The organism is Sphingomonas sp. GC_Shp_6 (genome assembly GCF_026540835.1).
GTDB lineage: Bacteria > Pseudomonadota > Alphaproteobacteria > Sphingomonadales > Sphingomonadaceae > Sphingomonas.
Window position 1 is genome coordinate 56488 of record NZ_JALNUO010000011.1, and the last position, 57671, is coordinate 114158.

Annotated in this window: 43 protein-coding genes and 2 tRNA genes (1 of these 45 running past the window's edge); 29 read left to right on the top strand and 16 right to left on the bottom strand. The window is 68.1% G+C overall.

What is annotated here, in order from left to right; all coding sequences use genetic code 11:
• Positions 1-40: 40 nt before the first annotated feature.
• The 9 genes from secY to guaA all read left to right on the top strand — a co-directional run bounded on the left by secY (position 41) and on the right by guaA (position 8896).
• Positions 41-1405 (top strand): preprotein translocase subunit SecY, encoded by a 1365-nt coding sequence (gene secY, locus OXQ95_RS13190; protein WP_242098273.1) that lies wholly within the window; start codon positions 41-43, stop codon positions 1403-1405.
• Positions 1406-1436: 31 nt separating this feature from the next.
• The gene (locus tag OXQ95_RS13195) at positions 1437-2084 is read left to right on the top strand and encodes an adenylate kinase (RefSeq protein ID WP_267381930.1); all 648 of its coding nucleotides are present in this window, start codon (positions 1437-1439) and stop codon (positions 2082-2084) included.
• A gap of 284 nt (positions 2085-2368) precedes the next feature.
• A complete protein-coding gene (locus tag OXQ95_RS13200; RefSeq protein WP_242098271.1) occupies positions 2369-3061 on the top strand; it encodes a response regulator transcription factor in 693 nt (230 codons plus the stop codon).
• Positions 3058-4398, top strand: a complete 1341-nt coding sequence (locus OXQ95_RS13205; RefSeq protein WP_242098270.1) for a HAMP domain-containing sensor histidine kinase — start codon at positions 3058-3060, stop codon at positions 4396-4398. Before OXQ95_RS13200 ends, OXQ95_RS13205 begins: the two co-directional genes overlap by 4 nt.
• Before the next feature lie 201 nt (positions 4399-4599).
• Complete coding sequence (gene rpsM, locus OXQ95_RS13210) at positions 4600-4968, top strand: 30S ribosomal protein S13 (protein ID WP_242098269.1); 369 nt, start codon at positions 4600-4602, stop codon at positions 4966-4968.
• A gap of 107 nt (positions 4969-5075) precedes the next feature.
• Positions 5076-5465, top strand: a complete 390-nt coding sequence (gene rpsK, locus OXQ95_RS13215) for a 30S ribosomal protein S11 (RefSeq protein WP_242098268.1) — start codon at positions 5076-5078, stop codon at positions 5463-5465.
• Between the two features lie 85 nt (positions 5466-5550).
• Positions 5551-6618: a DNA-directed RNA polymerase subunit alpha gene (locus tag OXQ95_RS13220; RefSeq protein ID WP_242098267.1), complete on the top strand. Its 1068-nt coding sequence runs from the start codon at positions 5551-5553 to the stop codon at positions 6616-6618.
• A gap of 207 nt (positions 6619-6825) precedes the next feature.
• Positions 6826-7248, top strand: a complete 423-nt coding sequence (rplQ, locus tag OXQ95_RS13225) for a 50S ribosomal protein L17 (protein ID WP_242098266.1) — start codon at positions 6826-6828, stop codon at positions 7246-7248.
• Between the two features lie 91 nt (positions 7249-7339).
• Positions 7340-8896 carry a glutamine-hydrolyzing GMP synthase gene (gene guaA, locus OXQ95_RS13230; protein ID WP_267381931.1) on the top strand — a complete coding sequence of 519 codons (1557 nt, stop codon included), beginning with the start codon at positions 7340-7342 and terminating at the stop codon, positions 8894-8896.
• A 133-nt stretch (positions 8897-9029) separates the two neighbouring features.
• Here the strand turns inward: guaA and OXQ95_RS13235 are convergent, their stop codons facing one another.
• Positions 9030-11477, bottom strand: coding sequence for a zinc-dependent metalloprotease (locus tag OXQ95_RS13235; RefSeq protein ID WP_267381932.1), 2448 nt, complete (start codon positions 11475-11477; stop codon positions 9030-9032).
• Between the two features lie 120 nt (positions 11478-11597).
• Here OXQ95_RS13235 and OXQ95_RS13240 point away from each other — a divergent pair, with 120 nt between their 5' ends.
• The 3 genes from OXQ95_RS13240 (at position 11598) to OXQ95_RS13250 (ending at position 17059) form a co-directional block, all read left to right on the top strand.
• Positions 11598-12092: an Lrp/AsnC family transcriptional regulator gene (locus OXQ95_RS13240; RefSeq protein WP_242095184.1), complete on the top strand. Its 495-nt coding sequence runs from the start codon at positions 11598-11600 to the stop codon at positions 12090-12092.
• A 552-nt stretch (positions 12093-12644) separates the two neighbouring features.
• Positions 12645-15446, top strand: coding sequence for a TonB-dependent receptor (locus tag OXQ95_RS13245; protein WP_267381933.1), 2802 nt, complete (start codon positions 12645-12647; stop codon positions 15444-15446).
• Between the two features lie 29 nt (positions 15447-15475).
• Entirely contained in the window at positions 15476-17059 is a 1584-nt protein-coding gene (locus tag OXQ95_RS13250; RefSeq protein ID WP_242095186.1) for an amidohydrolase, read from the top strand.
• Positions 17060-17103: 44 nt separating this feature from the next.
• Here OXQ95_RS13250 and OXQ95_RS13255 read toward each other — a convergent pair.
• From OXQ95_RS13255 to OXQ95_RS13265, 3 genes are all read right to left on the bottom strand, one after another.
• Positions 17104-17178, bottom strand: a tRNA-Glu gene (locus OXQ95_RS13255).
• An 84-nt stretch (positions 17179-17262) separates the two neighbouring features.
• Positions 17263-18636 (bottom strand): 3-deoxy-7-phosphoheptulonate synthase class II, encoded by a 1374-nt coding sequence (locus tag OXQ95_RS13260; protein WP_267381934.1) that lies wholly within the window; start codon positions 18634-18636, stop codon positions 17263-17265.
• Between the two features lie 86 nt (positions 18637-18722).
• A complete protein-coding gene (locus OXQ95_RS13265) occupies positions 18723-19661 on the bottom strand; it encodes a D-2-hydroxyacid dehydrogenase (RefSeq protein ID WP_267381935.1) in 939 nt (312 codons plus the stop codon).
• A gap of 133 nt (positions 19662-19794) precedes the next feature.
• On the opposite strand from OXQ95_RS13265, the gene ahcY reads away from it, so the two are divergent.
• The 8 genes from ahcY (at position 19795) to trxA (ending at position 32662) form a co-directional block, all read left to right on the top strand.
• Positions 19795-21252 carry an adenosylhomocysteinase gene (gene ahcY, locus OXQ95_RS13270; RefSeq protein ID WP_242095189.1) on the top strand — a complete coding sequence of 486 codons (1458 nt, stop codon included), beginning with the start codon at positions 19795-19797 and terminating at the stop codon, positions 21250-21252.
• A gap of 133 nt (positions 21253-21385) precedes the next feature.
• Complete coding sequence (locus OXQ95_RS13275; RefSeq protein WP_267381936.1) at positions 21386-23740, top strand: PAS domain-containing sensor histidine kinase; 2355 nt, start codon at positions 21386-21388, stop codon at positions 23738-23740.
• Complete coding sequence (tsaE, locus tag OXQ95_RS13280; RefSeq protein WP_267381937.1) at positions 23737-24189, top strand: tRNA (adenosine(37)-N6)-threonylcarbamoyltransferase complex ATPase subunit type 1 TsaE; 453 nt, start codon at positions 23737-23739, stop codon at positions 24187-24189. The genes OXQ95_RS13275 and tsaE overlap by 4 nt, the downstream gene beginning before the upstream one ends.
• On the top strand, positions 24186-25148 hold the full coding sequence (locus tag OXQ95_RS13285) for a phosphotransferase (protein ID WP_267381964.1): 963 nt from the start codon (positions 24186-24188) through the stop codon (positions 25146-25148). Before tsaE ends, OXQ95_RS13285 begins: the two co-directional genes overlap by 4 nt.
• A complete protein-coding gene (locus OXQ95_RS13290) occupies positions 25145-25900 on the top strand; it encodes a nucleotidyltransferase family protein (RefSeq protein ID WP_242095192.1) in 756 nt (251 codons plus the stop codon). Before OXQ95_RS13285 ends, OXQ95_RS13290 begins: the two co-directional genes overlap by 4 nt.
• An 8-nt stretch (positions 25901-25908) precedes the next feature.
• On the top strand, positions 25909-28854 hold the full coding sequence (gene addB, locus OXQ95_RS13295; protein ID WP_267381938.1) for a double-strand break repair protein AddB: 2946 nt from the start codon (positions 25909-25911) through the stop codon (positions 28852-28854).
• Complete coding sequence (gene addA, locus OXQ95_RS13300) at positions 28841-32278, top strand: double-strand break repair helicase AddA (protein WP_267381939.1); 3438 nt, start codon at positions 28841-28843, stop codon at positions 32276-32278. Before addB ends, addA begins: the two co-directional genes overlap by 14 nt.
• A gap of 60 nt (positions 32279-32338) precedes the next feature.
• Entirely contained in the window at positions 32339-32662 is a 324-nt protein-coding gene (gene trxA / locus OXQ95_RS13305) for a thioredoxin TrxA (RefSeq protein WP_242095195.1), read from the top strand.
• 60 nt (positions 32663-32722) lie between these two features.
• On the opposite strand, the gene argJ is transcribed toward trxA, so the two are convergent.
• The gene (argJ, locus tag OXQ95_RS13310; RefSeq protein WP_267381940.1) at positions 32723-33946 is read right to left on the bottom strand and encodes a bifunctional glutamate N-acetyltransferase/amino-acid acetyltransferase ArgJ; all 1224 of its coding nucleotides are present in this window, start codon (positions 33944-33946) and stop codon (positions 32723-32725) included.
• A 182-nt stretch (positions 33947-34128) separates the two neighbouring features.
• On the opposite strand from argJ, the gene OXQ95_RS13315 reads away from it, so the two are divergent.
• Positions 34129-34386, top strand: a complete 258-nt coding sequence (locus tag OXQ95_RS13315) for a hypothetical protein (RefSeq protein ID WP_267381941.1) — start codon at positions 34129-34131, stop codon at positions 34384-34386.
• 106 nt (positions 34387-34492) lie between these two features.
• Positions 34493-37243 (top strand): preprotein translocase subunit SecA, encoded by a 2751-nt coding sequence (gene secA / locus OXQ95_RS13320; protein WP_267381942.1) that lies wholly within the window; start codon positions 34493-34495, stop codon positions 37241-37243.
• Between the two features lie 57 nt (positions 37244-37300).
• Here the strand turns inward: secA and OXQ95_RS13325 are convergent, their stop codons facing one another.
• Positions 37301-37972, bottom strand: coding sequence for a hypothetical protein (locus OXQ95_RS13325; protein WP_267381943.1), 672 nt, complete (start codon positions 37970-37972; stop codon positions 37301-37303).
• A gap of 102 nt (positions 37973-38074) precedes the next feature.
• Positions 38075-38491 carry a secondary thiamine-phosphate synthase enzyme YjbQ gene (locus tag OXQ95_RS13330; protein WP_267381944.1) on the bottom strand — a complete coding sequence of 139 codons (417 nt, stop codon included), beginning with the start codon at positions 38489-38491 and terminating at the stop codon, positions 38075-38077.
• A gap of 219 nt (positions 38492-38710) precedes the next feature.
• Here OXQ95_RS13330 and OXQ95_RS13335 point away from each other — a divergent pair, with 219 nt between their 5' ends.
• Positions 38711-38962, top strand: coding sequence for a cupin-like domain-containing protein (locus tag OXQ95_RS13335; RefSeq protein WP_267381965.1), 252 nt, complete (start codon positions 38711-38713; stop codon positions 38960-38962).
• Positions 38963-38972: 10 nt separating this feature from the next.
• Here the strand turns inward: OXQ95_RS13335 and OXQ95_RS13340 are convergent, their stop codons facing one another.
• Entirely contained in the window at positions 38973-40913 is a 1941-nt protein-coding gene (locus tag OXQ95_RS13340) for a sialate O-acetylesterase (protein ID WP_267381945.1), read from the bottom strand.
• Between the two features lie 64 nt (positions 40914-40977).
• A complete protein-coding gene (locus tag OXQ95_RS13345) occupies positions 40978-42135 on the bottom strand; it encodes an aldose epimerase family protein (protein WP_267381946.1) in 1158 nt (385 codons plus the stop codon).
• Positions 42136-42358: 223 nt separating this feature from the next.
• Between OXQ95_RS13345 and OXQ95_RS13350 the strand changes: the two genes are divergently transcribed.
• Positions 42359-43927 carry an alpha-L-arabinofuranosidase C-terminal domain-containing protein gene (locus OXQ95_RS13350; RefSeq protein WP_267381947.1) on the top strand — a complete coding sequence of 523 codons (1569 nt, stop codon included), beginning with the start codon at positions 42359-42361 and terminating at the stop codon, positions 43925-43927.
• A gap of 42 nt (positions 43928-43969) precedes the next feature.
• Here the strand turns inward: OXQ95_RS13350 and OXQ95_RS13355 are convergent, their stop codons facing one another.
• Complete coding sequence (locus OXQ95_RS13355; protein WP_267381966.1) at positions 43970-46630, bottom strand: glycoside hydrolase family 3 C-terminal domain-containing protein; 2661 nt, start codon at positions 46628-46630, stop codon at positions 43970-43972.
• A 202-nt stretch (positions 46631-46832) separates the two neighbouring features.
• Here OXQ95_RS13355 and OXQ95_RS13360 point away from each other — a divergent pair, with 202 nt between their 5' ends.
• The 4 genes from OXQ95_RS13360 to OXQ95_RS13375 all read left to right on the top strand — a co-directional run bounded on the left by OXQ95_RS13360 (position 46833) and on the right by OXQ95_RS13375 (position 51120).
• The gene (locus tag OXQ95_RS13360) at positions 46833-48746 is read left to right on the top strand and encodes an NPCBM/NEW2 domain-containing protein (protein WP_267381948.1); all 1914 of its coding nucleotides are present in this window, start codon (positions 46833-46835) and stop codon (positions 48744-48746) included.
• Positions 48747-49071: 325 nt separating this feature from the next.
• Positions 49072-49452, top strand: coding sequence for a hypothetical protein (locus OXQ95_RS13365; protein WP_267381949.1), 381 nt, complete (start codon positions 49072-49074; stop codon positions 49450-49452).
• A 48-nt stretch (positions 49453-49500) separates the two neighbouring features.
• Positions 49501-50052, top strand: a complete 552-nt coding sequence (locus OXQ95_RS13370) for an RICIN domain-containing protein (RefSeq protein ID WP_267381950.1) — start codon at positions 49501-49503, stop codon at positions 50050-50052.
• A gap of 105 nt (positions 50053-50157) precedes the next feature.
• Entirely contained in the window at positions 50158-51120 is a 963-nt protein-coding gene (locus OXQ95_RS13375) for an alpha/beta hydrolase (RefSeq protein WP_267381951.1), read from the top strand.
• A 49-nt stretch (positions 51121-51169) separates the two neighbouring features.
• Here the strand turns inward: OXQ95_RS13375 and OXQ95_RS13380 are convergent.
• The 5 genes from OXQ95_RS13380 to OXQ95_RS13400 all read right to left on the bottom strand — a co-directional run bounded on the left by OXQ95_RS13380 (position 51170) and on the right by OXQ95_RS13400 (position 56849).
• Positions 51170-51246 (bottom strand) — tRNA-Ile (locus tag OXQ95_RS13380).
• A 13-nt stretch (positions 51247-51259) separates the two neighbouring features.
• Positions 51260-52297 carry a phosphatase PAP2 family protein gene (locus OXQ95_RS13385; RefSeq protein ID WP_267381952.1) on the bottom strand — a complete coding sequence of 346 codons (1038 nt, stop codon included), beginning with the start codon at positions 52295-52297 and terminating at the stop codon, positions 51260-51262.
• A gap of 165 nt (positions 52298-52462) precedes the next feature.
• The gene (locus tag OXQ95_RS13390) at positions 52463-53011 is read right to left on the bottom strand and encodes a glycine zipper 2TM domain-containing protein (RefSeq protein WP_267381953.1); all 549 of its coding nucleotides are present in this window, start codon (positions 53009-53011) and stop codon (positions 52463-52465) included.
• A 189-nt stretch (positions 53012-53200) separates the two neighbouring features.
• On the bottom strand, positions 53201-54502 hold the full coding sequence (locus OXQ95_RS13395; RefSeq protein WP_267381954.1) for a methyl-accepting chemotaxis protein: 1302 nt from the start codon (positions 54500-54502) through the stop codon (positions 53201-53203).
• Between the two features lie 67 nt (positions 54503-54569).
• On the bottom strand, positions 54570-56849 hold the full coding sequence (locus OXQ95_RS13400) for a UvrD-helicase domain-containing protein (RefSeq protein ID WP_267381955.1): 2280 nt from the start codon (positions 56847-56849) through the stop codon (positions 54570-54572).
• A gap of 219 nt (positions 56850-57068) precedes the next feature.
• Here OXQ95_RS13400 and OXQ95_RS13405 point away from each other — a divergent pair, with 219 nt between their 5' ends.
• The gene (locus OXQ95_RS13405) at positions 57069-57389 is read left to right on the top strand and encodes a UrcA family protein (RefSeq protein WP_267381956.1); all 321 of its coding nucleotides are present in this window, start codon (positions 57069-57071) and stop codon (positions 57387-57389) included.
• A gap of 66 nt (positions 57390-57455) precedes the next feature.
• Here the strand turns inward: OXQ95_RS13405 and rsmD are convergent, their stop codons facing one another.
• A protein-coding gene (rsmD, locus tag OXQ95_RS13410) for a 16S rRNA (guanine(966)-N(2))-methyltransferase RsmD (RefSeq protein ID WP_267381957.1) crosses the window boundary here: on the bottom strand, positions 57456-57671 show its 3' portion. It continues 321 nt past the right edge of the window; the window shows 216 of its 537 coding nt (coding positions 322-537); its start codon lies beyond the right edge, outside the window — the gene reads right to left on this strand; its stop codon occupies positions 57456-57458.

The window sequence follows — 57671 nt, forward strand, 5'->3', positions numbered from 1 at the left end:
AACGCATCCCGCCGTTTTTGTTTCCAGGACACCGACACGCATGGCATCCGCAGCCGACCAGATGGCGCAAAGCGTCAGCCTTTCGAAGTTCGCGAAGGCAACCGACCTCAAGAAGCGGCTGTGGTTTACCATCGGTGCGCTCATCGTGTTCCGCATGCTGAGCTATGTGCCGCTTCCGGGTGTCGATCCGACCGCGCTCGGCCTGCTGAGCCAGAAGACGAACGGCGGCGTCCTCGATTTCTTCAACACCTTCTCGGGCGGTTCGCTGAAGCGGATGAGCCTGATCGCGCTCGGCGTGATGCCCTATATCACCGCTTCGATCGTGGTGCAGCTCGCGACCTCGCTGTCGCCGCAGCTCGCCGCGATCAAGAAGGAGGGGGAATCGGGGCGCAAGAAGCTCAACCAATATACGCGTTATGGCACCGTGCTGCTGACCGCGATCCAGGGCTATTTCATCGCCGTCGGCCTCGAGACGCTGGGGGCGAACCAGGGCATCCAGGCGGTAGTCGATCCCGGCCTGCTGTTCCGCGTCGCCGCCGTTGTCAGCTTGATCGGCGGCACGATGTTCCTGATGTGGCTGGGCGAGCAGATCACCAGCCGCGGGATCGGCAACGGCGTGTCGCTCATCATCATGGCGGGCATCGTCGCAAACCTGCCTACGACATTGTTCAACCTGCTGGAGGGCGGGCGCTCGGGCTCGGTCGATCCCGTCCGGCTGATCGGCATCATCGTCGCTGTGGTGCTACTCGTCCTCTTCATCTGCTTCATGGAGCGCGCGCAGCGTCGCATCCTGATCCAATATCCCAAGCGCCAGACGCAGCGCGGCATGCAGGCCGATCGCAGCCATTTGCCGCTGAAGATCAACACCGCGGGCGTGATCCCGCCAATCTTCGCCTCGTCGCTGCTGCTGATGCCGCTCACCATCTCGCAGTTCGCGGGCAGCCGGGTCGCGGGCACGAGCCGCTGGGGTGATATCATCATCACGCTGAACCAGTATCTCCAGCACGGCGCGCCGCTCTATATGCTGCTGTACGGCGCGGGCATCGTGTTCTTCTCGTTCTTCTACACCGCCGTGGTGTTCAATCCCGAGGAAACCGCGGACAATCTGAAGCGCTATGGCGGGTTCATCCCCGGCATCCGTCCGGGCAAGAACACGGAGAATTATTTCGATTACGTGCTGACGCGGATCACGGTGATCGGCGCGGGCTATCTGCTCATCATCTGCCTGCTGCCCGAATATCTGGTGTCGGCGTTGCAGATCCCGTTCTATCTCGGCGGCACCAGCCTGCTGATCGTGGTGAACGTGACGATGGATACGGTGACCCAGATACAGAGCCACCTGCTCGCCCATCAATATGGCGACCTCATCAAGAAGGCGAAGCTCAAGGGCGGTCGTCTGCGCTGATGGTCCGGCACGGACGAGGGAGAGCGTGCGCGTGAATATCATACTTCTGGGGCCGCCGGGGGCGGGCAAGGGCACGCAGGCGAGCCGGCTCGTCGCCGAACGCGGCATGGTCCAGCTCTCCACGGGCGACATGTTGCGCGCGGCGGTCAAGGCAGGCACGCCGGTGGGCTTGCAGGCCAAGGCAGTGATGGAGGCGGGCGAACTCGTCTCCGACGCAATCGTTTCCGGGATCATCGGCGAACGGCTCGATCAGGAAGACGTCGGCACCGGCGTGATCTTCGACGGCTATCCGCGCACCGCCGCCCAGGCCGACGCGCTCGATGGCCTGCTGGCGGATCGCGGCCGGACGCTCGATCACGTCATCGAGCTGGAGGTGGACGAAGCGGCGCTGATCGAGCGGATCGTCGGCCGCTACACCTGTGCGCATTGCGGCGAAGGCTATCACGACGTCTTCAAACAGCCCGCCGTCGCCGGCGTGTGCGACGTGTGCGCCTCCACTGAATTCAAGCGCCGGCCCGATGATAATGCTCAAACGGTGCGCACGCGCATGGCCGAATATCGCGCGAAGACCCAGCCGATCCTGCCGATCTACGAGACACGCGGCCTTGTCCACCGCGTCGACGGCATGGCCGATATCGCGCATGTCACGGCGGCAATCGAGTCGATCCTGGGCGCATAGGCCGCTGGAATGCCTCTTCAATCCGGGCGGATCGTCCGAATTGTAAAATGACGATGATGTCATCTCCGGTTCACTGGAGCCGACGGAAACTCATGACATAGCGCGCAAGCGACCTTGATACGGGCGATCGGCGCGCGCAGGCACGCTGTGCGAGAAGCCCGTTTCGACGATCCACGAGTTCGGTGCCCGACACTCCCGGGGGTGCCGTTGGGGCCGGCGGAAAGGTTGCTTTCCGCCGGCCTTTTCGTGTCTGATGCCGACGAACGCATGGAGGGAAGGCCAAGGTGACCCGCAAGATCCTGATCGTCGAGGACGATGTGTCGACCTCGGCCTATCTGACCAAGGGGCTCAGCGAGGCGGGTTATTCGGTCGAGAGCTGTCGTGATGGGCGCGACGGCCTGTTCCTCGCGAGCGAGGGCATCTTCGATCTCGTGATCGCCGACCGCATGCTGCCAGGCTTAGACGGGCTCTCGATGGTCAGCGCGATACGCGCGGCGGGCATTCCGACGCCGACCTTGATCCTGTCCGCGCTCGCCAGCGTCGACGATCGGGTCGACGGGTTGAAGGCGGGCGCCGATGATTATCTCTGCAAGCCCTTCTCCTTTGCCGAACTGTCGGCCCGGATCGAGGCGCTGGTGCGCCGCTCCGATCGCTCCGCCGCCGAGCCGCAGAAAACGCGGCTGTCCGTGGGGGATCTGGAGATCGACCTGCTCGCGCGCAGCGTCGTTCGCGCCGGCCGCACCATTCCGCTGGGCGCACGCGAATTCAACCTGCTCGAATTTCTCGCACGCCATGCGGGCCAGGTCGTCACGCGGACGATGATGCTCGAAAAAATCTGGAACTATCACTTCGATCCGGGCTCTAACGTGGTCGACGTGCATATTGGTCGGTTGCGGCGCAAGCTGGAAGAGGGCTTTCCCACGCCGATCCTGCACACGGTGCGCGGCGCGGGTTACCGGCTCTCGCCTGAGGGGTGATTGGCCTGTCGGTCACGGCGCGGATCGCGCTGCTCGGGTTCGCGCTCGCCTTGCTGTCGAATCTGGTGGTCATGGGATTCGTCTGGCGCCAGACGCATGACGTGGCGATCGACACGGTCCGCCGCGAGACGACCGAGCAATCCGATGCGATGCGCGCGGTGTTCGCGGCGGGCGGCCTCGCGGCCGTCACCAACGCGATCAAGAAGGCGCGCGCGCCGGGCGACCACACGCTGCTGCTGGCGGTAATCGATCGGGACGGCCGCCGCGTCGCCGGCTTCGCTCCAGACGTTATCAGTGTGCCCTGGGTGCCGACCGCGTTCCGCGTGGCCGATATCGACGGCACGCCGCGGACGACCGATGTAGGCTATACGCTTTATCCGATCGGCGAACGCTGGCTGCTGACCGGGCGCAGCCTCGATCTGGTGGCGGCGGAGCAGCAGGCGATCGAGCGGGCGCTGGCGCTGGCGGTGCTGTTGTCGCTGGCCTTCGGGGTGATCGCGGGGCTCGTGATGGCGCGTTACGTGGCGGGGCGGCTCGACCGGATCGCCGCAGTGGTGGAGGCGGTGCGCGAGGGCGATCTGTCGCGCCGCGTGGCGACCGTCGGCGGCCGGGGCGACGCCTTCGATCGACTGTCGGTGCGGTTGAACGCGATGCTGGGCAAGCTGGAAGGCGTGATGGCCGAATTGCGCGTGGTGACCGACAGCCTGGCGCACGATCTGCGATCGCCGCTCGCGCGGTTGCGCACCAAGACCGAACAGGCGGTGCTGATTTCCGATCCGGCCTTGCGCGAGGCGGCGCTCGGCGGACTGCTGGTCGAGACCGACCTCGTCATGCGAATGCTGACGATGGTGATCGAGATCAGCCGGTCCGAGTCGGCGTCGCGCAACCGCTTCACGATGGTCGCGCCTGCCGATCTGGTGGAGGAGATCGCCGAACTCTACGAGCCGGTGGCCGAAGAGGCGGGGTTCGATTTCGTGACCGCGATCGACGATCGCCCCGCGCCGCTGCCGCTTCATCGGGAGTTGCTGAGCCAGGCGATCACGAACCTGGTCGACAACGCGCTGAAGCACGCGTCCGCGGGCGGGCAGGTGACGCTCCGCATCGTACGGATCGCGCGGGGCATCGCGATCCAGGTCGAGGATCGCGGGCCCGGCATCGCCGCGGCGGATCGTGCGCGCGCGTTGAAGCGCTTCGTCCGGCTCGACAGCGCGCGGTCGACTCCGGGCGCGGGCCTGGGCATGGCGTTGATCGAAGCCGTCGCGCGATTGCATGGCGGTGGCTTCGAACTGGCGGACAATCGGCCGGGACTGGTCGCGCGGATCGTCTTGCCGGAATGACGGTTCGCTTGTGGAACCCGTCGCTTGACACGGCGTTTGCGCGACCCTAACTGCACATCCCTCCGATACTCCGGTTTCCGGCGGCGCTCGTTTGCGTTCGTCGCGCTTCGTGCGTTTGTGAAGCCTTGGTGTCGGGTCAACGCGTCGAGATGGGGAACGTGGCAGCCATGCCGTACCCCGTGGAGCAGGAGAAGAAATTCCATGGCACGTATCGCGGGCGTCAATCTGCCCACCAACAAGCGCGTGGTGATCGCGCTGACCTATATCCACGGCATCGGTTCGACCAAGGCCAAGGAAATCACCGCCAAGCTGGGCATCGCCGAAACCGCGCGCGTCCAGGACCTGACCGATCAGGAAGTGCTGCAGATCCGCGAGACGATCGACGCCGATCACACCGTCGAGGGTGATCTCCGTCGCATGACCGCGATGAACATCAAGCGCCTGATGGATCTCGCTTGCTATCGTGGCTTGCGCCATCGTCGTGGCCTGCCGGTTCGCGGCCAGCGTACGCACACCAACGCACGCACCCGCAAGGGCAAGGCGAAGCCGATCGCGGGGAAGAAGAAGTAACGAAATCGTCCTGGGGACGATTTCTACTTCTTCTCCGTCGGAGACAGGTTCGAGGTTGATCGCCTCCCGGTTTCCGTACCACGACCCAAGTTCAGGATCTCAGATCAATGGCACAAGCACCGCAGCGCATTCGTCGGCGCGAACGCAAGAATATCACGTCGGGCGTCGCCCACGTCAACGCCAGCTTCAACAACACCATGATCACCATCACCGATGCGCAGGGGAACGCGATTTCCTGGTCGTCGGCGGGTGCCATGGGCTTCAAGGGTTCGCGCAAGTCGACCCCCTATGCGGCGCAGGTCGCAGCCGAGGACGCGGGCAAGAAGGCTGCCGAGCACGGCGTCCGCACGCTCGAAGTCGAAGTGAAGGGCCCCGGTTCGGGCCGCGAATCGGCGCTCCGCGCGCTTCAGGCGGTCGGCTTCCAGATCACTTCGATCCGCGACGTCACGTCGATCCCGCACAACGGCGTTCGCCCCTCCAAGCGCCGTCGCGTCTGATTTTTCGCCCGCGCGCCATCGAGTCGTCGCGGGCCGTTCCTTCGTGGTCGGCGCGTCGCGTCGGCCCCCAACCTAGGGGAAGCATGTGTCTGTCAACGCAAAGAACTGGCAGGAACTGAAGAAGCCGAGCGGCCTGGAACGCAAGTCCGGCGGCGACGCGAAGCGCAAGGCGACGTTCGTCGCGGAGCCGCTCGAGCGTGGCTTCGGCCTGACGCTCGGCAATGCGCTTCGCCGCGTATTGCTGTCGTCGCTTCAGGGTGCCGCCGTCACTTCGATCCGCATCGAGAACGTGCTGCACGAATTCTCGTCGCTGGCCGGCGTCCGCGAGGACGTGACGGATATCGTCCTGAACGTGAAGCAGATCGCGCTGCGCATGCAGGGCGAGGGGCCCAAGCGCCTCCAGCTTTCGGCCACCGGTCCCACTACGGTGACGGCGGGCGACATCGCGGTGTCGGGGGACATCGAGGTGATGAACCCCAAGCTGGTGCTCTGCCACCTCGACGAGGGTGCGACGCTCAACATGGAGCTGACCGCCGATGTCGGTAAGGGCTATGTCGCTGCGGTCGCCAACCGTCCGGCGGATGCGCCGATCGGCCTGATCCCGGTTGATGCGCTCTACTCGCCGGTTCGGCAGGTGTCGTACAAGGTCGAGAACACGCGCGTCGGGCAGGAGCTCGATTACGACAAGCTGACGCTGAGCATCGAGACCGACGGCACGATCACGCCCGAGGATGCCGTCGGTTACGCCGGTCGTATCCTTCAGGACCAGCTCGCGCTGTTCGTGCATTTCGACGATTCGAGCGTCGCACGCACCGCGGCACCGATCGGGCAGGCGGCGCCTGCGCAGACCGGCGAAGTCACGGGCGACACCCAGCAGATCAACCGCTACCTTCTCAAGAAGGTGGACGAGCTCGAACTGTCGGTGCGATCGGCGAATTGCCTCAAGAACGACAACATCATCTATATCGGCGATCTGGTCGGCAAGACCGAGGCCGAGATGCTGCGCACGCCCAATTTCGGTCGCAAGTCGCTGAACGAGATCAAGGAAGTGCTGTCGTCGATGGGGCTTCGGCTGGGGATGGAAATCCCCGGCTGGCCGCCCGAGAACATCGAGGAAATGGCCAAGAAGCTGGAACAGGAAATCATGGGCTGAGCCGCACGGAGCCAGCGATGCTGGCTCCGAGACGGCGAAACCCCGGCCGGCGGGCGTTCAGCCCGATGGACGCCGCGGCGTCGCCACGGTCCGGCCGCACGAGATGGGTCCCGGTTCCGGCCGGGATGACGATAAGATGGGGTGGCCCGCGTCGCCACCCGGCTTGGGGTTCCGTGAGACGGCCCCCTGACGAACGAAGGACAGACCATGCGTCACCGCGTAGGCGGCCGTAAGCTTCAGCGGACCTCGGCCCACCGCATCGCGCTCTTCCGCAACATGAGCGCCGCGCTCATCAAGCACGAGCAGATCACGACGACCGTCGCCAAGGCGAAGGAGCTTCGCCCGTATATCGAGAAGCTCGTCACGCTCGCCAAGAAGGGCGGCCTGTCGAACCGCCGTCTGGCCCATGCCCGGCTGCTCGACGATGCGCAGCTCGTGAAGCTGTTCGATGTGCTGGCCGAGCGTTATGCCGGCCGCAACGGCGGCTATACGCGCATCATCAAGGCGGGCATTCGCGCATCGGACGCGTCGCCGATGGCGGTGATCGAGTTCGTCGATCGCGACATGTCCGCCAAGGGCCAGGATTCCGGCCCGGTAATGGACGACGACCAGTATGACGAGGCCGCGTAAACCCGCAACCCCCAAGTGGTGAACAGAGGCCGCGCTTCCACCCGGAGGCGCGGCCTCTTTCGTTGTGGGCCCGGTCTGCTATGCGGCGCGGATGGACCATAGCGAAACCATCCTCATCGTCGATTTCGGCAGCCAGGTGACTCAGCTGATCGCGCGCCGCGTCCGCGAGGCGGGCGTCTATAGCGAGATCGCGCCCTTCCAGTCCGCCGACGAGGCGTTCGATCGCCTGGCGCCCAAGGGCATCATCCTGTCGGGCGGCCCTGCCTCCGTCACGGAGGCGACGTCGCCGCGCGCGCCGCAGCGTCTCTTCGAAGCGGGCGTGCCGATCCTCGGCATCTGCTATGGGCAGCAGCTCATGTCGGCGCAGCTTGGCGGCAACGTGATCGTCTCGGGCGACGGTGGCGAATTCGGCAGCGCGTTCATCGACATCGCGGAGGATTGCGCGCTGTTCGAGGGGCTATGGGCCAAGGGCGAGCGCCACCAGGTGTGGATGAGCCATGGCGACAAGGTCGACGCCATTCCGCCCGGCTTCACGCCCGTCGCGACTTCGGCGGGCGCGCCCTATGCGATCGTGGCGGACGAGGCGCGGCGCTTCTACGGCGTGCAGTTCCACCCCGAGGTGGTCCACACCCCCGATGGCGGCCGCCTGATCGCCAATTTCGCGCGCCATGTCTGCGGGCTGACCGGCGACTGGACGATGGCGGAATTTCGCGACGCCAAGATCGCGGAGATCCGCGCGCAGGTGGGCGACGGCAAGGTGATCTGCGGGCTTTCGGGCGGCGTCGATTCGGCGGTGGCCGCAGTGCTGATCCACGAAGCGATCGGCGAACAGCTCACCTGCGTCTTCGTCGACCACGGCTTGTTGCGCGCCGGCGAGGCGGATCAGGTGGTGAGCCTGTTCCGCGGCGCCTACAACATCCCGCTGGTGCATGTGAACGTCGAGGATACGTTCCTGGCTGGGCTCGCCGGCGTCACCGATCCCGAAGCCAAGCGCAAGTTCATCGGCAAGACCTTCATCGATGTGTTCGAGGCGGAGGCCAAGACGATCGGCGGCGCCAAGTTCCTGGCGCAGGGCACGCTCTATCCGGACGTGATCGAAAGCGTCAGCTTCACCGGCGGCCCGTCGGTCACGATCAAGAGCCACCACAATGTCGGCGGCCTGCCCGAGCGGATGGACATGGCGCTGGTCGAGCCGCTGCGCGAATTGTTCAAGGATGAGGTCCGCCTGCTCGGCCGCGAACTCGGCCTGCCCGAGGTTTTCGTCGGCCGCCATCCCTTCCCGGGGCCGGGACTCGCGATCCGCATTCCGGGCGAGGTGACCAAGGAACGCTGCGACATCCTGCGCAAGGCCGATGCGATCTATCTGGAGGAAATCCGCGCCGCGGGCCTCTACGATGCGATCTGGCAGGCCTTCGCGGTGCTGCTGCCGGTGCGTACCGTCGGCGTGATGGGCGATGCCCGAACCTATGATTCCGTGCTCGCCTTGCGCGCGGTGACGTCTACCGACGGCATGACGGCCGAGGCCTTCGCCTTCCCCGGCGACTTCCTGCCGCGCGTGACGACGCGGATCATCAACGAGGTGAAGGGCATCAACCGGGTGACGTACGACTATACGTCCAAGCCGCCCGGCACGATCGAGTGGGAATGATAGCGAGGCCGTTTCCCGCCATGGTAATCAAGGGCGATACCCCGATCCGATGCCATGGCCCGTTCGCCAGTGTCCGTCCGCGCGAGCCATGCTCCATGGCGCATCCCTCACCCGTTTAGAGAATGCCGGGCGCTCAGTCGCCGAACCACCCGCTTTCGCCGCCGATGGGCATGCCCGGCGGAATGACCGGCTCGGGCCGCGCGCCCTTGGCGATTTCGCGGGCGAGCCGGGAGTCGTCGCGGAGCAGGGTCGCCATGCCGCGACACCATTCGGCGTCTTCCCCGTTTCCCTTCACCGCGGCGAAGCGCGCAGCGATCGCTTGCAGCCGGCCATCGAGCACCGCGGCGACGTCGATCGAAACGGTGGGATCGCGCCGGGTCTTGGCCATCGTCAGGATCGTGCGGTGCGCCACCCGCCGCTCGACCGCGTCGCGGCGCTGGTCGATCGCCGCTGCGGTCAGCTTGTCGAGCAAACTGCCCAAGCCGGGAAGGGAGGGATCGCGCCCGTGCTGGAGGTACACGCGCGTCAGCCGGGACGGCGCGAGCAGCGTATCCAGCGTCACCTGCGCCGCGACGTCGGCGGCGACGAGCGGATCGAACGCCGAGGCGCCGGCAGTGTCGAAAACCTCGGTATCGAACTGCGGGTCCGACCGGCCGTTGACGCCCGAGGACAGCGCCAGAGCGAGCGGCCCCGGCACGGTCAGCTCTCTGGCGGACAGGGTTTCCAGCAACGCGTCGAGCGCCGCGTTCTGGTCGGCGGCGGATGCCGGGGCGGGCGGTGGACTGCCGTCGCCTGCGACCGCATAGCGGTAGTCGATCCCGCCGATGTTTTTGCCGACCGCGATCACCTCGTAGCGGTGGAACAGCCAGATCGGTGCGAATTTGCGCCGCAGATCGGCCAGCGGCTCGCCCCGGTGCAGCACGCCGGGCCCGAAATGGGCGAGCGCCACCCGGCGCGCCGCCATCATCCGCGTGAGATCGGGCGCCTTGTCGTCGCCATCGGTCCACATATTGTCGCCGGGCACCGCGAGATCGGGCGCGCGCCCGTCGATATCGGTCATGTATCTGAGGCCTGCCGCCTGCGCCGCGTCCGCCTTGCGCGCGGCATCGGCGTCGGGATCGACGCCGGGCTTCGGCTGACCGTACAGCCAGTCGACGGTGAACTTGTCCCACCGTCCGATGCCGACCGCATAGGCGTCGCCGAGATCGAGCTTGCCATCGACGAGTTTGATCCGCGCGAACGGGTAATCCATCACGGAGCTGCGATCCTGCGTGCTTCCGGCGAAATTGTGGACGAAGCCGATCGCGTGGCCGACCTCGTGTGCGCCGAGCTGGCGGATGCGCGCGAGCGAGATGCGGATCGGATCGTTGGGGCCGCCGCTGTTGTCCTGCGCGCTGCCCAGCAGCCCTTCGAAGATGTTGATGTCCTGCCGCAGCCGCAATCCTTCGAGAACGACATTGCCCTTGATGATCTCGCCGGTGCGCGGATCGATCACGCCGTCGCCATAGGACCAGCTCCGCGTCTGCCGCTCGTCCCAGTTGACGATATTGTAGCGGACGTCCTGCGGATCGGCGCCGGGCGGCAGGATCTTTACCTGGAAGGCATCGATGAACCCCGCGGCCTCGAATGCCTGGTTCCACCACGCGACCCCTTCGGCCAGCGCGGAGCGGATCGGCTCGGGCGCGGCACTGTCGATATAGAAGACGATCGGCTTCTTGACCGCCGAGCGCGCCGCGCCGGGGTCGATCTTGTCCAGGCGGAAATGGTTGGCATATTGCTGCACCACATCCTCGCCGAGCGGCGTGCCGAAATCATAGACCTGGGTCGCGTGGGTGCCCGAGCGGATGTCGAACCTGCGCGGCACGAAGCCGGGCGCGGGAAGCCGGACCAGCGAGTGATGGACGGTGAAGCTGACCTGCCGCCCGTCGGGCGCGATCGTGTCGACCTCGCTGCCCGGCGTATCGGAGGCGAAGGTCTGCATCGACTCCATCTCGATATTGTCGGGGAAGATCTTGACCGAAGCCGGATCGGCGGCGCTGAGCGCGTCGACCAGCTTGAACCCCTTGCCCTCGGTGTTCAGCGCCTCGGCGAGCCGCATCACATCCTTGGTGAGGAACGGCGCCAGATCGACGGTCACGCCGCCATCGGGCGTGGAGGACACCGCGTCCAGCATCGCGATCGTGCTGAACGGGAAGCTGTCGCGCACGCCCCGTTCGGTATCGGCATTGCCCGTGCCCTTGTAACGCGGGTTCTCGTAGATCACCGCCACCTTCCTGCCCATGCGCCGGAAGGCGAGGAGATGCGTGTCGCCCAGCATGCCGTGATCGATCCGGATCGGTGCCGAGCCGAGCCCGGTCTTGATCGCGGTGGAATAAAGGAAGCGCCCCGACATGCCATCGGCCGCGGGCGCGGGCAGGGTGAGCAAGATCCGCCCGGCCTCGGGTTCGACCTTCACCGGCAGCAGCGCGCCGTCGGCGGGCGCTGCCGGCGCCGCCCAGGACGGCTGTGCTGCGGTCAGCGCCAGACCGAGCGCGACGACGATCGTCGATCCGCCCCGCAGCACGGTGTGCAATCTCGCCATGGCCATCCCTCTTCGCTCTTGCCCGCCGAGGAGCCTATCACGACCAGGATTGCGTGTTCCGACATTTTCAGAACAAATCGGCAGGGTGAGCGATGAATTCCATCATGGAGGCTGCCGGCTATGAACGAAATGATCCTGACCGACCTGGATCGGACCGACTTTCGCCTACTTCGTGAGATCAGCGAAGATGGCCGCCTGTCCGACGTGGCGCTCGGCGAGCGCGTTCATCTGTCGAGCACGGCGGCCGCCCGGCGGCGGCGGATCCTGGAGGAGCGCGGTGCGATCGCCCGCTATTCGGCGACGCTGGACCTCAACCGGCTCGGAATCGGCATCGTCGTGCACGTCGCCATCGAACTGCGCTCGCAGGCCGAGGAGGTGCTCAACGAATTCGAGGCCGCCGTCGTCAAATGCCCCTCGATGACCTATTGCAGCTTCGTCTCGGGCGACACCGACTTCATGATGATCGTCCATGTCCGGTCGTTCGAGGATTATGACCGGGTCTATCGCAGCGAATTGTCCACGCTGCCCCATGTCGCCAAGATCCGCAGCAGTTTCGTGATGCGGCATGTCGCGAAACGCATCGTACCGCCGGTGCTGTTCGCCGGCATCCTGTAGGCGATTCGGGCCTGGGAGCCCGGCCCGGTGGCTTTCCCGATCCTCGAACGTGCCGGCGCAGGATCTCGGCAACGATCCAGCCTTTCACGCAGGAAACCACCTCCACACTTGCCAATGAGCAACGAATTTAACGAGAAGCTGCGCAACCCTTAGGGCAATATTACATCACTAAGAAAGCAGAACGCGCAAGATTATAGCGCGCTTTCCTGGGAACAGCCCGATCGGTGCCCGGCAAACCGGGATCGTGGGCGGAACGGTAAGAGTCGCGACATAACGCACGAATGCGCGGTCGCGCTCGAGCCGGACTTCGGTCCGTCCGTTTCGACGCATCGGGGAGAGGATCGTCCTTGGCACGGCATGTCGTCAAAAGGGGGCCTCGTTGTGGAAATAGTCTCGAATTGGATCGGCGGATATCGGCCGCGATCATGCCTGCGGGCCGCTCTGCTTGCGGGCGGCGCCACCGCGACGCTGATCCTGGCTGGGCAAGCCGGCGCACAGACCTTAGCGCCACCCTTGTCGGCCGTGGCGTCGAGCGCGGCCCCGGCGCAAGTCGTGCCGGCGGATCCGCCGATCGCGCCGCCCCCCGCCGCCGACGAGGCGATGATGCCCGGGAACGAGATCACCGTGACCGGCAGCCGCATCGTCCGCGACGGCTATAGCGCTCCCACCCCGGTCACCGTGCTGGGGGCGGCGGATATCGCCGCGCAGGCGCCGGCCAACATCTCGGACTTCGTCAACCAGCTTCCCGCGATCACCGCGGGCGGCAGCACCTCGTCGAACAGCTCGGGCAGCCTTTCCAACGGCATCGCCGGAATCAACTCGGTCAATCTGCGCGGCCTGGGCGCGGGGCGCACCCTGGTGTTGCTCGACGGCCAGCGCTCGGTCGCCTCCGCGGTCAACGGGGTGGTCGACGTCAACACTTTCCCGCAGGACCTGATCGAGCGCGTCGAAGTGGTGACCGGGGGCGCTTCCGCGCAATATGGGTCGGACGCGGTCGGCGGTGTCATCAACTTCATCCTCGACAAGAAGTTCAAGGGCTTCAAGGTCTCGGCGGACGAGGGGCTCTCGACCTATGGCGACGGCCACAACTATACGTTCAGCGCGAGCGCCGGGCTGTCGTTTCTGGACGATCGGCTCCACGTCCTGCTCAACGGCGAATATTTCCATCAGGACGGCGTTCCGACCATCGATCGCGCCTGGAACGGCAGCGGCTATTTTCAGATCAACAACCCGGCTTATACCGCCACGAACGGCCAGCCGCAGCGGCTCGTCGGCGCAGGCTTCGCGCCAGCGACCTATACCGCCGGCGGCCTGATCGCCTCGGGCCCGCTGCGCGGGACCTATTTCCTCGGCCCCGGTGTCACCGGTCAGCTCAACTACGGCACCACCAACACCGTCTCCAGCCCGTGGATGATCGGCGGCGACGGTGCGACGACACTGGCGGGCCATGTCGGCACCAACTCGCTGTTGCCGACCGAAGAGCGGATCAGCGTGTTCGACCGCACGGCGTTCGACCTGACCGACGCTATCCAGATCTACGGGCAATTCTCCTGGAACCGCTATCAGGGGCAGAGCTTCTACCAGCAGACACCCAGCACGGGCGTCTCCATCCGCAGCGACAATGCCTATCTGACCAGCCTGTACCCGCAGGTCGCCGCGCTGATGCGCGCCAACAATCTCGGCACGATCACCATCGGCACCAGCAATGCCGGCTTTCCGGTGCCCGGCAGCGACAACAGCCGCGAGGTGTTCCGCTATGTCGCGGGCGCGACGGGCCGGTTCGCGCTGTTCGGGCGCGACTGGAAATGGGACGCCTATTACCAGCACGGCGTCACCAAGGCGCATGAGGAGCTGACCAACACCTGGAACAACGCACGCATGGCGTTGGCGCAGGATGCGGTCTTCTCGGGCGGGCAGATCGTCTGCCGCTCCACGCTGACCAATCCGGCGAATGGCTGCGTGCCGATCGACCGGCTCGGCACCGGCGGCCCGTCCGCGGCGGCGCTCGCCTATATCTATGGCGGCCAGCAGCCCTATCGCGACGAGACGATCAAGCAGGACGTCGGCTCCGCCAGCGTAAACGGCGAATTGTTCAACCTGCCCGGCGGCCCGATCGCGATCGCGCTGGGCGGCGAATGGCGCAAGGAGCAGATCGACGGCCATGTCGATCCGCAGTTCAACAGCGGCTGGCTCTACGGCAACTATCTGGTCAACAAGGGCGAATACAACGTCAAGGAAGGCTTCGTCGAGATCGACGCGCCGCTGTTCAAGGGCTTCACCGTCAACGCGGCGGGGCGCTACACCGATTACTCGACCTCGGGCGCAGTGCAGACTTGGAAAGCAGGTGCGACCTATTCGCCCGTGCCCGACATCAAGTTCCGCGGCACGTACAGCCACGACATCCGCGCGCCCAATCTGCAGGAACTGTTCGCGGCCGGGACCGCGCGGACCAACACCGTCATCCTGCCGGCCAATTCCCCGCTCGGTGCCGGCAACTACCAGTTCATCGAGAATACCGTCGGCAATCGCAACCTCAAGCCGGAAAAGGCCAATACCTGGACCGCCGGTGTGGTCATGACGCCGCGCTTCCTGCCCGGCTTCACCGCGTCGTTCGACTATTACGACATCAGGATCACCGATGCGATCGGATCGATCACGTCGCAGAACACCGTCGATTTCTGCTATACCGGCGTCACGGCCTATTGCTCGAACATCGCCTATGGCAACGGCGCGCTGAGCGCGATCACGATCCAGCCCTTCAACTTCGCCAGCCAGCGCGAAAAGGGCTTCGACATCGAGGCGAGCTACCGCACCGAACTGTCCGCCATCTCGCCTAAGCTGCCGGGTGCGTTCAGCATCCACAGCGCGATCACCCACTATATCTCCAACGTGATCGACAACGGGATCTTCCCGGTCGACTATGCCGGGGTGAACGGCGGCAGCCTGTCGGGCACATATAGCGAGCCGAGCTGGGTCTACCGCGTCAGCGCGTTCTACGAAATCGATCCGCTGACCTTCAATCTGGTCGGGCGCGGGTTCAGCTCGGGCGTCTACGGCAACGACTATGTCCAGTGCACGTCGAACTGCCCCACCTCGACCACGCGGTACCGCACGATCAACGACAATCATATCGACGGCATCACCTATTTCGATGCCTCGGTGAGCGTCAGGATCAAGGCGGCCGGCCATGACGGCGCGCTCACCTTCGTCGTCGACAACATGTTCAACCGGGCGCCGGTGCTGATCGGCAACGGGCCGGACGGCAACAACGTGCCCGCCTATTCGCAGACCAACCGCTCGCTCTACGACGTGGTCGGCCGCGTTTTCCGCGTCTCCACCAAATTCCGGTTCTGATCGCTCCCGCACAACCAGAGGCTTTGCTCATGATCCATTTTCGAAAGACCCTGCTGGCCGCGCTGATGGCCTCGACGCTCTATGCTCCGGCCGCGCAGGCCGCCGCGGGAAAGGCGCTGAAGGCGGAAGTCGCCGCCGGCGTCGATGCCCAGACCAAGCAGATCCAGGTGATGGTCGACCAGGTGTTCAGCTATGCCGAGCCCGGCTTCCAGGAGGTGCGCACCTCGGCCTATCTCGAGGACATTCTCGAAAAGAACGGCTTCACCGTCACGCGCGGCGTGGCGGGGATCCCGACCGCCTTCACCGCCACCTGGGGTTCGGGCGGGCCGCTGATCGCGCTGGGCAGCGATATCGACGATCTGCTCGGCGTTTCGCAGGTGCCGGGCATCCCCAACATCAAGCCGCTGGTGGCGGGCGCGCCGGGGCATGGCGAGGGCCATAATTCGGGCATGCCGCTCGTCATCGCCGCCGCGATCGCGACCAAGGCTGTCATGGAGAAGAACCACATCCCCGGCCGCCTGATGATCTGGCCAGGCGTCGCCGAGGAGTTGCTCGCGACCAAGGCCTATTATGTCCGCGCCGGCCTGTTCAACGGCGTCGACGCCTGCATCTTCAACCATGTCGGAAGCGACTTCACCACGGCCTATGGCGATCTCGGCATGAACGGGATGGTGTCGGTGGAATATACCTTCCACGGCAAGACCGCGCATGCCGCGGGCGATCCCTGGGATGGCCGCAGCGCGCTCGACGGCGTCGAGATCATGGACACCGCCTGGAACTTTCGCCGCGAGCACCTGCCCGTCACGCAGCGCTCGCACTATGTCATCACCGATGGCGGCGATCAGCCCAATGTGGTGCCGGGCAAGGCCTCGGTCTGGTATTATTTCCGCGATCGCACCTTCGGTGCCGTCCGCAGCCTCTACGATACCGGCAACGAGATTGCCGAGGCCGCGGCCAAGGCGACCGGCACCACCGTGACGCGCCAGGTGCTCGGCTATGCGGCGCCCGACTGGGGCAACAAGCCGCTCGCCGAGGCCGCCTATGCCAACATCCAGGCGGTGGGCATGCCCAAATGGTCCGCCGACGACCAGGCCTTCGCCAAGGCCGTGCAGACCGTCAACACCCGCAAGATCGAGCCGCTGCACGACAAGGTGACCGCGCTGTCCACGCCCGAGAACCGGCCGCAGTCGCTGGGTGGGGGCTCGGACGATATCGGCGACATCATGTGGACGGTGCCGACGATCACCATCCGCTACCCCTCCAACATCCCCAACACGATCGGCCACAACGTGACCTCGGCCATGGCGATGGCCACGCCGATCGCGCACAAGGGCGTGGTGGTGGGCGCCAAGGCGCTGGCGATGACCGTGCTCGATCTGATGACCACGCCCAGGATCCTCAGCGACGCCAAGGCCTATTTCACCGACGTTCAGCTCAAGGCCGATCATTATGATCCGGTGCTGACCCCCGCGGACAAGCCCGCCATCTGGCTCAACACCAAGACGATGAAGGAACTGCGGCCCGCGATGGAGAAATATTACTATGATCCGGCGAAGTACCCGACCTATCTCGATCAACTGGGGATCAAATATCCGACGCTGACGCCGCAGTGACGTTCGCCGAATAACCGCTGGCATCACCGGCGCTCGCGCCGGGATGGTGACCCCTACGAGAATCGAACTCGTGCTTTCGCCGTGAGAGGGCGACGTCCTAACCGCTAGACGAAGGGGCCGTATGCGGGTGAGCGGCGCGTCTAGGCGGCGGCGCGGGCGGCGTCAAGCGGCATCGTGCCGACCCGCCGCCCCGCCGCCCGGTCTCAGGCCGCGACCTTACGCCGTTCCGCCATCTCGGCGTTGAGCATCTCGGCGAGCAGGAACGCCAGTTCCAGGCTCTGCCCCGCATTCAGCCGTGGATCGCAATGCGTGTGGTAGCGGTCCGCCAGGCTCTGCTCGGTCACGTCCACCGCGCCCCCGGTGCATTCGGTGACGTTCTGCCCCGTCATCTCGGCATGGATGCCGCCGGCATGCGTGCCCTCGGCGCGGTGCACCGCGAAGAAGCCGCGCACCTCGGCCAGGATGCGGTCGAACGGCCGCGTCTTGTAGCCGGTCACCGCTTTCACCGTATTGCCGTGCATCGGATCGCACGACCAGACGACCGGATGCCCCTCGCGCGTGACCGCACGGACGAGGCGGGGCAGGGCGGCCTCGATCTTGTCATGGCCATAGCGGGTGATGAGCGTCATCCGCCCGGGCACGCGGCCCGGATTGAGCGTGTCGAGCATCCGCAGCAGCGCGTCGGGCTCGAGGCTCGGCCCGCATTTGATGCCGATCGGATTGCCGATGCCGCGCAGATATTCGACATGCGCGCTGCCCTCGAACCGGGTGCGATCGCCGATCCACAGGAAATGCGCCGAGGTGTCGTACCAGTCGCCGGTCAGCGAATCCTGCCGCGTCAACGCCTGCTCATAGGGAAGCAGCAGCGCCTCGTGGCTGGTGTAGAAGCTGGTCTGCGCGAGCTGCGGCACGGTTTCGTAATCGATCCCGCACGCCGCCATGAATTCGAGCGCCTCGCCGATCCGGTCCGCGGTCTCGGCATATTTGCGGCTCCACGGGCTGCGGCCCATGAAATCGTGAGTCCAGCGATGGACCTGGTGGAGATTGGCATAGCCGCCGCTGGCGAAGGCGCGCAGCAGGTTGAGCGTGGCGGCGCTTTGCGAATAGGCGCGGATCATGCGCTGCGGATCGGGCGCGCGCGATTCCGGCGTGAAGCCGATATCGTTGACGTTGTCGCCGCGGTAGCTCGGCAGCTCCACGCCGTCGATCGTCTCGGTGGCGGTGGAGCGCGGCTTGGCGAACTGTCCCGCCATCCGGCCGAGCTTCACCACCGGCAGCTTGGAGGCATAGGTGAGGACGACCGACATCTGGAGGATCACGCGGAACGTGTCGCGGATGTTGTTCGCGCTGTGCTCGGCGAAGCTCTCGGCGCAATCGCCCCCTTGCAACAGGAACGCCTTGCCCTCGGCCACGCGCGCCAGCTCGGCGGTCAGATTGCGTGCCTCGCCCGCGAAGACGAGCGGCGGATAGGTGGCGAGCGTCGCGGTGGCGGCGTCGAGCGCCGCGGCGTCGGGATAGTCGGGAAGCTGGCGGGCTTCGGCCCGTGTCCAGCTGTCGGGGGCCCAGTTCGCGGCCATGTCACGTCGTCCGATGATGAAGGGAGGCATTTCCTTGCGCCAAAAGCGCCGTTCGCGCAATCTCCGCCGGGCCCCGCCCGCGCGGTTCAATAGCCGGCGGCGAGGTCGACCATGTTTTCCATCGCCCTGCCAGCACGATAGGCGTCGAGGTTTCGCAGGAAAAGTTCGGCGGCGCGCGGGAACATCTTCGTCTGGCTTTGCCCGGAAAGGTGCATCGTCACGATCGTGTTCGGCGCCGACCACAAGCCATGATCGGCGGGCAGCGGCTCGGGGCTGGTGGGATCGAGGAACGCGCCACCGATCGCGCCCGATCGCAGCGCCGACAGCAGCGCGTCGTCGTCGATCATGTCGCCGCGCGCGATGTTCACCAGCCACGCGCCGGGCTTCATCGCGGCCAGCTCCGCGGCGCCGATCATCGCGCGGGTCGCGTTGGTCGAGGGCGCGGCGAGGATCACCCAGTCCCATTCGCCGAGCGTCGCGCGCCAGGCATCGGGCGTCAGCGTGCCGTCGCGGCCCGAGCGGGTGACGCCCGTCACCGCCACGCCGAACGCCGCCAGCCGTTCGCCGATCATCCGCCCGATCGTGCCATGGCCGATCACCAGCGCCTTCGTGTCGGCCAGTTCGACGCGGCCCGGCGGCACTTTCAGCCACTCATGCCGATCCTGCGCGCGCACCACCTGGTCGAAGCGTTTGGCGGCGACCAGCACCCCCATCACCGCATATTCCGCCACCGCGATGGCGTTGATGCCGGCGCCGTTGGTGACCGTCACGCTCCGATCGCGCAGGAACGCGATCGGCAGCGCGTCGAGCCCGGCATAGATGGTCGACAGCCAGCGCAGGCCGCGGCCGGCTTCGCGGATCGTGGCGGAAACCTGTGCGGTGTCGTTCATGTCGACCCAGGCGATCTCGGCATCCGCGATCCCTGCCTTCGCCTCCTCGGCGATGGCGAACCACGTCACCTCCAGATCACCCGGTAACCGGTTTTCGAGCAGGGGGCGGGTGGCGGCAGGGAGCACGGCTTTCATGGGCGGCGAGTGTAGCCGCGACACTTCATCCGTCCAGCGCGCCGGCTGATATAAAGACATCTTTATATGTTGATCCAGCGCTGGCCGGAGACTATGGGTCGCCCATCCGGCACGGGCACGCGGCCCGCCGATCATGCCCGTTTCAGGAGACTTCCTCGTGGCCACCACGCTCGCGCCCGCGAAGACCGATTACGTCGTCGCCGATATCGCCCTTGCCGATTTCGGCCGCGCGGAGATCAACATCGCCGAGACCGAAATGCCGGGCCTGATGGCGCTGCGCGAGGAATTCGGCGCGTCGCAGCCGCTGAAGGGCGCGCGGATCACCGGTTCGCTGCATATGACGATCCAGACCGCGGTGCTGATCGAGACGCTCACCGCGCTCGGCGCCGACGTCCGCTGGGCGACCTGCAACATCTTCTCGACGCAGGATCATGCCGCCGCCGCGATCGCCGCGACCGGCGTTCCGGTGTTCGCGATCAAGGGCGAGAGCCTGGCCGACTATTGGGATTATGTCGGCGACATCTTCAACTGGGGCGCCGACGAGTCCGGCAATGGGGGCGGCCAGACCGCGAACATCATCCTCGACGATGGCGGCGATGCCACCATGTTCGCGCTGTGGGGTGCCAAGCTCGAGGCGGGCCACACGCTCGGCGAGCCCGAGAATGACGAAGAGGTCGAGTTCCAGCGCGCGCTGAAGGCGTTCGTCGCGAAGTACCCCGGCTACCTGACCGAGACGGTGAAGAACCTGAAGGGCGTTTCGGAAGAGACCACCACGGGCGTCCACCGTTTGTACGAGATCGCCAAGAAGGGCGAGCTGCCGTTCCCCGCGATCAACGTGAACGATTCGGTGACCAAGTCGAAGTTCGACAACCTCTATGGCTGCAAGGAGTCGCTGGTCGACGCGATCCGCCGCGCCACCGACGTGATGCTCGCCGGCAAGGTGGCCTGCGTCGCCGGTTTCGGCGATGTCGGCAAGGGTTCGGCGCAGTCGCTGCGCAACGGCGGCGCGCGCGTGATGGTCACCGAGATCGATCCGATCTGCGCGCTGCAGGCGGCGATGGAGGGCTTCGAGGTCGTGACGATGGACGAGGCGGTGAAGCGCGCCGACATCTTCTGCACCGCGACCGGCAATGCCGACGTCATCACCGCCGATCACATGAAGGCGATGAAGCCGATGTCGATCGTCTGCAACATCGGCCATTTCGATTCGGAGATCCAGATCGCCGCGCTCAGCAACTATGACTGGACCGAGGTGAAGCCCGGTACCGATCTGGTGAAGTTCCCCGACGGCAAGCAGATCATCATCCTGGCGAAGGGCCGTCTGGTGAACCTCGGCTGCGCCACCGGCCATCCCTCGTTCGTGATGTCGGCCAGCTTCACCAACCAGACGCTCGCGCAGATCGAATTGTGGACCAAGGGCGAGGACTACAAGAACGAAGTCTATGTCCTGCCGAAGCACCTCGACGAGAAGGTCGCGGCGCTCCATCTCGAAAAGCTCGGCGTGCACCTGTCGAAGCTGACGCCCAAGCAGGCGGGCTATATCGGCGTGCCGGTCGAGGGCCCGTTCAAGCCCGATCATTACCGCTACTGATCGCCCCGACGCCTGTCGGCAAAAAGGGGCTCGGCCGCAAGGCCGGGCCCTTTTTCGTGGAGCGATGCTTCCGCATGCCGTGCGGGTTGGCTAACACTCGCGCGATGATCCCGCTTCATCCGGACCAGCATCGATGATCGTGCTCGGCACCGGTGCGATCGTCGCCGGCGGCGTCGTGCTGTTCGCGCTGGTCGCGGCCGGGGCGGCTGCGTTGTTCGTGGGCCTGCGCGCACGCTCCGATGCGGCGGCGATGGTGGCGGAGAGCGTCCGGCTGGCGGCGATGCTGCGCGCCGCGCCCGCGCAGGCGATGCTGGTGCGCGGCGATGGCCGGGTCGAGATGCCGCAGCGGATGGCGGACTGGCTGGGCCTCGCACTCGCCCCGCGGACGCTCGCCGATTTCGCCGATGGTGATGCCGGTCTGTCGGCCGAGGACGTGGCCGCGCTCGACCGGGCGGTGGGCGCGGCGGCGCGGGCGGGGCGGGGCTTCGTCCTGTCGGTGCGGCCGCTGCAATCGTCGCGCACCATCGCGCTGCGCGGCGAGCGGGCGCCGCCCGATCTCGGCGGTGGGGGCGGCGTGCTCGTCTGGGCGTTCGATGCCACCGACAGCGAAGGCGAGATCGCGCGGCTGGGCGCCGAGACGACGCGGCTGAGCGACGCGTTCGCCGCGCTCACCGGGCTGATCGAGGCGGCGCCGCTGCCGATGTGGTATCGCGGGCCCGACCTGCGGCTGGCGATGGTCAATTCGGCCTATGTCGAGGCGGTGGACGGCCAGGATGCCGCCGACGTGGTCGCGCGCGGGATCGAACTGGTGGAGGGATCGGGCCGCGGCGGCCCGCTGACCGGGGCGGCGGCGGCGCGCGACGCCGGGCGGCCCTACGACCAGGTGTTGCCCGCCACGATCGGCGGCGCGCGGCGCTCGCTTCGCGTGTTCGACGTGCCGCTGCCGACCGGCGGGATCGCGGGCTTCGCGGTCGACATCGAGGATCTGGAGCAATCGCGCGCGGGCGCCAAGCGCTTCGCGGACGCGCAGCGCGCGATGCTCGACCGGCTGTCGGCGGGTGTCGCGCAATTCGGCGCGGACCGCGGCCTCGTCTTCTGCAACCAGCCCTTTCGCCGCATGTTCGCGATGCGCAGCGAATGGCTGTCCGACCGGCCCGAGTTCGAGCGCGTGCTGGAACGGATGCGCGAGGCGAACCGCCTGCCCGAGGTGCGCGACTTCCCGGCGTGGCGCGCCGAGCGGCGCGACTGGTTCGTCCCCGCCGACGAGGCGACCGAGGAACATTGGCATCTGCCCGGTGGCACGCACGTCCGCGTCGTTGCCCAGCCGCTGCCCGATGGCGGGCTGCTGCTGATCTTCGAGGATCGCACCGAGGAGGTGCAGCTGGCGAGCGCGCGCGATACGCTGCTGCGCGTGCGCACCGCGATCTTCGACAATCTGTTCGAAGCGCTGGGCGTCTTCGCCGCGGATGGGCGGCTGCAATTGTGGAACAACCGGCTACGCGCCGTGTGGGGGTTCGAGGAGGAGTTCCTGGCGGGCCATCCGCGCGTCGATGCCTTTGCGGAGGCCGTGGCGGGGAAGCTCGCGACGCCCAACCGCGCCGCGTTGATCCCCGAACTCGTGCGATCGGCGACGATCGAGCGGCAGCAGCGCGGCGGGCGCGTGGCATTCGCCGACGGGCGGCATTTCGAATTCGCGGCCGTGCCGCTGCCCGACGGCAACGCGCTGTTCACCATGCTCGACATCACCGACAGCCGCCGCGCGGAACAGGCGCTGCGCGACCGCAACGCCGCGCTGGAGGCGAGCGACAAGGTGAAGACCGCGTTCGTCGCCAATATGAGCTATGAACTGCGCACCCCGCTCACCTCGATCGGCGGCTTCGCCGAGATGCTGCACGGTGGCTATGCGGGCAAGATGACCAAACAGGCCGATGGCTATGTCGAGGCGATCCTCGAATCGGTCGAGCGGCTGGGATTGCTGGTCGACGACGTGCTCGACCTCACGCGCGCCGAGGCCGAGGGGTCGGCCATCGAGAAGAGCGACGTCGATCTGGGCGCGGTGGCGCGCGCGGCGGCCGAGACGGTGCTGCCCGCGGCCAAGCGGCGGCGGCTCGATTTCGCCGTCGAGGTCGCGCGCTCGGCCGGGCGCTTGCAGGGCGACGCGGCGCGGCTGCGCGAGGTGATCGAGCATCTGCTTCGCCATGCGCTGGCCGCCACGCCCGAGGCCGGGCGGGTGCTGCTCCATGTCGACGGCAATGCCACCGGCGCGCGGATCGTGGTGTCCGACGACGGGCCGGGCATGGATGCCGCCAGCGTCGCGCATGCGTTCGATCGGTTCGCGGAACCCGGCATCAAGCCGATCGGCGAACGCGCACTGGGGCTCGGCCTGCCGCTCGCCAAGCAGTTCGTCGAGGCGCATGGCGGGACGATCGATCTGGTGTCCGAGCCCGGCTCGGGCACGCTGGTGACCGTCCGGCTGCCGCGGCGATGAGCGGCATCCGGCTGGCCGATCCGGCGGCGACGGAGGCGTTCGGCGCGACGCTCGCGCCTCTGGTGCGCGTGGGCGACGTGGTGGCGCTGGTGGGCGATCTGGGTGCGGGCAAGACGAGCCTCGCGCGCGGGCTGCTCGCCGCGCTCGGTCTGGCGGGCGAGGCGCCGAGCCCCAGTTTCGCGATCGTCCAGCCCTATACCCCGCCCGAGACGCGGCTGCCCGTGCTCCATGTCGATCTCTACCGGATCGAATCGCCCGACGAGATGGAGGAGCTGGGGCTCGACGAGGCGCTGGGCGATTCGGTGCTCTTGGTCGAATGGCCGGAGCGCGCCGGCGCAGGTCGCTGGCCGGACGCCCTCGTCATGACGCTGGCGGCGGAGCCCGATGGCGCGCGCCGCTTGACAGTGACGGTGCCGGAGGGCTGGAAGCGGCGATGGCCATCGACATGACCCCGCCGCCCGGCGCCGCCGCCTTTCTCGCCGCGCATGGCTGGGGAGGGGGCGCCGTCGCGCCGCTGGCGGGCGACGCGTCGTTCCGCCGCTATTTCCGCGTGACGCACGGCGCACGCGCGGCGGTGCTGATGGATGCGCCGCCCCCGCACGAGGATCCGCGGCCGTTCCTTACGGTGGCGGGCTGGTTGGCGGAGCGCGGCTTTGCAGCGCCCGCGATCCATGCCGCCGATGCAGCCCAGGGGCTCGTGCTGCTCGAGGATTTCGGCGATGCCCGGCTGCGCGAGGCGGCCGACGCCGCGCCGCACGACGCCTCCGGCCTCTATGCGGCGGCGGTCGACGTGCTGGTCGAACTGCGCCGCCATCCGGCCGGCCCGTTCGCACCCTATGACCGCGCGGTGCTCCAGCGCGAGGCGGGATTGTTCGTCGATTGGTACATGCCCGCGGTGGGGCGCGATGCCGATGCGGCGGGTTACCACGCGGCGTGGGACGCGGTGCTCGATCATGCGCTGACAGCCGAGCCGGTGACGGTGCTGCGCGACTATCATTCGGAAAATCTGATGCTGGCGGGCGGGCGGCTCGGCCTGCTGGATTTCCAGGACGCGCTGGCGGGGCATCCGGCCTATGATCTGGTTTCGCTGCTCCAGGATGCGCGGCGCGACGTCGATCCCAACATCGAACAGGCGATGCTCGAACGCTACCGGGCCGAAACCGGCGTCGGCGACGATTTTCTCGACGCGTATCATGTGCTCGGCGCGCAGCGGAACGCCAAGATCCTCGGCATCTTCACCCGGCTGTGGAAGCGCGACGGCAAGCCGCGCTACGCCGCGCTGTGCCCGCGCGTCTGGGCGTATCTCGAACGCGATCTGTCGGAGCCGGTGATGGCGCCCGTCGCGCGGTGGTTCGACGATCACGTCCCGCCCGAGCTGCGCGGCGATCCGGCGATGATCGGCGCATGACCCGCCAGCGGATGATCCGCCCCGATCCGGGCGGCACGGTGCCGGAAACGGCGATGGTGATGGCGGCCGGCCTGGGCAAGCGGATGCGCCCGCTGACCGCGACGCGGCCCAAACCGCTCGTCGTGGTGGCGGGCAAGCCGCTGATCGACCATGTGTTCGATCGCCTCCGCGCCGCGCAGGTGAAGCGCGCGGTGGTGAACGTCCATTATCTCGCCGACGCGCTGGAGGCGCATGTCGCCAGCCAGGCGGACGGGATCGCGGTCGCCTTTTCCGACGAGCGCGCCGCGCTGATGGAGACGGGCGGCGGGCTGGTGAAGGCGCGCGCGCTGCTCGGCGACGCGCCCGTGCTGGTCATCAACAGCGACAATCTGTGGATCGACGGGCCGGTCGACACGCTCCGCCTGCTCGCGTCGCGCTGGGACGATGCGACGATGGACGCGCTGCTGCTGCTGGTCCCCTACGCCCGCGCGCACAACCACAAGGGACAGGGCGATTTCAACCTCGCGCCCGATGGCCGGATCACCGGCCGCCGGGTCGCCGGGCGCACCGCGCCGTTCGTCTATTCCGGCGTGCAGATCGTCCATCCCCGCCTGATCGCCGATTGGCCCGAAGGACCGTTCTCGACCAACATCTTCTGGGACCGGGCGATCGCCGAAGGTCGCGCCTATGGTCAGGTGCACCAGGGCCTGTGGTTCGACGTCGGCACGCCCGCCGCGATCCCGCGCACCGAGGCGATGCTCGCCGATGGTTGAGCGCGCCGATGGCTGAACCGGGGGGGCTCCACCTGTTCACCATCCCCGCGCACCGGGCGTTCGCCGATGCGCTGGTCGCGGGGTTGATGCGCGACGCGGAGAGCGATCGGCTGGCGCTCGCGCGCGGGCTGGTGCTGCTGCCCAACAATCGCGGCGTGCGCGCGGTGACAGAGGCGTTCGTGCGGGCGAGCGGCGGCGCGCTGCTGCTGCCGCGGCTGGTGGCGCTCGGCGATCCGGAAATCGGCGAGGCGGTGGGCGCCGCGCTCGATCCCGCCGGTACGGAGGACGACATCCCGCCGCCCGCGGTGGCGCCGATGCGGCGGCGGATGATCCTCGCGCGGATGGTGAGCGAGGAGCGCACGCGCGCCGGGCAGCCAGTCGATGCCGCGGAGGCGGTGCGGCTCGCCGGCGATCTCGCGCGGACGCTCGACCAATTGCTGGTCGAGGAGGTCGATCCCGCCCGGCTGCGCGCGATCGATCTGGCGCCCGAACTCTCCGATCATTGGCGGCGCTCGCTCGAACTGTTCGGGCTGGTGCTCGACCGCTGGCCCGCCGAGCTCGCGGCGATGGGCTGCACCGATGCGGCGGTGCGTCGGGCGCGGCTGCTCGATCAGCTCGAGCGGCAATGGCGCCGGCGACCGCCGGGGGGCTTCGTGTGCGCGGCGGGCATCACCGACAGCGCCCCCGCGGTCGCGCGGCTGCTGCGCTGCGTGAGTGCGATGCCGAACGGGCAGGTGGTGTTCGCCGGGCTCGACACGCTGATGCCACGCGAGGAATGGGATGCGTTGGGGCCGCACGATCCCGATCCGGTGACCGGCCGCCGCGCGCGCGCGATCGAGACTCACCCGCAATTTCACCTGAAGCTGATGCTCGACCGGATGGGGGTAGGCCGCGACGAGGTGGCGGTCTGGCGCGCGAGCGGCGGTCATGACGCCAATGCGGCGCGCGGCCGCGCCGTCGCCAACGCGCTGGCGCCCGCCGACTTTACCGCCAAATGGACCGATCTCGGCCCCGAGGACCGCCGGCTCGCGGGCGTGGCGGTCGCCGAACTGGCGAGCCCGGCCGAGGAGGCGCAGGCGATCGCGCTGGCACTGCGCGAGGCGCTGGAGACGCCCGAGCGCACCGCCGCGCTCGTCACCCCCGATCGCGCGCTCGCGCGGCGCGTCGCGGCGCATTGCCGGCGCTGGAACATCGAGGTGGACGACAGCGCCGGGCGGCCGCTGTCGATCCTGCCGCCGGGCACGCTGCTGCTGGCGCTGGCGGAGGCGGCGGCGCAGCGTTTCGCGCCGCTCGCGCTGCTGGCGCTGCTGAAGCATCCGCTGGTGCGCAGCGGCGCCGCACGGCTCGAATGGCTCGACGGCGTCCGCGCGCTCGATCGCGCGCTGCGGGGTCCGCGCCCGGCGGCGGGACTGGACGCGATCGCCGCGCATGTCGCCGGGCGCGAGACGCTGGCGGCGTGGTGGGCGCAGGTGCAGCCGATGCTCGCGCCGCTCGGCGACACCTTTGCCGAGGGGCCGAAAAGCCTGTCCGCGCTCGCGCTCTGCCTGCACGAGGCGGCGGACGCGCTGTGCGGCGGCGAACTCTGGGCGCGGCAGGAGGGGCGCGCCGCCGCCGACTTCCTCGCCGCGATCGAGGAGGCTGCCGATGCCGGCCCCGCCAGCGTCGATCCCGGCAGCGTGCCGGCGCTGCTGCGCACGCTGCTCGACGAGGTGGCGGTCCGGCGCCGTCAGGGCGGATCGCGGCTCGCCATCTACGGCCTGATCGAGGCGCGGCTGCAGACCGCGGACCTGATGATCCTCGGCGGTCTGAACGAGGGGACATGGCCGGGCACGCCCGCGCCCGACCCGTGGCTCGCGCCGCGCATCCGCGCCGAACTCGGCCTGCCGGGGCTGGAGCGGCGGATCGGCATCGCCGCGCATGATTTCGGCCAGGCCCTGGGCGCGCCCCACGCGCTGGTCACCCGGGCGCGGCGCGATGCGAAGTCGCCCGCGCTCGCCTCGCGCTTCTGGCTGCGGCTGGAGGCGATGGCGGGCGATCGGTTCGAACGCGCGCGCACGCTGGAGGGCTGGACGCGCGCGCTCGACGATCCGGGCGAGCACGCGCCCGCCGAACGCCCCGCGCCCTCGCCATCGGCCGAGCTGCGCCCCAAGGCGATCTCGGTCACCGAGGTCGATCGCCTGAAGGCCGATCCCTATGCCTTTTATGCGCGGCGCGTGCTGGGGCTCGGGCCGATCGACCCGGTCGATGCGGATCCGAGCGCCGCGTGGCGCGGCACCGCGGTGCACGACATCCTCGAAGCCTGGTGGAAGGAGGACCGGTGCGCGATCGATGCGCTGCGCCCGCGCGCGATCGCGATGCTGGCGGATGCGCGCACCCATCCGATGATGCGCGCGCTGTGGCAGCCGCGGCTGATGGAGGCGATCGACTGGATCGCCGCCGAGGTGGCGGAGCAGGCGGGCGACGGCCGCATGGTGCTGAGCGCGGAGGGGCGCGGCGAGATCGCGATCGCGGGGGTTCGCCTGTCGGGCCGTTACGACCGGATCGACCGCACCGCGGGCGGCGCGCTGGCGATCGTCGATTACAAGACGGGCAAGCCCCCCTCGACCAAGGCGGTGCGCGAGGGGTTCAGCCTGCAGCTCGGGCTGCTCGGCCTGATCGCCGAGCGCGGCGGCTTCGCCGATGTGACGGGCACCGCCGAGCTGTTCGAATATTGGTCCATGGGCAAGGCGCGCGACGCGTTCGGCTATATCGCCACCCCGGTCGATCCGACCGGCAAGCGCGACCGCATTCCCGCCGCCGATTTCGCCGCGCTCGCCGCGCACAACTTCACCCTCGCGGCGGGCCGGTGGCTGACGGGTAACGACGCGTTCACGGCCAAGCTGGTGCCCGAATATGCGCCCTATGCCGAATATGATCAATTGATGCGCCGCGACGAATGGTATGGCCGTGACTGATCCCGGCGGCCCCACGCGCACGCTGCCGCATCTGAAGGGCGCGCAGGCAGCGGCCAGCGATCCGCACGCGCATGTCTGGCTCTCCGCCTCGGCGGGTACGGGCAAGACTCAGGTGCTGGCGGCGCGCGTCTTTCGCCTGTTGCTGAAGGGCGTCGATCCCGGCGCGATCCTGTGCCTCACCTTCACCAAGGCGGGCGCGGCCGAGATGGCGGGGCGGATCGGCGCGCGGCTCGCCGCCTGGGTGCGCATGTCCGACACGCTGCTGGGCAAGGATCTGATCGCGCTGGGCGAGCAGCCGAGCCCGTTGCTGCGCGCACGGGCGCGGACCTTGTTCGCCAAGGTGCTCGATGCGCCCGGCGGCGGCGTGCGCATCCAGACGATCCACGGCTTCTGTCAGGGGCTGCTCGCCGCCTTTCCGGTCGAGGCGGGGCTCACCCCCGGTTTCCGCCCGCTGGAGGCACGCGAGGAGGCCGGGCTGGCGCGCGAGGCGTTGGCGGGCCTGCTGACCGATGCCGAGCGGGACGGGCGCACCCGGCCGATCGCCGCGATCGGCGCGCTCAGCATGCGGCTGGGCGAGGGCGGTGCCGAGGGCTTTCTGATCGCATGCGCGCGCGCGCTTCCCGCGCTGGAGGCGCTGCCGAGCGGCATCCAGCCCTGGCTCCGCCGGGTGCTTGATCTGCCCGCCGGCGATATCGCGGAGGTGATCGCGCAAGGCTGCGACGATCTCGACCATGACGCGATCGATCGGCTTGCCGCCGCCAACCGCGCCTGGGGCACCGCGACCGGGGCAGGCCATGCCGAGTCGATCGCGACATGGCTCGCCGCCGCGCCCGATGCGCGCGCCGCGTCGCTCGACCTGCTGGGGTCGGTGGTGCTCACCGGCAAGGGCGATCCGCGCAAGGCGAGCAAGAAGCTGATCGATCTCGAACCCGATTACGAGGCGATCGCCGCCGAGCTGGGGACGGCGTGCACCGGGCTGCTGTCGCTCGCCACGCGCGCCGCCTATGCCGATCTGCTGGCGGATGCGCTGGAGGTGGGTCGCGGTTATGCGCGCGCCTATGCGCTGGCCAAACGCCGCACCGGCGCGGTCGATTTCGACGATCTGATCGCCACGACGGTCGGGCTGCTCGAACAGCCGGGGATCGGCGAATGGGTGCGCTTCAAGCTCGATCAGGGCACCGAGCATATCCTGATCGACGAGGCGCAGGATACCAACGTCAACCAGTGGCGGATCGTGCGCGCGCTGGCGGACGAGTTCTTCGTCGGCCGCGGCGTTCATGCGCCCTCGACGCGCACGCTGTTCACGGTCGGCGATTACAAACAGGCGATCTTCGGCTTTCAGGGCACCGATCCGATCAACTTCGCCGCCGCGGAGCGCCATTTCGGCGGCGCCGCGCGCGCGGTGGCGGGCGACGAGGATTGGCCGATCGAGGAACGCGGGCTGCCGTTCGAGCAGCTCTCGCTCAACCAGTCGTTCCGCTCCACCCGCGCGATCCTCGAATTCGTCGATGCCACGCTGGACGAGGTGGGGGAGGAAGGGCTGGGCGTCGCCGGCGCGCTCGACCGGCATGCGAGCGAGGTGCCCGGCCCCGGATCGGTGACGCTGTGGCCGCCGATCGCGGCGGGCGGCAGCGACGAGGACGAGGAGGGCTGGATCGAGGATTCGGTCCGCGAACAGGCCGCGCACATCGCGCGCACCATCCGCGACTGGCTGGCGAGCGGCCGGATGCTGGAGAGCAAGGGGCGGCCGATCGCGCCCGAGGACATCATGATCCTGGTGAAGCGCCGCGGCGACCTTGCCTCGCTGATCGTCGCGCGGCTTTATGCCGAGAAGGTGCCGGTGGCAGGCGTCGACCGGCTGCGGCTGAACGCGCCGCTCGCGGTGCAGGATCTGCTCGCGGCGATCCGCTTCGTGCTCCAGCCGGACGACGACCTGAGTCTCGCCAGCCTGCTCGTCTCGCCGCTGATCGGCTGGAGCCAGGACGATCTCATGGCGGCGGCACCGCGCGACCGGGGGAGCCTGTGGCGGCATCTGGGCGCGACCCAGCCGCCCGAGCGGCTGGCCCCGTTGCGCACGATCCTCGCGCGCGCCGACATCGCCACGCCTTACCGTTTTCTGGAGGAGATGCTGTCGGGGCCGCTCGATGGGCGGCGCAAGCTGATCCGCCGGCTGGGCGCGGAGGCGCGCGACCCGATCGAGGAGCTGCTCAGCGCCGCGCTCGATTTCGAGATGGTGACGACGCCCTCGCTCCAGCGGTTCCTCGACTGGTTCGATCGCGGCGACGTCGACATCGTCCGCGATCCGTCCGCGCCGCTCGACGCGGTGCGGGTGATGACCGCGCATGGCGCCAAGGGGTTGCAGGCCCCCGTCGTGATCCTGGCGGACGCGACCGCCGATCCCGCCGCCGCGCCGCGCTCGATCCTCAAATGGACGCCGGATGGCATGACGGCACCCATCCCGGTGTTTCGTCCGCGCAGTGGCGAACGGGGCGGCCCGCTCGACGCGGTCGCGGCGGAGGCCGAGGCGCGCGAATTGCAGGAGCATTGGCGGCTTTTCTACGTCGCGGCGACACGCGCCGAGGAGCAGTTGGTGATCGCAGGCGCGCTCGGTCCGCGAGCGAAGGGGGTGCCGCCGCCGTCGAGCTGGTATGCGGTGGCGGCGCGTGCGCTGGACGGGTTGGGCGTGGACGCCGCCCCCGGCGCGCGCCTGTTCGGCGGCCGCACCGCGCAGAAGCCGGTCGCGCGGTTGGCGCAGGCCGGCGTCGCCGCGGATGCGCCCGTGGCGCTGCCCGCCTGGGCGCATGCCGATGCGCCGGAGGAGGCACGCCCGCCACGGCCGTTGTCGCCGTCCGCGCTCGGTGACGACCAGGTCTCCGATCCGCCGCCCGGCGCGGCGATGCGCCAGGCCGCCGAGCGCGGAAAGCTGGCACATGCGCTGTTCGAGCGGTTGCCGGGGGTGGCGCCGGCGGCGCGGGCCTTGGCCGCGGACGCCTGGCTGGCGCGAATGGGCGGCATCGCCGATCCGGACGAGCGGCGCGCGATCGCCGCCCCCGTCCTGGCGATCCTCGTCGATCCGGCCTTCGCCGCGGTGTTCGCCGCGGACGCCTTGGCGGAGGCGCCGATCACCGCCACGTTGCCCGACGGCACCGTCGTGGCGGGCACGGTCGATCGGCTGCTGGTGGAGGAGGGACGCGTGCGCGTGGTCGATTTCAAGACGATGCGCCGCCCGCCCACGCGGGCCAACGACGTGCCCGATTACCATCTGCGCCAGATGGCCGCCTATGCCGCGGCGCTGGCGGTGATCTTCCCGAGCGCGCGGATCGAGGCGGCGCTGCTGTACACGGCGGGGCCCGTGATGATCGATCTGCCGGCCGCCCTGCTCGCCGCGCACAAGCCGCGCTTGGGGCCGATGGAGCAAAGCTAGCGTGGCGATGGTTGAGCGCGCGAGTGGCCTTTCCTAAATGGGATCCGAAGGAGAAATTTCGTGGCGACCAAGACGATCACCGATGCGAGCTTCCAGGCCGATGTGCTGAACGCGGACGGCCCCGTGCTCGTCGATTTCTGGGCCGAATGGTGCGGCCCGTGCAAGATGATCGGGCCGAGCCTCGAGGAGCTTTCCACCGAACTCGGCGAAAAGGTGACGATCGCCAAGCTCAACATCGACGACAATCCCGACGCGCCTGGCAAATATGGCGTGCGCGGCATCCCGACGATGATCCTCTTCAAGGGCGGCGCACCGGCGGCGACCAAGGTCGGCGCAGAGCCCAAGGGACGGATCAAGGCCTGGCTCGAGGGCGAGCTGGCCTGATCGTGGGGCGGCATCGTTGGTCACACCACGATGCCGCCTTTTTACTCGGCGCGGCGGTGCTCAGCTCCGATAATCGGCATTGATGGCGATGTAGCCGTGCGTCAGATCGCACGTCCAGACCGTCGCCGCGCCGTCGCCCAATCCCAGATCCACCCCGATCTCGATCTCGCGGCCTTTCAGATGGGCGGCGACCGGCGCCTCGTCATAGCCGGTCACCGCCAGCCCATCGCGCGCGACCGGCGTGTCGCCGAAACGGATGGCGAGCCGGTCGCGTTCGGCGGCTTCGCCGGCCTTGCCGACCGCCATCACCACGCGGCCCCAATTGGCGTCCTCGCCGGCGATCGCGGTTTTCACCAGCGGCGAGTTGGCGATGCTCATCGCGATCCGGTGCGCGCTGCGATCGCTCTCCGCGCCGGATACCACGATCTCGATCAGCTTCTGCGCACCCTCGCCATCGCGCACCACGAGCATCGCGAGCTGGTGGCACAGGTCGGCCAGCGCCGCGCGAAACGCATCGGCCCCTGCGCTGTCGCCGGTGAGCGGCGCGTTGCCCGCTTGGCCCGTGGCGAAGGCGAGCACGGTGTCGCTGGTCGAAGTGTCGCCATCCACGGTGATGCACGAAAAGCTCCGCGCGTTCGCCGCCGACAGCGCGGTCTGGAGGAAGGCGGGCTCCACCGCGGCATCGGTGAAGACGAAGCCGAGCATCGTCGCCATGTCGGGCGCGATCATGCCCGAGCCCTTGATGATCCCGGCCAGCGTCACGGTGCGGCCATCGACGATCGCGGTGGTGACGGCACCCTTGGTGAAGGTGTCGGTCGTCATGATCGTGGCGGCGGCCTCCTCCCAGCCGCAGGGGGCGGCACCGAAGGCGGCGTCGAGCCCCGCTTCGGCCTTGTCGATCGGCAGCGGCACGCCGATCACCCCGGTGGAGGCGACGAACACGTCCGACGGGTGGCAGCCCAGATGCGCCGCGGTGCGCGCGGCGATCGCCTCGACCGCGCTGCGCCCGCGATGACCGGTAAAGGCGTTGGAATTGCCGGCATTCACGACCAGCGCGCGCGCCTGTCCGAGCGTCAGCGCGGCGCGGCACCATTCCACCTCGGGCGACGGGCAGCGGCTGTTCGTCAGCACGCCGGCCACGGTCGTGCCGGGCTCCAGCGTCACGAAGGTCAGATCGCAGCGGTCCCAGCTCTTGTAGCGCGCCCGCGCGACGCGGGGCATGACGCCGGCGATCGGCGGCAGCGGCGGAAAGGGCGTGGCAAGCGGCGAACGATCGGACGACATCGGCATTTCCCGCGACTGGCTTGGAGGATGAGGCCTCGGGCGTTAGCGTCGCCGCCGGGCAGAGCAAGCGCCTTGCGATGCCGATCCGACCGATGCCGGGATCGGCGGGGCAGGGGTGTACGACGGGCCGTTCCCTTTTTACGTTGGACGATCCCGGCCCCGATCCCTATGTCCGATCCGCTATGAACCTGTTGCTGCTCCTGTCTGCCCTCCTGTCCGCGCTGAATGGCGTGGGCGTGGCGGTCCGCCGGCCGGAACTGGCGCAGTCGGTCGCGCAGATCGCCGCAGCCGCGGACAGGGTCTGCGACACGACCGCCGCCGCGTCGTCGCGGCCGCGAGCGGCGATGCCCTCGCTGGCGCAGGTCGCGGCGGCCGGTACGCGCCGCGCGGTGCCGCTGTTCGCAGCCATCGCGCCATGGACAGAGCGCCGGCGCGAATAGCGGCCGGCCGGCGGTTTCCGTTGCGGCACCGCGCGCCTTCTTCCCGATTATCGCTGGCAGCCGCTTCGATCGGTGCCGCTGCGTCTCTTGCTATCCAGGAATTCCCATGTTCGGTGGCTTCGCCAAATCGCTGTTCGGTTCGTCCAACGACCGTTACGTCAAATCGCTCAACCCGATCCTCGCCAAGATCGCCGCCTTCGAGCCCGCGCTCCAGGCGATGGGCGACGATCAGCTCGCAAACCAGACCGTGCTGTTCCGCGAGCGGCTCGGCAATGGCACGAAGCTCGACGATTTGCTGCCCGAGGCCTTCGCCACGGTGCGCGAAGCGGCGCGCCGGGCGCTGGGGCAGCGGCATTACGACGTGCAGATGGTCGGCGGCATCGTGCTCCACCGCGGGGAGATCGCGGAGATGCGCACGGGCGAGGGCAAGACGCTCGTCGCCACGCTTGCCACCTATCTGAACGCGCTGCCCGGCAAGGGCGTTCACGTCATCACCGTCAACGACTATCTCGCCGCGCGCGATTCGGACTGGATGGGGCAGGTGTATCGCTTCCTCGGCCTGACGGTGGGTGTGATCGTGCCCAACCTGACCGACGAGCAGCGCCGCGACGCCTATGCCGCCGACATCACCTACGGCACCAACAACGAATTCGGCTTCGACTATCTGCGCGACAACATGAAGTACGACCGCGCGTCGATGGTGCAGCGGCCGTTCGCGATGGCGATCGTCGACGAGGTGGATTCGGTGCTGATCGACGAGGCGCGCACCCCGCTCATCATCTCCGGCCCCACCGACGACAAGTCCGAGCTGTACATGCAGGTGGATGCGGTGGTGCGGCTGCTCGATCCGATCGATTACGAAAAGGACGAGAAGCAGAAGTCGATCATCCTGACCGAGGACGGCACCGAAAAGGTGGAGCGGATGCTCGAAACCGCCGGGCTGCTCGAGGGGCAGAACCTGTATGATTTCGAGAATACGCAGGTGGTCCACCACCTGAACCAGGCGCTGCGCGCGAATATGATGTTCAAGCGCGACACCGACTATATCGTCAAGGACGGCAAGGTCATCATCATCGACGAATTCACCGGCCGCATGATGGACGGCCGGCGCTGGTCCGACGGGCTGCACCAGGCGGTCGAGGCCAAGGAGGGCGTGACGATCGAGCCCGAGAACCAGACGATGGCCTCGATCACCTTTCAGAATTATTTCCGCATGTACCCGAAACTCAGCGGCATGACCGGCACCGCGGCGACCGAGGCGGCCGAATTCTACGACATCTACAAGATGAACGTGGTGACGATCCCGACGAACGTGCCCATCCAGCGCGAGGACGAACAGGACGAATTCTACAAGGACACGCAGGACAAGTTCCGCGCCATCGCCAAGAAGATCCGCGTCCATGCCGAGCGCGGGCAGCCGGTGCTCGTCGGCACCGTCTCGATCGAGAAATCCGAACTCCTCTCCGAATTTCTCCAGCACGAGGGCGTCGCCCACAAGGTGCTGAATGCGCGCCACCACGAGATGGAGGCGCATATCGTCGCACAGGCGGGCCGCGCGTCCGCGGTGACGATCGCGACCAACATGGCGGGGCGCGGCACCGACATCCAGCTCGGCGGCAATCTCGAATTCCGCATGCTCGACGAGCATCCCGACCTGACGGCCGGCACGCCCGAATATGAGGCCCGCGCCGCCGAGATCCTCGGCGAGATCAAGCAGGAAAAGGCCGCCGTGCTCGCGGCCGGCGGCCTGTTCGTGCTCGGCACCGAGCGCCACGAGAGCCGCCGGATCGATAACCAGTTGCGCGGCCGTTCGGGTCGGCAGGGCGATCCGGGGCTCAGCCGCTTCTATCTCAGCCTCGATGACGACCTGCTGCGGATCTTCGGCCCCGACACGCTGTTCGCCAAGATGATGCGCAACAACATCGAGGATGGCGAGGCGATCGGCTCCAAATGGCTGTCCAAGGCGATCGAGACCGCGCAGAAGAAGGTCGAGGCGCGCAATTACGACATCCGCAAGCAGGTCGTCGAATATGATGACGTGATGAACGACCAGCGCAAGGTGATCTACGAGCAGCGCGCCGACATCATGGATGCGGACGGTGTGAGCGAGATGGTCGACGACATGCGCGCCGAGACGGTCAATACGATCGTCGGCAGCGCCTGCCCGCCCAACAGCTATCCCGAGCAATGGGACGTGGAGGGCATGCGCACGCGGCTCGCCGAGGTGTTGAACCTGCAGCCGCCGCTCGAGGAATGGCTGAAGGAAGAGGCGATCGATCCCGAGATCGTGGAGGAGCGCGTGCGCGCGGCGGCGGACGCTTCGGTCGCGGCCAAGTCGGCCGATCTGTCGCCCGAGACCTGGACGTCGGTCGAGAAGTCGATCCTGCTCCAGAATCTCGATCATCACTGGAAGGAGCATCTGTCGACGCTCGATGCGCTTCGCCAAGTGGTGCATCTTCGCGCCTATGCGCAGAAGACGCCGATCAACGAATATAAGCAGGAGGCGTTTTCGCTGTTCGAGCGGATGCTGGACAATATCCGCGAAGACGTGACGCGCACCATCGCCTTTGCCGAGTTCCAGATGCAGGCGCCGGTCGGCCTGCCCGAACTCCCCGACTTCATCACGACCCATTTCGACCCGTTCACGGGTGAGGACAATTCGCACGATACCGACGGTGGTTCGCTGGGCTTCGTCTCGACGCAATTGCCGCCGCTCCAGATCCCGCAGCCCCAGCCGGCCGAGTTCGGAATGGATCCGGCCGATTGGATGGGTCAGGTGAGCCGTAATGCGCCATGCCCGTGCGGATCGGGCCTGAAATACAAGCACTGCCACGGCGCGGTGACGAGCGCCGCCTGATACGAAAAGGGCCGGTGGTCGTAAACCACCGGCCCCTTCTTTTCCGAGCGATACGCCTCAGTAGGAACGCGGCGCCGCTGCCGGCCGCGGCGGTGGCGGGTTGCCGCGATTGTCACGCTCCTGTCCGGGCAGCACGATCGTCGGCCCCAGCGTCTCGACGACGCGGTGCGCATCGAAGGCACGGATGTTGCCGGTGGGAATGGGCCCGCGGCGCATCACGATCTCCGCGGTCGCCTCGAACTTGTCGACGGTCTGAATGTCGAAATCGTCGCCGAAGCCACCAAAGCCGCCGAACCCGCCATAGCCGAAGCCACCGCCAAACCGGCGCCAGCCATAGCCGCGACCGTAGAAGTTCCACGACGGGCCCCAATAGCCGCCGAACCCGCCATAGCCCCAGCCCGGACCACCGATGCCTGGCGTGCTGTAGGTGCGCGAGCGCAGCTTGGTGTCGCGGTCTGCCATCAGGAAATAGTCATAGCCCTGCTGGAGCGTCAGCTCGGCCGACCGGAAGAACAGATAACGCTCCACCGTGTCGCGCGAGGTGACGCTGTTGCCCGCGAAGCTGACGAGGAAGCGGCCCGGCTCGATCATGCGATCGCTGTAGCCGGTGCGATCGAACCCGCGGCCGGTGGCGGGGCGGTAGGCGGTTTCGGTCGCGCAGCCCGCGACCAGAAGGACGCTCGACGCGAGCGCGGCAAGCACGAGCTTGCGACCGAAAGGGTTTGGCATGTGTATCGTCTCCGTTCGCGATCCATACGGCGAAACGCCCCGTATTAACCGCTGCTGATGGAACGTGCGATGAACAGGTTCGATCCAGCGATGAAACGTTGTTCATGTTCCGATCAGATGGAGCGCCAGCGAACGGCGATGCGGGCGGCGGCGATGTTCGAACAGATAGATGCCCTGCCACGTTCCGAGCGCCGGACGCCCCGCGATGATCGGGATCGCCAGATGCGTCTGCGTCAATGCGGTGCGCAGATGCGCCGGCATGTCGTCCGGCCCTTCGTCGTCATGCGCATAGGCGGGGCTCTCGGGCGCGAGCCGCGCGAAATAGGATTCCATGTCGCTGAGTACCTCGGGCGACGCATTTTCCTGGATCAGCAGCGACGCAGAGGTGTGGCGGCAGAAGACGGTGAGCAGCCCTTCGTCCACCCGCTCGCCCGTGACCCACTCCAGGATCGGCCGCGAAACGTCGAGCATCCCGGGACGGCGGGTTTCGACAGTGAGAATGGTGGTGGCCTGACGCATCGGCGTTGAACGCGTTGGCGGTGAAGATGCTCCGGGCATCGCCGCCCGTCCGCCGTGACGCCCGCTTGACATGCTCTTGTCAGACGGTAGCGCTAACAGCCCAGGCTAATCATAGCCGGTCATTGGAGAGGACAGGATGGAGCGTGAGCCCAGTCGCCCGGCCAACGGCGGTTCACCCTGTTCTCGCCCGACGCGATCGCGGATCTGTATGTCGGGCCGATCGATCATACGATGGCCGGGCAGCCGGTCAGCCTCGCGGTGGGGGCGGCGCCCGGTGATCCGCGCTTCCCGCGCTTCGCCGCCGGCCAGGCGCGCGCCATGACGGTCGACCTGTCACCGGGCGATGCGTTGTACATGCCCAAGCTCTGGCGGCATCCGCTCGATCATCTGCCCGTCGAGCGGCACGGCATCCTCGGCCGGGGCCAGCATGGCCGGGTGCGGGCGATGGTGATGCGGCTGCTGCGCGGCTGAGCGGCCGGGCTCAGCGAACCATGATCTCGAACGGACCGGCCGGCAATTCCGCATCGTCCACCAGATTGACGACTGGGGTGTCCGCCCATGCATAACGGACTCGCGTCGTGGGGCGACCGTCCCCCGCGAGCGTCATCGCATCGCCCGCCGCGTGGCCCGCAGCATAACGGCATGATCCGGTCGCAGCGCCACATAGCTCGAAGCCGATCGCGACATCGCTGCTGCGGGCGTGCAGCGCACCGGTGACGTCGGCGAAATGCAGCGTTACCCCTCCATCCGCGCCGCGGACGGCGCTCGCGATGCGCGGACCGGAGCCCGGGGCTGGATCGCGATAGGCGAGCGTTCGCATCGCGCGCGCCAGCCGGCGGCCGACTTCGTGCTTCTCGCCCGGATGGATGTCGAGCGGATCGCCGATATCGACGGTGATCGCGACCGCGGCATGGCCGTCCGCCTCCGCCACGCGGCGCTGCGTATCGCGGATATAGCCCCAGCCGCTGTCGCCCGGCTTGATGGCCGGCTTGCCGTAGCCCGACAGCGAGGCGATGACGAAGGGCAAAGCGGGCTCGCCGAACTGGCCGCGCCACGCGGCCATCATCGCGCGGAGCCGGTCGGCATAGCCGGGCAGTCCGGTATCCGATTCGCCCTGATACCAGGCCACGCCGGCGAGCCGGACGGGGCCGAGCGGCGCAATCATCGCGTTGTACAAGGTGCCCGCGCCGGTGATGTCGTCCCACGGCACGCGCGGCGTCGTGCCCAGGTCCTTGGCGACGACGGCATACCGCCATCCGCCGCCGAGCGGGATGGCGCTGCCGTCCGCGAGTACGAGCTTCATCACGTCCGCGGGGCCGGGCATGCCGCCGCTGCCATAGGCATTGGCGACGCTGACGGTGACGACGTTGCGGCCGGGCACCAGCGTGCCGGTCGGCACCGGGTACAGCCGCGGGCCGCCATTGCCGCTGCCGCCGACCGGCTTGCCGTTGATCCAGGTGCGGTCGGCATCGTCAACCGGACCCAGCGCGATCGTCGCCGACTGGCGTGCCTGTTCCGGGGTGAGCGTCACCGCGTTCTGATACCAGAGGAGCCCGAGGAACGTCGCGAGCGCGGGATCGCCCCAATCCTGGTAATTGCCGACCTTCGGCACCGGTCGCCACCCCAGCGAGGCATCGGGCTGCCAAGGCTCGTGGCCGATCGCATCGCCGGTCTGCCGGCGCCACCAATCCTCCCATTGCTCGCCCGCGACGCGGTTCGCCGCGGCGGGATCGCGTGCATAGAGCGCGAGCAGCTCGGCCTCGCGCGTCCGCCCGGCCGCGCGCTGCGCCGCGTCGCCCATCCAGGCGCTGATCTGCGAGCCGCCCCAGCTCGAATGGATCGCGCCGATCGGCACCTTGGCCGTCCGGCGCAGATCCTGCGCCATGTAGAAGCACGCCGCGGAAAAGCCGGGAGCCGTTTGCGGCCCGGCCGCCGCCCAGGCCGGTTGGCGATCGAAGCGGGCCAGGGGCGTCAGCGCGGCGACCTTCGGGATCGTCACCAGCCGCAACTGATCGTCGACCGGCCCGAACTGCGCGGCATAGCTGTCCTGCATCCGCTCGACGGGCATCTCCATGTTGCTCTGCCCCGAACACAGGAAGACGTCGCCGATCAGGATATCGTGCAGGACCACCGCGCCGCTGTTCGCGGTCACGAGCAGGTCGAACGGTCCACCCGCGGCGGCGACGGGCAGCACCACGCGGAACCTGCCCGTCCGGTCGGCCGGGGCGGACGCCGCGACCGTGCCGAGCGTCGCGGTGACAACCTCACCCGGCATCGCGTCGCCGACGATGACGATCGGCTGGTTGCGCTGGATCACCGCATGGTCGGCGAGCACGCCCGCGACGCGCGGCGCGGCCAGGGCGGCGGCGGGGATCGCTGCGCTCGTCAGCAGGGCCAGTGCAACCAGAGAGGCGCGGGTCATCGGCACGATCCTGAAAAAGCGGTTGGTGATGGGCGGTCGGCCGCCGGTCGCGGGGTCGGGCCGGTCAGCGCCTGCCGCCGACCGTCGGGAAGCGATAGACGATGACGTTGCGATAGACCTGACCCGGATCGAGCCGCGCCGAACCGAATTCGGGCCGGTTGGGCGTATCGGGAAAGACCTGCGGTTCCAGGGCGAGGCCGTCGCCCTGCCGATAGGCGTGGCCGGATTTGCCGATCGCGGTGCCGTCGAGGAAATTGCCCGTGTAGAGTTGCACCCCCGGCTGGTTGGACGACAGCTCCAGGACGCGACCGGTCGACGGCTCCTCGACGCGCGCCTGGAGGCGGGGCGCCGCGGACATGCCATGCGCGATCACGTAATTTTCGTCATAGCCTTGGCCGAAGATGATCTGGTCGTCGCTCGCGTCGCGGATGCGGTCGCCGATGCGGGTGGGCTTGCGGAAATCCAGCGGCGTGCCCGCCACCGGCCGGAACGCGCCGGTGGGGATCAGCGTACGGTCGACCGGCGTCGTGGTTTCGGCCGGGATGGTCAGCACCGCGTCGTACACCGATCGGCCCGCCGCCTCGCGGGAGAGATTCCAGAAGCTGTGGTTGGTGATGTTGACGATCGTCGGCTTGTCGGTGGTCGCCTTGTATTCGAGCGTGAGCGCGTCGTGCTCGTCGAGCGAATAGGTGGCGGTGACCTGCAGCGTGCCGGGATAGCCCTCTTCGCCGTCGGGGCTCGTATAGGCGAGCGTGACGTGCGCGGTGGGGCCGCCCGCCACGTCGACGATCCGCCACAGCCGCTTGTCGAAGCCGTGAACGCCGCCGTGAAGCGCGTTCGTCTTGTCGTTGATGGCCAATTGATGCGCGGTGCCGTCGATCGCGAACCGGCCGCCCCGGATGCGGTTGGCGTAGCGGCCGACGGTGGCGCCAAAATAATTGGGTGCGCGAAGATAGCCGGTCATGTCGCGATAGCCGAGCACGATGTCCGCCGATCGTCCCGCGCGGTCTGGCACCTCCACCGCTTGCAGGATCGCGCCCCAGCTCAGGACGCGCACCCGCATGCCGTGCGCGTTCGTCAGCGTGACCGCCTCGACCGGCTGGCCGTCGCGGGTGGTGCCGAACGCGACACGGTCGGCCTTGGCGGCAAGCGCGCTGCCGGGCAGCGCAACGCCGAGCAGCGCGCTCGCGGCGATCAATCGGTGAGCCAAGCCATCCTCCATCGTGTTCGCGTCATCGTGCGCGCAACATCCTGCATCCGTCTATGGCGGGACAAGTGGTTGCGCAACCATTGCACGCAGGCGGACCGACGCTCAGGGCGAAACGCGGTCGTTGAGCCCGCGGCGCGAACGTCAGGATAACCCCGCCGACGATAACGCTTACATCTCGACGGGCGCCGGCCTCGTCCATAGACACGCGGCATAAACAGACATGGAGAGGTATGACATGCGCCGCCAACCCCGTTTCGCCGTGGCCGTCCTGACTTTGACGATCGCTGCGCTGAGCCCGGTTCCGGCGGTCGCGCAGGCCACCGAGGACGCCACCGCGACGATCCACGCCGATCGGCCCGGCCCGGTGATGAACCGGCAGGTGTTCGGCCAGTTCGCCGAACATCTCGGCCACGGCATCTATGGCGGCATCTGGGTCGGCGAGAAATCCGCCATCCCCAACGACCATGGCTATCGCCGCGACGTGCTCGACGCGCTGCGCGCCATCAAGGTGCCCGTGGTGCGCTGGCCCGGCGGCTGCTTCGCCGACGATTACCATTGGCGCGACGGCGTCGGCCCGCGCGCGAAGCGGCCGGTGAAGATCAACACCAACTGGGGCGGAGTGGACGAGGACAACGCGTTCGGCACCAACGAATATATGGGGCTGGCCGAGCGGCTCGGTGCGGAGGCCTATATTTCCGCCAATGTCGGCAGCGCACCGCCGAGCGAGACCGAACAATGGCTGGAATATATGACCTCGCCCACCGGATCGACGCTGGCGAAGGAACGCGCGGCGAACGGCCATCCGGCACCGTTTCCGGTTCGGTATATCGGCCTCGGCAACGAACTATGGGGCTGCGGCGGCAACATGCGCGCGGATTATGCCGCCGACCTGACCAACCGCTACGCGCAGTTCGCCAAATCGGGCAGCGGCAAGATGCTGAAGATCGCCAGCGGCCCGAGCGACGCGGATTACGCCTGGACCGAAACGCTGATGCGCCTGTCGGGCAAGTATATCGATGGGCTGTCGCTGCATTACTACACCCGGCCGCGCGACAAGGAATGGGGCGACAAGGGCGCCGCGCTCGGCTTTCCGGAACATGAGTGGGCGACGACCATGGCGCACACGCTGCAAATGGACGAGTTCGTCACCAAACATTCCGCGATCATGGACAAATATGATCCCGGGAAGAAGACGTGGCTGGTCGTGGACGAATGGGGAACGTGGTACGATCCCGCGCCGGGCAGCAACCCCGGCTTCCTCGTTCAGCAGAACAGCGTGCGCGACGCGGTGGTCGCCGGGCTCAACCTCAACATCTTCGCGCACCATGCCGATCGGGTGAAGATGGCGGCGGTCGCGCAGATGGTGAACGTGCTGCAGGCGATGCTGCTCACGGACGGCGCACGGATGGTGAAGACCCCCACCTATTGGGTGTTCGATCTCTACAAGCCGTGGATGGATGCGACCACCTTGCCGGTCGACCTTCGATCGCCCTGGTATCACGATCAGGAGGTGGCGGTGCCGGCGGTCAGCGTGTCGGCGGTGCGCGACGCGGCGGGGCAGGTGCACGTCGCGCTCGTCAACCTCGATCCGCACCGTGCGATCGCGACGTCGCTCTCGCTCGCCGGGGTTCAGGCGACGGCCGTGACGGGGCGGATGGTGACCGGCCCCGCGATGGATTCGCACAACAGCTTCGACCAGCCCGATGCGGTGCGGCCGGTGGCGTTCACCGGCGCGCAGGCGAACGGGAGCACCCTGACGGCGACGCTGCCGCCTATGTCGGTAGTGGTGCTGGATCTGCGTTGAGGCGCGTCGCCGATCGGGCCGGGGGCCGCGGCCACCGCCGCGTCACAGCGGGATGGCGGCGGCCTGGGTGGTGGTGAACGGGGCCGACTGACCGGGAACGCCGGTGTCCGGTTGCCCCGATCCGATCGTCACGCGGTATCGCCCCACCATCACGTGCCGGATGCCGTCTGCCCCCACTGCGCTCAGATCGCGCGGCGACAGGTCGAAGGTGAGGGTGCGGTGCTCACCCGCCTTCAACGCCACGCGCTGATAGCCACGCAGCGCGACGCGCGGCGCGCCGGGTTCGTCGGGGAAGTTGAGGTAGAGCTGCGCCACCTCGTCGCCCGCACGGGTGCCCGTGTTGCTCACCTCGGTCACGATGCGCATGCCGCCCTGCGCCCCGGATGCCGACGGCGTGACGGTCAGCGGCGCATAGGCGAAGCTGGTGTAGCTCAGCCCGTAACCGAACGGATAGACCGGCGTGCCGGTGAAATAGCGATAGGTGCGCCCCGTCATCGCATAGTCGCTGAACGGCGGCAGATCGGCGACGCTGCGGTAGAAGGTCAGCGGCAGGCGCCCGCCCGGGTCGGCGCGGCCGGTCAGCACGTCGGCCACCGCCGCGCCGCCCGACTGGCCGGGATACCACGCCTCGACGATGGCCGCGGCATTGTCCTTGGCCCAGGACAGGTTGATCGGGCTGCCGTTCATGGCGACGACGATCAGCGGCTTGCCCGTCGCCTTCGCGCGCTCGAGCATCCGGACCTGATCGGGGGCGAGGTCGAGCGAGGTCTTGTCGCCGCCCTTGAAGCCAGGCACGTCGACGCCCGTCTCTTCCGCCTCCAGGTCCGAGGTGAGGCCCACCACTGCGACGATCACGTCGGCGCGGCGCGCGGCATCATCCAGATCCACGTCGGGCTGCGCCGAGATCCGCTTCCACACCAGATCGGTGTTGCCGAAGCCGCGCGCGGTCGACACGATCCGCACGGCGTAGCGATGGCCCTTCGTCAGCGTGATCGTCTTCAGCGTCGGCAAGGGGCTGTGGTGATCGGCGCCGACGTCGAGAAACGTCTTGCCGTCCAGTTCCAGTAGGCCGCTTCCGCCAAGACCCAGGCGATAGCTGCCGGTTTCCGGGGGCACGATGAAGCCCGTCCATTCGGCGCGGTGATAGTCGTTGACGGCGGGCAGATCGAAGGCGCGGTTGGCCACATCGGCTTCGCGCCGAGTCACGACCGCGTCCGTTTCGTAGCGGAGCGCCGCCATCTGCGCGCCGTCCGTCCCGGGGGCGAACGGCAGCACGGGCGGCGTGACCGGGTTGTAATAGCGGGCGAGCAGCCCCGGCTTGCCGTCGGGCGCCCGGAGCGCGCTCGTCGGGATCCGGTCGCCATCGGTGATCGACTCGCCGAAGGGCACCAGCGTCACTTGGCCCCCACCGACCGCGCGGCGCAGGCCGTCGACGACCGACACCGGCGGCGCGGACAGCGCCGAGGAATAGTTGCCGCGCAGCACGCGCGTGGCGTCTCCGAGCGGCCCCACGACCGCGATGCGCACGCCGGGGCGCAGCGGCAGCACGCCGTCGTTCTTGAGCAGCACCAGGCTCTTGCGCGCGGCTTCCAGCGCCAAGGCGCCGTGATCGGGGGCGCCGATCATGCGGACCGGCACGATCCCGGGTGCACCGGCGATGCCCGGCAGGTCGCCGTTGCGCAGGCGCGCGGAAAACAGCCGGGTGAGCGTCCGGTCGATATCCGCCTGCGAGATCAGGCCGCGCCCGACCGCTTCGCCGAACCGGTCGGGCAGGCCGCCGACATCGCCGATCGTCTGCGTGTTGCACTCGTTGTCGACGCCGGCCTTCATCGCCGCGGCGACCGCGGTGGCCTGATCGGGTGCATATTTGTGGTTGTCGGCGATATCCTTCACCGCGTCGCAGTCGGACACGACATAGCCGCGAAAGCCCCACGCCCCGCGCAGATGGTCCTTCAACAGCAGGTCGCTGGCGCAGGCGGGCTGGCCGTCTATGCGGTTATAGGCGCACATGATCGACCCGGCATGCCCCTCCACGATCGCGGCGCGAAAGGCGGGCAGATAGGTGTCCTCCAGATCGTGCGGCGAGACATAGACATTGGCCATGTGGCGCGTCGATTCCGGGCCGCTGTGCACGGCGAAATGCTTCGGGGTCGAGATCACGTTCGGAAGGTCGGGATCGGGGCCCTGCATGCCGGTGACGAACGCCACGCCCATGTGCGCGGCGAGATAGGGGTCCTCGCCATAGGTTTCCTGCCCGCGCCCCCAGCGCGGATCGCGGAAGATGTTGATGTTGGGCGACCAGGTGTCGAGCCCGGTGCCGATCCGACCGAGATGCCCGGTCTGGCGGCCCAGCGTGTGCAGCGCGCGCACCTCCATGCTGATCGCGCCCGCCACGTCATGGACGAGCGGCGCATCGAAGCTGGCGGCGAGGCCGATCGGCTCGGGAAAATTGGTGGTCGGCAACGGACCGAGCGCGCCGTGCAGCGATTCCGTCCACCAGTTATAGGCGGGAATCCCCAGCCGCGGGATCGCCGGCGCGACGTTCAGCAACTGGGGCAGCTTTTCGGCCAGCGTCATGCGCGCCACGATCGCGGCCGCGTCTTCGTCGGCGCGCGCGCGTACCGTGTCGGACGGGGCTTGCACCTGTGCGGACGCGGGCGTCCATGCGAACAGGATACCCGCAAGCAGCGCGGCACGGCGCATGGCCAGGTGCTTGGGCACGATCGATCCCCTCCATTGTTGTCGGAGCGATCTAGCGCGGCCCGAACAGCATTGGCTACGCCGTTTTCTAAGCCTGTATCCAGTATATAGCGGCTGCAACGGCGCCGTCTGGCCCGGTTGCGCGATTGACATCGACGCGTTTTGCCGGACAAGCCATGGGCCCATGGCAGGGTGAGGAGATGGAATGACGCGATCGATCCGGTCAGGCCTGGGCCGTCGCCTGCTCCTGCTCGTCACCGCCGCGCTGGTGCCGGCCTGCGCCTGCGCTGCCGACCCGCTGGCGCCCACCGGCCGATGGAGCGCGAACATGCGCGGCCAGGCGCCGGTGCCCCCGATGGGATGGAGTTCCTGGAACGCATTTGCCACCGACGTGACGGAAGAGAAGATCCTCGCCTCGGCCGAGGTCATCGCGCGTTCGGGGCTGGCCGCGAAGGGCTATCGCTACATCAACATCGACGATGGCTGGTGGCTGAAGCGCCGTCAGCCGGACGGCCGGGTCCTGATCCGCACGGCCAATTTCCCCTCCGCAAATGTGCCGGGGCAGGATCCGAGCTTTCGCCCCCTGACCGATCGCCTGCACGCGATGGGGCTCAAGGCGGGGATCTACAGCGATATCGGGCGCAATTCGTGCGGGCAGGTATTCAGCTCCACCATGCCCAACCAGCCCGAGGGCAGCGTGGCGGAACGCGAGATCGGCCTGTACGGCCATGTCGATCAGGATATCCGGCTGTATTTCGCCGATTGGGGGTTCGACTTCATCAAGGTCGATGGCTGCGGCATCCGCGCCCTGACGGCGAGCAATCCCGATGTCCGATCCGGCAAATACCGGCTCTTCACACCGCTCGACGACGCGGACTCGCTCGCGCGCACGAACGTCCCGGCGGCGCGCGCACTCTATGCCGACGTCGCAAGGACGCTGGCGCGCTACAGGCCCGACAACGACTATCTGTTCTCGATCTGCCTGTGGGGATCGGCCGACGTGCGCGCCTGGGGCAAGGATCTCGGCGGTCTGTCGCGCACCAGCGAGGATCTGTCGCCGCAATGGGGCCGGATGCTCCACAATTTCGATTCGGTGACGCACCGTGCGCTCTACGCGCATCCCGGTTCGTGGAACGATGCCGACATGCTGTATGTCGGCAGCGGCGATTTCGACGACCGGCACCCGACCGAGGCACGCACCCATTTCGCGCTATGGGCGATGGAAAATTCGCCGCTGTTCATCGGCTACGATCTGCGCCGCGCGTCGCCGGCGCTGCTGGATCTGCTGGGCAATGCGCGCATCATTGCGGTGAACCAGGATCGGGCGGGCAACCAGGCCACGCTGGCGTTCGACTCGGACGAGGTGCAGATCCTCGTCAAGACGCTGGCCGACGGGCAAAAGGCGGTCGCGCTGTTCAACCGCGGCAGCGGTGCCGCCGACGTGACGCTGACCGCGAGCCACCTGGCCATGGTCGATACCGCCGATGTCGAGCTGACCGATCTATGGTCGGGCGCGCGGTCCCGCTTCGTGGGGGAGCATGGATTTCATCTGGCGCCGCGGCAGACCTTGATCTTCACCGCACGCGGCACGCGCCTGCTCGCCAACGGGCTGTTCCTGTCCGAACAGCCGGGCAGCGTGAACCCCGCGGTGGACGGCGTCGAGGTGCCGACGCCCGATCCGCTCATCCACCGTGCGCCGCTCGCCTGGCGCGGCACGCACGGATCGGGCGATTTCCCACGTTATGGCGGCTGGGGCGGTGCGCAAGTCGATCGCACGCCCTACGATCAACCGATCCGGATCGCCGACCAGGCGGTGGACCATAGCATCGGCGTGCTGGCGAATTCCCGGCTCGAAGTGCGCAATGCCGGGTTCACGCGGTTCAGCGCGCGCGTGGGCGTCGACGATGCGACGACGGAGCGGCAGCGGGGAGTCACGTTCCTCGTGTTCGGCGACGGCCGGCTGCTCGCCCGCTCGCGTCTGGCGCGCGGCGGCGATCCGGCCCGGGTGCTGACGGCGAACGTCGCGGGGGTGCGGATCATCGAACTCGTCGCGCAAAGCCCCGGCGCCGGTGGCTCACGCATCTCGGCCGATTGGGGAGAGGCGGCGCTGACCCGGTGACGGTAGCAAAGCCGTTCTCCGGGCCGCGCGATGCCGCAGCAAATGTCCGTTTCCACTCAGACAAACCCGCCGCGGGGATGGTCGAGGAAGCGCTACCGCCGCCGACCGGGCTCGCGTCCTATTTCACACCGGCGATGCCCGGCGCCGTCGCACCGGACGAGGATGGCTTCCTGCGCCGCTGGATGCTGCTGGAACCGGTCGTCAAGCCCAACTGCACCAATGCCGGCTTCACCCCCAGCTATGCGCGCGACGCGCTCGCACTCAGCCATTATCCCGGCCGGCTGGGCGATTTGCCGCGTGACGGCGATGTGGCGCCCGGGGGGGGATGCGCTGGCATGCGCTCGATTCCACGCTGTTCGACGTCAAGCTGTTCAACCTGGCGCAGGGGCTGGGCAAGCCGACCTATGGGGTGATCTTCTGGGCGAGCACCGTGGTGAACAGCCCGCACGAGATGCGCTACGTCCGGCTGGCGGTCCGCTCCAATTCCGCGTCCTTGTGGTGGCTCCACGGCAAGGAGGTCGCCGGCCTGTTCGGCGATCGCCGCATGCAGCAGGGCGATGTCGTGTCGGCGCCGCTGACGCTGCACAAGGGGCGCAACGTGCTGCGCGGCGCGGTCATCAACGGTCCAGGCCTCAGCGATTTCTGCGTGCGTTTCCTCGACGCGGACGGCCGGCCGGTCCGCGACCTTGCCATCGCGGTGAAATAGCGCGGCTGCGCCCGACCGGACCGACCGCCCGATTGATCCGGAGACGCCATGAAGTACGCAGCTTTCGCCACAACGTGCCTCAGCCTTCTGCTGGCGATGCCGGGCGCCGCCACCGCCCAGTTGGCCCGCGAACCGTTCATTCACGATCCGTCCACCATCGCGCTGTCGGACGGCCGCTATTACACCTTCGGCACGCGCAGCGGCGGCCTGGTGTCGGACGATGGCTGGACATGGCATAGCGGCGGTGGCGGCGGTGGCGGCGGCGTGGCGCCCGATATCGTCAAGATTGGCGATCGCCATTATGTCGCCAAGGCGGGCGGCTGGTTCGGCGCGCCCTATTACCGGATCGCGATCGCGGGCACCGCGCGTTCGCTGGCGGTGGCCGGCGGCGATGTCGTGGCCGTCCCCGATTTCACCGGCGCGCCCGAGCAATCGTGGCGGATCGATCAACTGACCGATGGCACCTACCGGATCATGCCACGCACGATGACCGGCGCGAAGGTGCCGCTCGCGCTGGTGGCGATCGGTGCCAGCACCCCGGCGCTTGTCCGCTTCGACCTGATGAGCGATGCGGGTCGCTGGAGCTTCCAGCAGCCCTGACGCGGCCGACCGTGCGTCGATCCGCCCAAGCTCAGCCGGACGGACGACGTTTGACAAGCGACGATGGCGCCGGCGCACGCCGGCAGAGGATGAGGAACAGGGTTGATGAGAATGGTGACGACCTCATGGTATCTGACCGGGCTGGCGGCCCTGCTCCAGCCCGTGGCCGCGCCCGCCGCCGATCCGCTCCCGGTGGTCACCACCGTCCCGGCGGCGATCCCGCTCTGGCCGAACGGGGCGCCAGGATCCGAGGGGCGCCGACACGAGGCCGAAATCGGCCGCGATTATTGGGTGCGCAACATCCACGATCCCTCGCTGATCCCGTTCGCGGCGGCCGTCCGGCACAATACGGGGGCGGCGGTGATCGTCGTGCCGGGCGGCGGCCACAAGCTGCTGGTGTGGACCAACGAGGGCACCCGGGTGGCGACCGCGATGAACCGGATGGGGGTTTCCGCCTTCGTGCTGAAATACCGGCTCGCCCGTGAGGAGGGCTCGCGCTACTCCGTCGCGGGCGATGCGGCGGACGATCTGCGGCGCGCGATACGCTGGGTCCGCGCGCATGCGACCGCTTATCACATCGATCCCGCGCGGCTCGGCGTGATGGGCTTTTCGGCCGGCGGCGAGCTGGTGACGCTGGTCGCCGACAATGCCGAGCCGGCCGGGCGGCCGGTGCGCGACGCCATCGACCGGATGGGCGCGCGCCCCGATTTCCAGGTGCTGATCTTTCCGGGACCGGCGGGCCAGCCCGCCGACGCCATCACCCATGCGCCGCCGGCGTTCATCGCCGCGGGTTCGGTGGACCAATGCTGTGCCGCGCCCTCGGTCGCGCTGTACGAGCAGTTGCGCAAGGCACGGATCTCCGCCGAGCTCCACATGTACGCCGGCGCGGACCATGCCTTCAATCTCGACGAAACCGATCGCATCGCCGTCCTGCACTGGCCCGACCGGCTGGCCGACTGGCTTGCGGACGGCGGCTGGCTCGATGGTTCGAAGAATGGCGCATCCGATCGCGGCGCGGCCGGGTCGGGGCAAGCCCGGGATGGAGCCTCTGGGGCTAAGCGGCCTTAGCCCGGAGCGTTGCGGGCTTGTGATCGCCCAGCGCAGGCATGCGACACGGTGGTGGGCCCGGCAGGACTTGAACCCGCAACCTAGCCGTTATGAGCGGCCAGCTCTAACCAGTTGAGCTACAGGCCCACGCCGCGCGGTCCTATAAGCCCGATGCGCCGCTCGCAACCCCGCCGCTCTGGCGATCGAGCACAACGCCGTTCACCACGGCCGCGGGGCGGTGGCGCCACAGCAGGAGGTTGACCTCGGCGGCGAGCGCCATCGCCGCGAACGCCACGAACGCGCCGATCACCATGTCGATCAGATAATGCGTGCCCTCCACCGGCGTGGACAGCAGCATGGCCACGTTGATCGCCAGCACGGGCCAGCGCAGCACCGGATAGCGCCACGCGCCGAAGATGTAGAGCATCGCCGCCGTGGTGTGGAAGCTGGGCGCCGACACCAGCCCGCGCAGCGCGCCGATATCGACATAGTGTATCGCGTGCAGCCGAAGCGCGGGGATCAGCTCGGGCTGCCACAGCGCGCTTTCGGGCATATAGGGCACCGAGCCATGCCAGAGATAGGCGAGCGGGCCGACCGCGGGCATGAAGTGGAACATCGCGAGCGCGATGATCGCCGCCAGCCAGAAAGTCGCGATGAACGCGCGCGCCTCGGCCCGGCGGTTGGTCCAGGCCAGATAGGCGAGGAAGATCGCGGGCGTGACATAGATGCTCTGATAGGCGGCGCGTCCGAGAAGCTGCAGGCTGTGATGCGCGGCGACCGTGCGATACCAGGCGAGCCAGTCGAAATGGAGCATCACGTCCATCCGTTGAAGCCGCGCATCGACGAAGCCATGCGTCGCCGCCGCGCAAGGATAGCTCGCCACCGCGCCGATCAGCGTCACCAGCGTGATGAGCGCATAATATTCGGCGCCGTCGCGCAGCGCGCGCTGCAGCCGCGTGCGGGGATGGCGATAGCCGAAGCGAAGCGCGGCGGCGATCAGGCCGCAAACGTAAAAGGGCGCGTCGTCCGTGGCGAAGGGATCGATCTTCAGCCCCGTGGCCGCCATCATCACCGCCAGCACCGCGAAGCTGACGAGCAGCATCGTCACCAGCCATGTGCCGGGGATCATCCGCACCGGCGGCGTGGCCGGACGCACCGCCGAGCCGCGGTCGATCAGCGACGCGGCGATGGAGGACAATGGATGAATCATTCGCGACCTTTGCATCCGGCGACGACGCGTCGCCGGCTCCCCCCGGAGGATGCGCGATAATCTACGACACCTGAACGTAATATAACAGTCTTATGACGATCCCCCCGATCCGCGGGAGCCTGCGCCGGCCGGGAGCACGACGCAGGCGATCGTTCAGCGGCAGCGGACCTGGCTGTTGTTCTGGTCGATGGCGCGGCCCGCGAGCCCGCCGACCGCTGCACCGAGCAGCGTACCGACGGTTCGCGAATGGCCGCCGTCGATCACGTTGCCGAGAATGCCGCCACCCGCGGCACCGATGATGAGGCCCGTCGTGCCGTCGCTGCGCTTGCAATAATAACGGCCGTCGGTGCCGGCATAGACGCGGTCGTCGGTCGAGAGCGTGCGCTCCTGATAGTTGGAGCCCGAACGGTAATAGCGCACGGGATCATAGCCCTGCTCGACGCGGTCGTCCGGATAGCCGCCATTGTCGTAGCCGGCGGGCGGGGCCTGGCGATAGCCGCCATTGTCGTACCCGCCATTATAGCCGCCGCGCCGCGAGGCCTGGTAGCGTTCGGCTTCCTGGCGATAGATCTGGTATTCCCGATCGAACCGCGCCTGTGCGGCGTTGAAGCGGGCATCGTCCTGCGGGCTCTGCGCGACGGCGGGCATGGCGGTGCCGAGCGTCGCAATGGCGAGACCGGCGGCGAGGAGGCGGGTGAACATGGCAAGGTTCCTCTCGGAAAAGGGCGACCCGACGGTTCGGGCGTGCGGGGAATACGTTGCGCAGGCGAGACGGTTCCTGAACGGGATCGTCGGCTGGCGTTCAGTCGGCCGGCGCGAGCGGCGGTTCGGACGCGGATCGGCCATGTGCTCGCTCCTCCGCTCGCAGGGAGGATTGGGCGACCCGCCGCGTCAGCGTGCGCCGGCGGCCTCGACGAACCGGGTGGCGCGATCGTGGAGGCGGCTGGCGGAATGATCGAGCGTTTCGGACAGTTCGCGGAGCACGACGGCGTCCTTGCCGAGCCCGGCGGCCTTTTCGTTCATGCCCCGCGCACGGTCCGCGATGCCCAGCCCGGCGTCCACGGCCTGATCGACATTGTTCGCGATCGTCCGCGTGGCATCCTGCTGCTCACCGATCGCGGTGTCGATCGCGCGCGAAATGTCGGCGATGGCGGCGATCGCCTGATCGATGTCGCGATGGCCGACCAAAACCTGGTCGAGCACGTGATGAATCGAGCGGACATGCGAACCGACGTCGCGTGCCGCCGTCCGCGTCTGCTCCGCAAGGCTGCGCACTTCGGCGGCGACGACGCTGAAGCCGCGGCCCGCATCGCCGGCATGCGCCGCCTCGATGCTCGCGTTGAGCGCCAACAGGTTGGTGCGTGCGGCGATCTCGCCGATCGTCGCCAACATGGTGTCGATCGTGCGGGTGGTGGTGGCCAGCAGATCGACGCGTTCGCCCGCCGCGCTGACGGTGGAGCGGGCATCGACACGGATCGTCTGCGCGTCGGTCGTTCGCCGCGTCACGCAGTCCAGCGCGTCGTCGAGCATTCGGCCCTGCGTCCCGATCGCCTCCAGCGCGCTCGACGACTGGCGCGTCGCCGTCGCGATCGACAAGGCGTCGCTGCAGGTTTCGTGAGCCTTTCCGGCCACCTGGCGGGCGAACCCGTTCACGCCCAGAGCGATCGTTCGCAGCTCCTGCGCCATGGCGAGGATCTCCGCATTGAACTCGCGCCCCGCCGCATCGAGCCGCGCGACGCGTTCCGCCTCGTCGCGGCTCGCCCGACGATCGCGTTCGACCGACAGGCGGACGAAATCGCGATGGCCCAGCACGCCCGCATAGAAGCCTCCACGGGTCAGGATGATGCCCGCGATCGCGCCTGCCGCGGCGTAGAGTTCGAGCAGATCGGCGGTCGATCCCTGCATCTCGGCGATCGGGCAGAGCCGGATCATCGGCTCGAGAGATCCGCCGAACGCCGGATTCATCGTGAGGGCATGGCCGTAAGGATTGAACAGGATGTCGCGCATCTCGCGCTCCAGGATCATCCCGACCGGCCGGTCGTCCTCCCCGACGACCACCAGGAAGGGCAGATACGGATCGTCGCGAAACCGCTCGAACGCCGTCACGAGCCGGGAGCCGCGCGCGATCGGCGGGCCATAGGAAAAGGCCTCACGATCCTCATCCGCGAACATGATTTGGGACGTGACGGCCATGCCCCCTATTAACCTGAAGCAGTAAACGGGAGTTTATCCGGGCGTGACGCTTTCGTGACGCAGCGCGTCACGGCGCCAGCGTCACGAAACTGTCCATCACCCGTTTCCGCCCCGCCGTTTCGAAATCGATTTCCAGCTTGTTGCCCTCGATCTCGGCGATCGTGCCATAGCCGAATTTCTGATGGAACACGCGCAGCCCCGGCGACACGTCGTCGCGCCCCTTGTTGCCCAGGCTGACCGCGCTCGCGCGCGCCTCGACCACGCGGGCGGGGGTGGTGGCATAGCCGCCGGCCGAGGCCGCGCGCTGCCAGCCCGGGCCGCGTCCGGTGCCCCGCGCCACGTCGGCGAACGGGTCGGCCCGGTCCGACCAGTTCGCCTGCCACAGGCTCGCGCCGCCCGACAGCGTGGTCTCGCTCTCGATATGTTCGGGGGGAAGTTCGCCGACGAAGCGACTGGGAATACTGGAATTCCACTGGCCGTAGATGCGCCGGTTCGCCGCGTGGAAGATCACCGCCAGGCGGCGGGCGCGGGTGATCGCGACATAGGCGAGGCGGCGTTCCTCCTCCAGCGCGGAGGTGCCGCCTTCGTCGAGCGAACGTTGCGACGGGAACAGCCCTTCCTCCCAGCCGACCAGGAAGACGGTGTCATATTCCAGCCCCTTGGCGGCGTGGATCGTCATGATCGTCACTTGCGGTTCGGCGACACGACCTTCGGTGTCCATCACCAGCGAGACATGTTCGAGGAACGCGCCGAGGCTGTCATATTCCTCCATCGCACGCACGAGTTCGGAAAGATTCTCCAGCCGTCCGGCGGCCTCGGCCGATTTCTCGTTCTGGTACATCGCGGTATAGCCGCTCTCGTCGAGCAACTGCCGCGCGAGTTCGGCATGGGGCAGCGTCGTCGCCATCTCACGCCAGCGCGCGATGTCGCCGACGAGGCGGCCGAGCGACTTGCGTGCGGTGCCGGCCAGCTCGTCGGTATCGAGGATGCGCGCGGCGGCGGTGGCGAGCGGCACATGCGTGGCGCGCGCCAGTTGGTGGATACGCGCCACCGCCTTGTCGCCCAAACCGCGCTTGGGCACGTTGACGATGCGTTCGAAAGCGAGATCGTCCGCGGGCTGGTTGACGACGCGCAGATAGGCGAGCGCGTCGCGGATCTCGGCACGCTCGTAGAAGCGGAAGCCGCCGACGATCTTGTACGGCATGCCGGTCGCGATGAAGCGATCCTCGAACTCGCGCGTCTGGTGCTGCGCGCGCACCAGGATCGCGACGCTGTCGAGGCTCTTGCCCGACCGCCGCGCGCTGTCGATCTCCTCGCCGACGCGGCGCGCTTCCTCGGGGCCGTCCCAGACGCCGATCACCTTCACCTTTTCGCCGGCGTCGAGTTCGGTCCAGAGCTGCTTGCCGAGCCGGCCGCCATTGTTGGCGATCACGCCCGATGCGGCGCCCAGGATGTGCGGCGTGCTGCGGTAATTCTGTTCGAGCCGGATCACCTTGGCGCCGGGAAAGTCGCGTTCGAACTTCAGGATGTTCTCGACCTGCGCGCCGCGCCAGGAATAGATCGATTGATCGTCGTCGCCGACGCAGGCGATGTTCCGGCGCTCCTGCGCGAGCAGGCGGAGCCAGAGATACTGGCTCGAGTTGGTGTCCTGATATTCGTCCACCATGATGTAGCGGAAGCGTTTCTGATAAAGCTCCAGCACGTCGCGGTGCGTCTTCAGGATGACGAGCATGTGCAGCAGCAGGTCGCCGAAGTCGCAGGCGTTGAGCGCGACCAGCCGCGCCTGATATTGCGCATAGAGTTCGCCGCCGCGGCCGTTGGCGTAGCGTTCGCTCTCGCCGGCATCGATGTCCGCGGGGACGAGCCCCTTGTTCTTCCACTGGTCGATCAGCCCCGCCAGGCTGCGCGCGGGAAAGCGTTTCTCGTCGATGTCGGCGGCGAGAATGAGCTGTTTCAGCAGCCGCAACTGGTCGTCGGTGTCGAGGATGCTGAAATTGGATTGCAGCCCCACGAGTTCGGCATGGCGACGCAGCATCTTGGCGGCGATCGCGTGGAAGGTGCCGAGCCAGGGCATGCCCTCGACCGCGTCACCCACCAGCCGGCCGACGCGCTCGCGCATCTCGCGTGCGGCCTTGTTGGTGAAGGTGACGCTCAGGATCTCGCTGGGATACGCCTTGCGGGTGAAGAGCAGATGCGCGAGCCGTGCGGTCAAAGCCGCGGTCTTGCCCGTGCCGGCGCCCGCCAGCACGAGCACGGGGCCGTCGGTCGTCAGCACCGCCTCACGCTGTTCGGGGTTCAGGCCGCGGAGATAGGGCGGGTCGGCGGGATTCTGGGCGAGCTGGGTCACCGGTGAACAGGTAGGGAACGCGGGGCTCCAGGGCAACCTTGCGGCGTCGGGGCACGGACTTTCGCGTCGTCTTCATACCGTCGCGAAGCGGTCGCGAGCCCGTCACGGGAGCCGACTAGGGGAGGCGTGCCGGTGATGCCGGCCCGTGATTTCGGTCCGTCAGAGGCGCGATGCGGGCCCGGCGCGGCGGTTGGCAGATCGTCCATCAGGAGAAACATCGTGATTTATTTCGTCTGTCGCGGCGCCGCCGCGGCCGTTTTCGCCATGCTTTGCATCGCGCCCGCCGTCGCCCAGACTCGCGAGCCGGTGCAGGTCCATGTGTCGAGCGCCGGGCTCGACCTCGCCAATCCGCGCGACCGTACGATCCTGGGCGAACGGATCCGCATCGCGGCCGACCAGGCCTGCGTCTCGATGGCGACCGGCCTCGTTCGCGAGCGCGACGAGCAGCAGTGCCACGCCGAAATGCTCCGCGACGGCGCCACGCAGATCGCGGCGATCGCGGCGCGTTCGGGCGTCGAAGTGGCCGCCATCCAGCGTTGAGGCGGTGGCCGGGCCGGGCCGGGGGCGGAGCGGCCGGCATCGCCCCCGGACTCGCCGGCGCCCGTGTCAGTCGGCGCGCAGCAAGGTGATCCGCGCCTTGCCGTGAACGCGGCTGGCATCGATCGTGAAGCCGGCGATCACGGGCTCCTCGGCCTTGGCGGTCTCGATGCTGATCCACGTCGCCGCGCCCGTCCAGCCGAGCCGCGCGAGGCGATCGAGCGCGACGACCCCCGCGCCCGTGCCATAAGGCGGATCCATAAGGATCAGGTCGAGCGGCGCGGC

Excerpts from the sequence above, each read along its gene's own strand:
- secY (WP_242098273.1), top strand. The coding sequence starts at position 41 with ATGGCATCCGCAGCCGACCAGATGGCGCAAAGCGTCAGCCTTTCGAAG.
- rpsM (WP_242098269.1), top strand. The coding sequence starts at position 4,600 with ATGGCACGTATCGCGGGCGTCAATCTGCCCACCAACAAGCGCGTGGTG.
- rpsK (WP_242098268.1), top strand. The coding sequence starts at position 5,076 with ATGGCACAAGCACCGCAGCGCATTCGTCGGCGCGAACGCAAGAATATC.
- rplQ (WP_242098266.1), top strand. The coding sequence starts at position 6,826 with ATGCGTCACCGCGTAGGCGGCCGTAAGCTTCAGCGGACCTCGGCCCAC.
- guaA (WP_267381931.1), top strand. The coding sequence starts at position 7,340 with ATGGACCATAGCGAAACCATCCTCATCGTCGATTTCGGCAGCCAGGTG.
- OXQ95_RS13235 (WP_267381932.1), bottom strand. The coding sequence starts at position 11,477 with ATGGCGAGATTGCACACCGTGCTGCGGGGCGGATCGACGATCGTCGTC.
- OXQ95_RS13240 (WP_242095184.1), top strand. The coding sequence starts at position 11,598 with ATGAACGAAATGATCCTGACCGACCTGGATCGGACCGACTTTCGCCTA.
- OXQ95_RS13250 (WP_242095186.1), top strand. The coding sequence starts at position 15,476 with ATGATCCATTTTCGAAAGACCCTGCTGGCCGCGCTGATGGCCTCGACG.
- OXQ95_RS13260 (WP_267381934.1), bottom strand. The coding sequence starts at position 18,636 with ATGGCCGCGAACTGGGCCCCCGACAGCTGGACACGGGCCGAAGCCCGC.
- OXQ95_RS13265 (WP_267381935.1), bottom strand. The coding sequence starts at position 19,661 with ATGAAAGCCGTGCTCCCTGCCGCCACCCGCCCCCTGCTCGAAAACCGG.
- ahcY (WP_242095189.1), top strand. The coding sequence starts at position 19,795 with ATGCCCGTTTCAGGAGACTTCCTCGTGGCCACCACGCTCGCGCCCGCG.
- OXQ95_RS13275 (WP_267381936.1), top strand. The coding sequence starts at position 21,386 with ATGATCGTGCTCGGCACCGGTGCGATCGTCGCCGGCGGCGTCGTGCTG.
- tsaE (WP_267381937.1), top strand. The coding sequence starts at position 23,737 with ATGAGCGGCATCCGGCTGGCCGATCCGGCGGCGACGGAGGCGTTCGGC.
- OXQ95_RS13285 (WP_267381964.1), top strand. The coding sequence starts at position 24,186 with ATGACCCCGCCGCCCGGCGCCGCCGCCTTTCTCGCCGCGCATGGCTGG.
- OXQ95_RS13290 (WP_242095192.1), top strand. The coding sequence starts at position 25,145 with ATGACCCGCCAGCGGATGATCCGCCCCGATCCGGGCGGCACGGTGCCG.
- addB (WP_267381938.1), top strand. The coding sequence starts at position 25,909 with ATGGCTGAACCGGGGGGGCTCCACCTGTTCACCATCCCCGCGCACCGG.
- addA (WP_267381939.1), top strand. The coding sequence starts at position 28,841 with ATGGCCGTGACTGATCCCGGCGGCCCCACGCGCACGCTGCCGCATCTG.
- argJ (WP_267381940.1), bottom strand. The coding sequence starts at position 33,946 with ATGTCGTCCGATCGTTCGCCGCTTGCCACGCCCTTTCCGCCGCTGCCG.
- OXQ95_RS13315 (WP_267381941.1), top strand. The coding sequence starts at position 34,129 with ATGAACCTGTTGCTGCTCCTGTCTGCCCTCCTGTCCGCGCTGAATGGC.
- secA (WP_267381942.1), top strand. The coding sequence starts at position 34,493 with ATGTTCGGTGGCTTCGCCAAATCGCTGTTCGGTTCGTCCAACGACCGT.
- OXQ95_RS13325 (WP_267381943.1), bottom strand. The coding sequence starts at position 37,972 with ATGCCAAACCCTTTCGGTCGCAAGCTCGTGCTTGCCGCGCTCGCGTCG.
- OXQ95_RS13330 (WP_267381944.1), bottom strand. The coding sequence starts at position 38,491 with ATGCGTCAGGCCACCACCATTCTCACTGTCGAAACCCGCCGTCCCGGG.
- OXQ95_RS13340 (WP_267381945.1), bottom strand. The coding sequence starts at position 40,913 with ATGACCCGCGCCTCTCTGGTTGCACTGGCCCTGCTGACGAGCGCAGCG.
- OXQ95_RS13345 (WP_267381946.1), bottom strand. The coding sequence starts at position 42,135 with ATGGAGGATGGCTTGGCTCACCGATTGATCGCCGCGAGCGCGCTGCTC.
- OXQ95_RS13350 (WP_267381947.1), top strand. The coding sequence starts at position 42,359 with ATGCGCCGCCAACCCCGTTTCGCCGTGGCCGTCCTGACTTTGACGATC.
- OXQ95_RS13355 (WP_267381966.1), bottom strand. The coding sequence starts at position 46,630 with ATGCGCCGTGCCGCGCTGCTTGCGGGTATCCTGTTCGCATGGACGCCC.
- OXQ95_RS13360 (WP_267381948.1), top strand. The coding sequence starts at position 46,833 with ATGACGCGATCGATCCGGTCAGGCCTGGGCCGTCGCCTGCTCCTGCTC.
- OXQ95_RS13365 (WP_267381949.1), top strand. The coding sequence starts at position 49,072 with ATGCGCTGGCATGCGCTCGATTCCACGCTGTTCGACGTCAAGCTGTTC.
- OXQ95_RS13370 (WP_267381950.1), top strand. The coding sequence starts at position 49,501 with ATGAAGTACGCAGCTTTCGCCACAACGTGCCTCAGCCTTCTGCTGGCG.
- OXQ95_RS13375 (WP_267381951.1), top strand. The coding sequence starts at position 50,158 with ATGAGAATGGTGACGACCTCATGGTATCTGACCGGGCTGGCGGCCCTG.
- OXQ95_RS13390 (WP_267381953.1), bottom strand. The coding sequence starts at position 53,011 with ATGTTCACCCGCCTCCTCGCCGCCGGTCTCGCCATTGCGACGCTCGGC.
- OXQ95_RS13395 (WP_267381954.1), bottom strand. The coding sequence starts at position 54,502 with ATGGCCGTCACGTCCCAAATCATGTTCGCGGATGAGGATCGTGAGGCC.